The sequence below is a fragment of the Streptomyces sp. SID486 genome (assembly GCF_009865385.1).
GTDB lineage: Bacteria > Actinomycetota > Actinomycetes > Streptomycetales > Streptomycetaceae > Streptomyces.
The window spans coordinates 1-43,844 of sequence record NZ_WWJT01000768.1; the positions used below are offsets into that span (position 1 = coordinate 1).

Here is a 43,844-nt window from a genome sequence, read left to right on the forward strand (position 1 = left end):
TCGGGCTTGAGGTCGCCGACGCCGGCCTCGGCGGCGTGCCGGGCGGCGGTGCGGACGCGGGCGCCCGCCTCCGCCGCGCCGCGCAGCAGACCTCTGCGGTCGGCCTCCGCGAGGCTCTCCGGGGTGTCGAGCAGCGATTCGTCCAGCATGGGCGGCAGCCTCCGGTCGCCGGGGATCCTGGGGTGCTACGCGGTGCGGGGCCTCGTCAGGCGGGGCGGCGGGCCTCGTCGACCAGCAGGACCGGGATGCCGTCGCGGACCGGGTAGGCGAGGCCGCAGTCCTGGCCGGTGCAGATCAGCTCGGTGTCCTGCTCCTTCAGGGGGGCGTGGCAGGCCGGGCAGGCGAGGATCTCCAGGAGGCCGGCTTCGAGCGCCATGGGGTGTCCCTTCGGGGGCGGGTATGTGTGTGTGGACATGCCTGGTCAGCGTACCGCCGATGGGCGGCCCCGCTCAGCCCCTGATGATCGCCAGGACCTCGTCGCGGATCCCGGTCATCGTCGCCTCGTGCTTGGCCTCGGCGTTCAGGCGGAGCAGCGGCTCGGTGTTGGAGGGGCGGACGTTGAACCACCAGTCGGCCGCGGCGACCGTGAGGCCGTCGAGGTCGTCGAGGGTGACGTCGGCGCGGCCCTCGTACGCGGTGCGGACGGCGGCCAGGCGGGCGGACTGGTCGGCGACGGTGGAGTTGATCTCGCCGGAGCCGGTGTAGCGGTCGTACTGGGCGGTCAGGGCGGACAGCGGGCCCTGCTGGCCGCCGAGGGCGGCGAGGACGTGCAGGGCGGCCAGCATGCCCGTGTCGGCGTTCCAGAAGTCCTTGAAGTAGTAGTGGGCCGAGTGCTCGCCGCCGAAGATGGCGCCGGTGCGGGCCATCTCGGCCTTGATGAAGGAGTGGCCGACCCGTGTGCGCTCCGGGGTGCCGCCGTTCTCCCGTACGACCTCCGGGACCGTGCGGGAGGTGATCAGGTTGTGGATGACCGTGCCCTTGCCGCCGTTGCGGGCCAGCTCGCGGGCGGCGACCAGAGCGGTGACCGCGGACGGGGAGACCGGGTCGCCGTGCTCGTCCACGACGAAGCAGCGGTCGGCGTCGCCGTCGAAGGCGATGCCGAGGTCGGCGCCCTCGGCCGGGACCCGCTTCTGCAGGTCCACGAGGTTGGCCGGGTCGAGCGGGTTGGCCTCGTGGTTGGGGAAGGTGCCGTCCAGTTCGAAGTACATCGGGACGAGGGTGAGGGGCAGGCCGGCGAAGACCGTGGGGACCGTGTGGCCGCCCATGCCGTTGCCCGCGTCGACCACGACCTTGAGGGGGCGGATGGCGGTGAGGTCGACCAGGGAGCGCAGGTGCGTCGCGTAGTCGTCCAACGTCTCGCGGGAGGTGAGGGTTCCCGGCCGGGCCACCGGCTGCGGCGCTCCCTCTTCCAGCCAGCGCTCGGCCAGGGCGCGGATCTGCGCCAGCCCGGTGTCCTGGCCGACGGGGGCGGCGCCCGCGCGGCACAGCTTGATGCCGTTGTACCGGGCCGGGTTGTGGGAGGCGGTGAACATCGCGCCCGGCAGGTCGAGTGCGCCGGAGGCGTAGTACAGCTGGTCGGTGGAGCACAGGCCGATCTCGGTGACGTCCGCGCCGCGGTCCGCCGCGCCGCGCGCGAAGGCACGGGACAGCCCGGGGGACGAGGGCCGCATGTCGTGGCCGACGACGATGGCCGCCGCTGCCGTCACTTCCGCGAAGGCGGCGCCGAAGAGGCCGGCCAGTTCCTCGTCCCACTGGTCCGGAACCACTCCGCGCACGTCGTACGCCTTCACGATCTGCGACAGATCCGCAGCCACGGCCAACCTCCTGAAAGTCCTGTCGGTGCCCACAAACTACCCGTCGGGAAGCGGAGCGGGGTGCGCGGACGTCTGGTGGAGGCCCGAGGGCCCCTCCCCGTAACGCCGGGCCGGGGCGGGGCGTCACGCCCGACGGGGGGTGGCGCGCGGCGGGATCGCTGCCGTGCGGTCAGTTGTCCGGGGAGCGCAGCACCCTCAGGTGGCCGCGGCGGGCGACCTCCATGGGATCCACCGCGCGGGCTCCGCCGCCGCTCGCCTCGGCCGCGCGCTCCTGCGGGCGGGCCGCCTCGCGTACGGCGTTGGCAAGCGCTTCCAGGTCGTCGCCGCTGGGCCGGGCCGGTGCGGAGCCGTCGAGGAGCCGTACGACCTCCCAGCCGCGCGGGGCGGTGAGGCGCTCGGAGTGTTCGGCGCACAGGTCGTAGCAGTGGGGTTCGGCGTAGGTGGCGAGCGGGCCGAGGACCGCGGTCGAGTCGGCGTAGACGTACGTCAGCGTCGCGACGGCGGGTCGGCCGCAGGCGGTGCGCGAACAGCGACGTACAGGGCTCACGACGTTGGACGGTACCGCACTCTTGAGCGGGCCGCGACGACTCTCCACCAGGTCACTCCACCGTGTCGGGTCGGGAACGGCCCCGCCCGCCCTGCCGAACGGGCCCCGCTGACCTGCACGGACGGACTTCCGGTGGGTGTCCGGAGCAAGCGCGTTCGGTCATGAGTCGGCACAAACAGCGTCAATAGCCTTGAGTTCGACGGTCCTGTAGAGATATGGAAACGCGCCAGACCTTGGCCGGAATGGTCATCCTGCGACATGAGGGCCGCGGGCCGCTTGCCGCGTGGAGCCGGACGGGCACAGGGTGCGGGGACTAGGCTTCACCGGTGATGGACAACCGTGTACCGCCCAGTGCCACCGGCCCCGGGCCCCGTCGCCGTGATCGCCACGGGCGGGGCATGCGGGGTCCGATCGCGCCGCCGCAGGTGCCGCTGGCGGCCAGCCGCGCCGAGGTGTTCGCGGACCTGGTGCAGGACTCCGTGGAGCGTCTGGAACGGCGGTGGCCGCAGCTGGCCGACATCGATTTCCTGGTGCTGGAGGTACCCCGGCTGGACGCGCGGGGTGATCAGCCGGTGTGGGAGGACGAGGCCGTGCCGCTGGGCGGGATCACCCCCGCGCGTGACGGTCGGCGGGCCCGGGTGGTCGTGTACCGGCGGCCGGTGGAGATCCGGACCAAGGGGCGGGACGAGCGGGCCGCGCTGGTGCACGAGGTGGTCGTGGAGCAGGTGGCCGAGCTGCTGGGGCTGACCCCGGAGACCGTGGATCCCCGGTACGGGGAGGACTAGCGGGCCCGCGGTCCTCGGCGCACCGCGCGGTCGCTCCCCCGGCCCGGGCCCCCGGTCCGGGCCCTCCCCCGGTCCGGCTACTTCTGCAGGATCGACAGGTCCTCCTCCGTCCGCGGTACGGCCACCATGCCGCGGTCGTTCGGCAGGGTCTGGATGGTGAAGGCCGGGACCCCGCCCTCGGTGGCGGCCAGGGTGCGGGAGGCGTAGACGGGGCCGCCGGAGACGGGTTCCACGGTGAGGGCGTACGTGCCCTTCAGACCCGCCGGGACCGGGGCGTCGACGTCCTGGGTGGTGCCGGACCTGACCGTGTAGGTCTTCGTCACCGGGCTGCCGCCCTCGCTGCCCGCCGAGGCGGTGACCTTGACCGTCGCCGTACCGTCCGGGGCCGTCAGGGCCAGTGTCGTGCCCTTGGCGCTGTTGTCGGCCGAGGTCGCGCGCGTGCCCACGGCCGCGGTGGCCGGGATGAATGCGGTCTCCTTCTTGTCGCCCTTGCCCCGGACCACCTGGAGGGCCGCGACGACCGGGACGGTCTGGTCGGTGGGGGTCAGGACCAGGGAGCCGGCCTCGCCGCGGGTGACGTCACCGAGGTCGACCGCCGTCGTCATGCCGGACTTGACGTGCAGGGTCTCGTTCCCGGCCGGGGTGATCAGGCCGTCGGGCGAGGCCAGGCGGATCTTCAGGTCGGCGTCGTCGTCGCCGTGGGTGAAGGCGATCAGGCGGACGTCGGTGGCGTCCTTCGGGATGCCGGGCAGGACCAGGCTGCCGGCCGGGTCCGCGGCAGCGGCCAGCCAGTCGCCGCCCACCTTGTCGTCGAGGGCCTGCACGGCCGCGCCGACCCGTCCGCTGCGCACGCTGACGTGCACGGTCAGGTCGGACTGCCGCTGGTCGGTGAGCGTGGAGAGCAGGATCGCCTCGCTCGCGTGCGGCTTGACGGTGAGGTTCTCGCCCAGCGAGGACTTGATCGCGCCGTCCTTGCCGTACAGCTCGACGTCGACCACGGCGGCGGAGTCGTCGGGGTTGGTCAGGTGGACGTAGTCGGTGCGGCCGGCGGCCGTCCCGGCGCCCGGGAACCAGAACTCGGTGTCGGCGCCGGTGCAGTTGACGCCCTGGAGGCCACGGCCGGTGCCGGCGGCGACCTCGGTGGTCTCCTGGACGGTCCAGCCGGGCGCGAACCTGCCGTCCGCGGTGCCGATGAGCGCCGGCGCCTCGGCACCCGAGGTGTCACCGGTGACCGGTGTGCCCGGCGCCTTCGGGGTGAGCACCGGCTGGTCGGCCGTCTTGCCGGTGCCCTTGCCGCCCTTGCCCTTCGACGGGTCCGCCGGGCCGTCCGCGGACTGCTCGTCGGCCGCCTGGAGCCGGGCCTTGCCGTCGCTCGCGGCGCCCTTGGTGACGGGTGTGAACGACGTGTACGAGGTGTCGGCGATGTCCGACAGGCTGGGTGCCGGGCAGAGCAGGCCGGTGCGCTCCACGGGCAGACGGGCGGCTGCCCCGGGGGCTGCTCCGGAGGCGGCCGGCGAGTCGAGCGCGGCGAACGCGGTGACGGCGGCCAGCGCGGTCGTACCGGCGATCAGGGACAGGGTGGTGCGGTTCACTGCTGGCTCCCGTCGGGGCGCTGGCTGCCGGTGCCGTGCGGGTGCTGGGCCGGGTCGTAGCCCTGCTGGGCGGGGTCGTAGGCCGGGTCGTAGCCCTGCTGCCCGTAAGCCGCGGGGTCGTACGGCGGCCGGTCGGCCGTGCCGCTGTAGCCGTACGGGTCGTAGGGGGCCGCCTGGTACGGGTCGGGCTGCTGGTACGGCTGCTGGTCGTAGCCGGTCCCGGGCTGGTACGGGTCGGTGCCGTAGCCGTGGCCGGCCTGCCCGTAGGTGGCCGGGTCCCACTCGTCGTACGACTGCTGGTGGGGCACGGCGGCCGGGGGCTGCTCCGGGACCGGGGGCGGACCGGGCTGGTCCGGGACCGGTGGTGCGCCGGGCTCGTCCGGGACGGGGGCCGAGCCGGGCCGGTCCTCCGCGGCGGCCTCCTCGGCCTGGGCGCGCAGGCGGCGGGCGCGGCGGCCCTCGCCCGCCGTGGCCTGGGCCGGCACCGGCTGCTCCTCGGGCAGGTCGTCGTCGACGTCGCGGCGGCGGCCGGGCAGGGCGAGGACGACCAGGACGACGGCGAGCGCGCCCTGCGCCCAGAGCCAGGCGGTGTGCGTGACCGGGGCGTCGTAGGTGACGTCCAGCCTGCCGCCGGCGGAGGGGAGCTGGAAGCCCTGGGCCCAGCCGTCGACGGTGGTGCGGGTGAGCGGTCTGCCGTCGATGGTGGCCGTCCAGCCGTCGGCGGCGCTGTCGGCGAGGCGCAGGACGCGGCTGCCGGAACCGGCGGGGATCGTGGTGTGGATCTCCACCGGTCCCGCGGTGACCGGCTGGGGCTTGCCCGGGCCGGTGGCGGGCACGACGGCCGCGCGGGCGACCTCCTGGTCGACGCGCCACAGTGCGCTGCCGTTCTGCTGGCTGAGCCGGGCCAGGCCGGGGGTGGCGTCGAGGACGCGGGTGATCTCGCGCGGGGCGCCCTGGTGGACGAGGACGTACCGCACGGCGAAGCCGCCGAGTTCGTCGGCCTGGTCGGCGCCGGAGCCGGCGACCAGGTTGGCGACGATCTTGTCCAGGCGGGTGTTCCGGCCGCCGGCCGCGGTGAGTTCCGCGTCGCCCATGCGGGCGCCCGCGCCGCGGACCAGGGTGTAGCGCACGCGTGCGGTGGAGTCGCTGTCCAGGACCAGGGTGCGGGCCTGGTCGCCGCCGGTGGTGTCCTCGGCGACGAACGCGGGCACCTGGGCCGGGGTGCGGCGCTCCAGGGGGCCGTCGGCGCCGCCGATCATCCAGCCGGCGGCGACGAGCAGCGGACCGGCCGCCGAGGCGAAGGCGATCAGGGCGGCGACGGGCTGGCGCCAGCCGAAGCTCTGCTCGGCCACGCGGGCGCGTGCGCCGTCGGCGCCGAGCGCGGCGGCGGCCAGCAGGGCGATGCCGTAGACGAGGGTGGCCGGTCCGGCCCAGGCGGACCTGTTGGACAGGACCGCGAGGACCAGGCCGACCAGGGCGACGGCCCAGGCGGTGCGGATGCCGAGCTGCCGTTCGGAGCGCAGCAGGGCGGCCAGCGCGGCGAGCACGACGCCGATGAGCATCAGGCCGTGCACGGTGCCCGGGCCGCCGGGGGCGGCGCCGAGCAGGTCGAGCGCGGAGGCGGCCGACGGGCCGTACTCCAGGCCGGCCTCCTGGAAGAAGCCGGTGGGCAGCAGGGTCAGCGACCAGGGTGCGAGGACCAGCAGCGGGGTGCCGAGCTGGGCGAGGAAGCGCAGTCCGTGAGCGAGGGGGTCGCGGCGGCGCAGCACGAGCACGCCGAGGCCGAGCACCAGCGCGATGGGCCAGACGACGGGGGTGAAGGCGGTGGTGACGGTCAGCAGCAGGGCGTACGCCCAGGTGGCGCGCCAGCTTCCGCGCGCGCCGGTGCGGGACGCCAGGCCGGCGGCGGCGACGCCCGCGCGCGCGATGAGCGGCAGCAGCACGGCGAGGACGGCGGTGCCGATGCGGCCGCCGGCCAGGGCGCCGGTGGTGGCGGGCAGGAAGGCGTAGGCGACGGCGGCCCAGGCGCGCAGCAGCCGGGAGGTGACCAGGGGCCGGGAGGCGAAGTAGGCGGTGCATCCGGCGAGCGGCACCGAGCCGACCAGCAGGACGGTGACGGCGAGCCCGGTGGAGCCGAACAGGAGCGAGGCGAGGGTCGCCACGACGGCCAGGTAGGGCGGTGCGGAGGGGGTGCCGCCGACGCCTGCGGGGTGCCAGCCGTCCAGGTAGCGCGACCAGAGGTCGGTCGCGTCGGCCGGGGCGGGCAGCAGCGCGCCGCCGCCGAGGGCGCCGCCGCCGAGCAGGGAGCGGCAGGCGACGAGGGCGATGAGCAGCAGCGCGAGGAAGAGCACCGGGCCGGGTCTGCGGGCGATCCGCTTGAGCCGGGCGAACTGCTCGACCTGGAGGAAGTCGGCGTCGTCGCCGCCGGGCCCGGACTCCACGGCGCCGCCGTGCCGGCCGGCCGAGGAGGTGTCGAGGTCGCTGCCCTTGGTGAGGTTGCCCGCGATCTGTTCGACCGTGGCCCGGATGGTGGCGCCGGGCGGCGGGAGCAGCCCGCGCAGTTCGCCCTTGTCGATCCGGGCGGCGCCGCGGCGGCGCCGGGCGGCGATGATCCGCTCGGGCCGCAGCAGGGTGCTCAGCAGGCCGCGGATCTCGTCGACGGCCTGGCCGGGTACCTTGCCGACGAGGTACGCGAGGGTGCGCAGGACGGTGCCGACCACGAGCCGTAGCAGCACCCAGGGCAGCGCGGCCGTGCGGGTGTTGACGAGCAGTGTGTAGGCGGCGCCGGCCTTGTCGACCTTGTGCGGGGACGCGGTGGTGCGGCCGGCGCAGTCGACCGTGCGGCGTTCGCGGGAGGCGGCCTCGGCGTGCCGGACGACCGCCTCGGGGGCGACGAGGACGCGGTGGCCGGCCGTGTGGGCGCGCCAGCACAGGTCGACGTCGTCGCGCATGAGGGGCAGCCGGCGGTCGAAGCCACCGAGCTGTTCGAAGACGTCGCGGCGGATGAGCATGCCGGCGGTGGAGACGGACAGCACGGCGCGGACGTGGTCGTGCTGCCCCTGGTCCTGCTCGCGGCGGTCCAGGCCGGTCCAGCGGCGGCCGGAGTTGGCGATGGAGACGCCGACCTCCAGCAGCTGGCGGCGGTCGTACCAGCCGCGCAGCTTGGGGCCGACGACCGCGACGTCGTCCCGGCCGAGTTCGAGTTCGGTGTCGACGACGCGCAGCAGCTGGGCGAGGGCGTCGGGTTCGGGGGCGCAGTCGTCGTGCAGGAGCCACAGCCACTGGATGGGCTCGCCGTGCGGCAGTTCGGGCATGTCGTAGGCGTCGTCACGCCAGGTGCGCGTGACGGGGTCCCAGCCGCTGGGGCGCTTGAGGTACGGCAGCTCCTCCGGGGTGAGGACGGGCGCGGTGCGGCTCGCCTCCTCCACGGCCTGGCCGAAGCCGGTGCGGCGGGCGAGGTGCAGCACGCCCGCGTCGCCGAGGGCGTCGGTGAGCAGCTGGGCGGAGTGGTCCGCGCTGCCGGTGTCGGCGGCCACCGCGTACTGGACGGGGCGTTCCTGGCCGAGCAGCCCGGCGAGCGCGTCGGGCAGCCAGCGGGCGCCGTCGTGGGAGACGAGGACCGCGGTCACCACATGACGCGGGAACTCGGGCGGGCGGGTCGGGTCAAACACGGCGGTGGCGGCGTCGCGTTGGGCCGCCGCATGGCTGTGCACGGACATCGAGGTACGGGCCCCGGTTCGATGGACTGCGGTGGACGCCCGCGTCTCCTCGTGCGTCGAGGGGGCGGCGGGTGTCTCGGACGAGCGACCACACTATCGGCTGCCCATGACGACGGCCCGCCGCCTGTGGATAACCCACCGGCGACGGGCCGTTCGTGACGTTTTGGTGGGCACGCCCGCGCGGGTGCCCGCGTGCGTCCGTGTGTGCCACGCGCGCGGCCGTCCTCTCAGACGGCGGCCTTCTTGAGGCGGCGGCGCTCACGCTCGGACAGCCCGCCCCAGATGCCGAAGCGCTCGTCGTTGGCGAGGGCGTACTCGAGGCACTCGGAGCGGACCTCACAGGCGAGGCAGACCTTCTTCGCCTCTCTGGTGGAGCCGCCCTTCTCGGGGAAGAAGGACTCGGGGTCGGTCTGGGCGCACAGCGCGCGCTCCTGCCAGCCGAGTTCCTCGTCCGCGTCGTCGACCAGCAGTTGCTGCACCAGCTCGGTCATGTGCGCCCCTCGTCTGTCTTTCACGTCCCCGTGCCTGGCCGTCACCGGTTTCGGCTGAACGACACGAGTGAAATTACAAGTGTGCTGCTCCGGGCGAGTCAAGCCGAGATCTGCTATTGGGCCCGTTATTCACTCTGCGGAACCAAGGCCGTGCGGAAAGTGTTCAAATCGCCATAAACCTTGACACGCAGAAGGGCCCGCGGGGGCAGCCGAACCCCGTACAGATCTCTGTACGGAGAAAGACGTCTCCGTGTTCGATCGCGTTCCGGGAAGCTCGAGCGCTCGGATGTGCCCCATGTGTCCCGGCTTCCCCGTGAGCAAACCTTTCACCTGACAGATGAACCGGATGAGGTGAAACATGTCCCACATACCGGGCGCCGAGTTGACAGTGCGGGTGTGAACCGGTGTCCTAGTGGGCATGCTCGCGAACTTGGCACCCACCTCGACCCGCACCGCCGGGTCCCTCGGTGCCGCCCGCGCGCGCTGTAGCTGTTGTTGCTGTCCCAGCTGTTGAGCCGAGCCCGCTCCGGCTGTCCCCGAGTCCATCCCGGCTCGGTCGCGTTCACCGCACCCTGAATCCCTCATCCAGGGCACCCCGCCCGCCCGTGACCCGGGCGGACCGTACGCGTCACCCCAGCTCCAGCCCCCCATTCTTCAGCCGAGGACCAGCGCACCCCGATGAACAGCGACAACGACCTCCAGATCGCCGGCGACATCCTCGAAGTGCCGCATCTGCTCCAGCCGCCGCGCGAGCACCCGGCCACCGTCGCCGAGTTCGTGGGGCTCGCCCGCTCGATCGCCGTCGACCGCGGCCAGTGGGCGCACCTCGTCCGCTACGACGCCACCACCCGCTGGTACCACCGGCTGCGCACCGGCCCCGGCTACGAGGTGTGGCTGCTGTCCTGGGTGCCCGGGCAGGGCAGCGGGCGGCACGACCACGGCCGCTCCTCCGGCGTGCTCACCGTCCTGGAGGGCGCCCTCACCGAACACACCGCGCGCGGCACGCGCGTGCTGGCGGCGGGCGCCCAGCACGTCTTCGCGCCCGGGTTCGTCCACGAGGTCGTCAACGACGCACTGGAGCCGGCGGTCAGCCTGCACGTGTACTCCCCCGGCCTGACCGAGATGCCCATGCTTCCCCGGTCCGCGTCCCGTTCGGCCGAGGGGACCACCGCTCACCCCCTGTGCGAGGCGCGACCGGCGACTGCCTGACGCGTTGTCGGACCCGCCTGCAAGACTTGGCCCATGCGCATTGTGGTTCTGGCAGGCGGCATCGGCGGTGCCCGTTTCCTGCGCGGTCTTAAGCGGGCCGTGCCGGACGCGGACGTCACGGTCATCGGCAACACCGGCGACGACATCCACCTCTTCGGGCTGAAGGTCTGCCCGGACCTGGACACGGTGATGTACACGCTGGGTGGTGGCATCAACGAGGAGCAGGGCTGGGGACGGACCGACGAGACCTTCCACGTCAAGGAGGAACTGGCGGCCTACGGGGTGGGGCCGGAGTGGTTCGGGCTCGGTGACCGGGACTTCGCCACGCACATCGTGCGGACGCAGATGCTCGGCGCCGGCTATCCGCTGAGCGCGGTCACCGAGGCGCTGTGCGACCGCTGGAAACCGGGTGTGCGGCTGCTCCCGATGACCGACGACCGGGTCGAGACCCACGTGGCCGTCGAGGTCGACGGCGAGCGCAAGGTGATCCACTTCCAGGAGTACTGGGTGCGGCTGCGCGCCTCCGTCCCGGCCGAGGCGGTCGTCCCGGTCGGCGCCGAGCAGGCCAAGCCCGCGCCGGGTGTGCTGGAGGCCATCGCCCAGGCCGACGTGATCCTCTTCCCGCCGTCCAACCCGGTCGTGTCCATCGGCACGATCCTCGCCGTGCCCGGCGTCCGTGAGGCCATCGCCGAAGCGGGTGTGCCCGTGGTCGGCCTCTCCCCGATCGTCGGGGACGCGCCCGTGCGCGGGATGGCCGACAAGGTGCTCGCCGCCGTCGGCGTGGAGTCCACGGCCGCGGCGGTCGCCGAGCACTACGGCTCGGGCCTGCTGGACGGCTGGCTGGTCGACACCGTGGACGCGGGCGTGGTCGAGCGGGTCGAGGCCGACGGCATCCGCTGCCGGGCCGTACCGCTGATGATGACCGACCTGGACGCGGCCGCGCAGATGGCGCGGGAGGCGCTGGCGCTCGCCGAGGAGGTGCGCGGGGCATGAACGCAACGGTGTCCCCCGGGACGGGTGAGCGGCCGGAGTACCGGGTCTGGGCCCCCGGCGGCCTGCCCGAGGTGCAGCCGGGCGACGACGTCGCCAAGCTCGTCGCCGCGGCCGAGCCGGGCCTGGCCGACGGCGACGTGGTGATCGTCACCTCCAAGATCGTCTCCAAGGCCGAGGGCCGGGTCGTGCGGGCGGCCGACCGCGAGGCCGCCATCGACGCCGAGACGGTCCGGGTGGTGGCGCGGCGCGGCTCGCTGCGCATCGTGGAGAACCGGCAGGGCCTGGTCATGGCCGCCGCCGGGGTCGACGCCTCCAACACCCCGGCCGGCACCGTGCTGCTGCTGCCCGAGGACCCGGACGCGTCCGCGCGGGCCATCCGGGCCGGACTGCGCGACGCCCTCGGTGTCGACGTCGGTGTCCTCGTCACCGACACCTTCGGGCGGCCCTGGCGCGCGGGACTCACGGACGTGGCGATCGGCGCCGCCGGGGTGCGTGTCCTCGACGACCTGCGCGGAGGCACCGACGCGTACGGCAACCCGCTCACCGCGACCGTCGTCGCCACCGCGGACGAGCTGGCCGCCGCCGGCGACCTCGTCAAGGGCAAGGCGGCCGGCCGGCCGGTGGCCGTCGTACGCGGACTGCCGCACGCGGTGCGGCCCGGCACCGACGGCGACGGCGACGGCGCGCGGGCGCTGGTGCGGAACGCGGCCGACGACATGTTCCGGCTCGGCACCTCCGAGGCGGTCCGGGAGGCCGTGGCCCAGCGCCGCACCGTACGGGCCTTCACCGACGACCCCGTCGACCCCGGTGCGGTCCGCCGCGCGGTGGCGGCGGCGGTCACCGCGCCCGCCCCGCACCACACCACGCCCTGGCGGTTCGTGCTGCTGGAGTCGGCCCGTTCCCGGGTCCGGCTGCTCGACGCCATGCGCGACGCCTGGATCGCCGATCTGCGCCGGGACGGCAAGAGCGAGGAGTCCATCGCCCGACGGGTCCGGCGCGGTGACGTCCTGCGCAACGCGCCGTACCTGATCGTGCCCTGTCTCGTCATGGACGGCTCGCACACCTACGGCGACGCCCGGCGCGACGCTGCCGAGCGGGAGATGTTCGTGGTCGCGACGGGGGCGGGTGTGCAGAACCTGCTGGTCGCGCTCGCCGGGGAGCGGCTTGGCTCGGCGTGGGTGTCGTCCACGATGTTCTGCCGGGACGTGGTGCGCGAGGTGCTGGAGCTGCCGGCGGACTGGGATCCGATGGGCGCGGTCGCGGTCGGCCGTCCGGCACAGGAGCCGAAGGCGCGGCCGGAGCGGGACCCGGGGGCGTTCGTCGAAGTGCGGTGAGAGACCCCGGACACCGCCTAGTCTCGTAGGACAGCCCCGGCGCCCCTAGGACCTCACCAGTGGCAGGACGTTTCGCCCCGCGACCCACCCGCGCGACCGTGCGCGGCGGGCATGTCGCCGTACCCGCGGGAGCCGCCGCCGGGATACCGCGGCAGTCGGCGGCGCCCGCGCGGGTGCGGCGGTGGGTGCCGGACGGGCCGCTGGACCTGGGGCTGACGCTCGGGCCGTTGCGGCGCGGGCCCGGCGACCCGACGTTCCGGGCCGCTCCGGACGGTTCCGTGTGGCGGGCCTGTCGCACGCCGGCCGGTCCGGGCACGCTGCGCGTGCGCGCGTACGGCGGAGAGGTGCTCGGCGAGGCGTGGGGGCCGGGCGCCGTGTGGCTGCTCGACGCGCTGCCCGGACTGCTCGGCGCGGCCGACACCCCGGACGCCTTCGTGCCCCGGCACCGGGTGGTGGCGCTGGCCCGGCACCGGCGGCCGGGGCTGCGGCTGACCCGTACCGGGCTGGTGCTGGAGTCGCTGATCCCGTCGGTGCTGGAGCAGAAGGTCACGACCGTCGAGGCGTACGCGGCGTGGCGGACGCTCGTGCGGACGTACGGGGAGCCCGCGCCGGGGCCCGCGCCGGGCCGGATGTACGTGATGCCGGCCCCCCGGACCTGGGCGCTGATCCCCTCCTGGGACTGGCACCGGGCCGGCGTCGACGACAAGCGGGCGTCGACGATCCTGCGGGCCGTGCGGGTCGCCGTCCGGATGGAGGAGGCGGCCCGGATGGAGCCGGAGGCCGCGCGGGCCCGCCTGGAGGTCGTCCCGGGGATCGGCCCGTGGACGTCGGCGGAGGTCGTGCAGCGCAGTCACGGCGCGGCGGACGCGGTCACCGTGGGAGACCTTCATCTGCCGGGGATCGTGGGCTGGGCGCTGGCCGGGGACCGGACGGCGGACGACGCCGAGATGCTGCGGCTGCTGGAGCCGTACGCGGGCCAGCGGCACCGGGCGGCCCGGCTGATCCTGCTCAGCGGACGGGTGCCGCCCCGCCGGGCACCGCGGATGGCGGTCCGCGACATCGGCAGCCTGTGAGGCCCGGGCCCGACAGGGCGGCGGCACGGCACAGCACGCCATGGCGCGGCACGGCGACGGCAGGGGGCGCCGCAGGGCAGCGGCAGGGGGCGCCGGGGGGCATCGCGGCGGCACTGCGCCGCGGGCCAGTAGCGGGACGGCGTGACTCGGCGGCAGCACGGCAGCAGCGGCAGCGGCGCGGGGGCATCGCGGGGGCTCTGCACCGCAGGCCAGCAGCCGGACGGCATAGCTCGGCGGCGGTACGGGCGGGGCACCGGCGGCATCTTCCCGCCGGGTGGCCCACCGTCCAGGCCCTCGGCCGGACCAGCGATCGGACCCGGCCGGGTTACTGGTCGGAGGAGAAGCGGACCGCGCCTGCCGGGATGCGGGCGTCGCACCACACCCGCACCCCCTCGCGAAGCTCGTTGTCGGCGCCCACGACCGCGCCGTCCCCGATGACCGCGCCGGTGAGGACGGAGCGTTCGCCGACGCGGGCACGGCTGCCGATGAGGGAGTCGGTGACGACGGCGCCGGGTTCGATGACGGCGCCGGGCAGGATGGTCGAGCCGGCGACCCGGGCCCCCCGCGCCACGAACGCGCCCTCACCCACCACCGTGCCGCCGGTCAGCTTCGCGTCCGGCGCCACCCTGGCGGTGGGCAGGACGAGGCGGTCTCCGCAGCGGCCCGGGACGGCCGGGGACGGCGCCCGGCCGAGCACCAGGTCGGCGGAGCCGCGCACGAAGGCAGCCGGGGTGCCGAGGTCCAGCCAGTAGGTGGAGTCGACCATGCCCTGGAGGTGGGCACCGGCCGCGAGCAGGCCGGGGAAGGTCTCCCGTTCGACCGAGACCGGACGCCCGGCCGGGATCGTGTCGATGACCGAGCGGCGGAAGACGTACGCCCCCGCGTTGATCTGGTCGGTGACGATCTCCTCCGGGGTCTGCGGCTTCTCCAGGAAGGCCAGGACGCGGCCGGTCGGGTCGGTGGGGACGAGACCGTAGGCGCGCGGGTCGGTCACCTGCGTCAGGTGCAGGGAGACGTCCGCGCCCGTCGACTCGTGGGTGCCCACCAGGGCCCCGATGTCCAGACCCGTCAGGATGTCGCCGTTGAAGATCAGCACCGGGTCGTCGGGGCCGGAGTGCAGGCGGGCGGCGACGTTGCGGATGGCGCCGCCCGTGCCGAGGGGCTCCTCCTCCGTCACGTACTCCAGGTGCAGGCCCAGCGCGGAGCCGTCGCCGAAGTGCGGCTCGAAGACCTCGGCCAGGTAGCTGGTGGCGAGGACGATGTGCTCGACGCCCGCCGCTCGCGCCCGCGCCAGCTGATGGGTGAGGAACGGCACCCCGGCGGCGGGGACCATCGGCTTGGGGGTGTGCACCGTGAGCGGGCGCAGCCGGGTGCCTTTGCCGCCGACCAGGAGGATCGCTTCTGTCACCTGTCGTCTCTGCTTCCTGCCGGGACCGGCCGAACTACTCGTTGACTCTCGTTTCGGCCGGTCAGTGTATGCAGACCGTGCGACGACGCCTTCGGTGGCCGCGCGGTGACCCGCGAAATCGGCGTGCGGTTTCCCCCGGCCGCCCGGGACTCAGCGCCCCTGGTAGCGCGACGCGCTGGAGCGGGCCGTGCCGAGCTTGGCGTAGAGCCGCTTGCCGGGGCACTCGGTGGCGTACCCGTCCCGATGGCCGGAGATCACGTTCAGTCGTACGTTCTTCCCCTTGGGGTAGAGGTTGCCACCACCCGACGTGAGATATGTCTTCGCGCTGGGATCGACCCCGTAGAGCCCGAGCTTCCACGCGGTGAGTCTCGCGACGGCCGTCACCGCGGCGCCGGCCGGCTTGCTCGTGCTGTACGTGCCGATCACGGCGATGCCCATGCTGTTGGTGTTGAAGCCGAGGGTGTGCGCGCCGAGCACCGCCTTGGCGACGCCGCCGGCCCGGCCCTCGTAGATGTTCCCGCACTTGTCGACGAGGAAGTTGTAGCCGACGTCCCGCCAGCCCATGCTCTTGACGTGGTAGCGGTAGATCCCCCGGATGACGGAGGGGGCCTGGGCGCAGGTGTACTTGTTGCCCGTGGCCGTGTGGTGCACGAAGGCCGCCTTGATCTTCTTCGTGTAGACGAAGCCGCGTTCGCGCAGGGACTCGTCGGCGCCCCAGCCCCGGCGGGTGACGATCCTGGGACGCGGCCCGATGTGCGGCTTGGTCCGGGTGGGGCCCTGGAGCCGGACCAGCTCGTCCTCGGTGGCCGTCTGGTCGAGCTCCGGGATCTCGGTGGCGCCGAACGCGGTGATGTCGGAGTTGGCGCCGGAGGCGGCGATCGCGGCTTCCGTGTCCAGCGCGGTGCGGGGCGGGTCGTCGGCCGGCAGGTCCGCGGGCAGCGCCTCGCCCGGGTCCGCCGCGTCCCCCGGCTCCTCGCCGGGGTCGACCAGTTCCAGCCGCAGCCCCCGGGGCAGCGGAGGCCGGGGCGCCACCGCGCGCCCGCCACGGCCGTCAGCGACCGCGGCCCGCTCGCTGCCCGTGACCTCCGTACCGCGCGTGCCGACCGCGCGTTGTGTGCGGTCCGTGCTCTGCATGCCGCCCGTGCCTTGTGTGCTGTCCGTGCTCTGCGTGCTGCTCGTGCCGTCCATGAGCTTCGTGCCGTGCGTACTGTCCGGCCCGTCCGTGGCCTCCGTGCCGTCCGTGACCTCCGAGCCGCCGGTGGCGTCCGCGCGTACCCGTACGTCCACGCCGTCCGAGTCGCCGACCCACAGCGGGGCGGTCGCTCCGCGCAGCCGCCGGGACGTGTGTTCCGCCGTGCCCGGGTCGGCGCCGTGGTCGGCGTTGTGCGCCTCGATGTCCTGCCAGCCGGACCACCGCCGCGTCACGGCGGACCGGGTGCGCACCTGCGCTCTGCCGTGCAGCTCGCTGCCGGGGTCGTCCCAGACGACGCCGACCAGCGCGAACCGGCTGAGGCCGGTGCGGTACAGCCCTTGCTCGGGCGCCGCCCCCAGGACGCGCCGGCGGGAGAGCGGGACGAGCGGCAGCGACCGGGTGCTGCCGGGGATCCCGGTCTCGGGCGGCCGCCCCTCGGCGGCGGGCCGTTCCGGCCGGCCGGCCCCGGCGGTCGCGGCGGCCGCCGGCAGGGCCGGCGCCAGCGCGAGGACCGCGGCGCAGGCGGCGCCGATCGAGCAGACGGTGAGCGGGGAGACGCCAGGGGAATAAGTGAGGAATCCACGCATGTGCCTGATCTTGAACATATTCATACCCGTTTGTCCATAGGCGATATGACGGACCGTCGGAAGACATTCCGCCGAACCGGTGGCCCCGGCCCCCCTCGCGCACCCTCGCCCGCGCGTACTCTGTGCCGGGTGAACGCCACCGATCGCACCCCCGCCGACCTGCTGACTTCCGCGCTCGCCGCGGACCCCGGCCGCCCGCTGGTGACCTTCTACGACGACGCCACGGGCGAACGTGTCGAACTGTCCGTGACCACCTTCGCCAATTGGGTGGCCAAGACCGCCAACCTCCTCCAGGGCGACCTGTCCGCCGGACCCGGCGACCGCGTCGCGCTGCTGCTGCCCGCGCACTGGCAGACCGCGGTGTGGCTGCTGGCCTGTTCCTCGGTGGGAGCGGTCGCCGACGTCGCCGGGGATCCGGCGGCCGCCGACGTCGTCGTGAGCGGGCCGGACTCGCTCGACGCGGCCCGCGCGTGCTCCGGTGAGCGGGTGGCACTGGCGCTGCGGCCCCTCGGCGGCCGCTTCCCGCAGACGCCGCCGGGGTTCGCGGACTACGCGGTGGAAGTACCGGGACAGGGTGACCGGTTCGCCCCGTTCGCCCCGGTGGATCCGAGGGAGCCCGCGCTCGTCGTCGCCGGGCGGGAGTTCAGCGGCGCCGAGGTCGTCGAGCGGGCCGCGTCGGAAGCGGGAGCCCTGGGGCTCACGGGGCCCGGGGCCCGGCTGCTGTCCGGACTGCCGTACGACACCTGGGAAGGGCTCAGCGCGGGGCTGTTCGCGCCGCTGGCCGTCGGGGGGTCCGTGGTGCTGTGCCGGAACCTGGAACAGGCGGACGACGAGGCCCTGGCCAAGCGGATCGAGAGCGAGAGGGTGAGCACGGTGCGGCGGTAGACCGCCTGCCGGGCGCGGCCGGCCGACGGCAGGCCCGCCTGCCCGGCCCGGTCCGCCGACCACACGCACGTCCGCCGGGCGCGGGTCCCCCATCGCTCCCACGCCCCTACGGCCGAGCCGCACACGGTCCGCCGACCACACGCACGTCCGCCGGGCGCGGGTCCCCCATCGCTCCCACGCCCCTACGGCCGAGCCGCACACGGTCCGTCGCCGCTCCCACGCCCCTACGGCCGAGCCGCACACGGCCCGTCGCCGCGCCCGCGCCCGTACGGCCCTGTCCCCCGTTCGGAGCAGCAAAGGGCGCTCCCGGGCCCCCTCCCCCGCCATCGTCGTAAGTGCAGGACGCGACGCTCGTACGCCATGAGGGGATGGCTCCACCGTGACCGACACCGCAGGCAAGCCCGTCGGTCCCGGTCCCGGTCGCGGGGCGGCAGCCTCGGCCACCGGGGACGGGCTGATACGACGCCGCCGGCGGCGCTGCCTGCGGAACTGCGCGCTGGGGGCGGCCGTGGTCCTGGTCGTGGCCGCCGGCGCCGGCTGGGCCGTCTACACCAAGCTCAGCGGCAACATCACGGCCGACGAGGCCGCCGCCGCCGAACTCGCACGGTACGAGCGGGAGCGGCCCACCGCACTGGTGCGGGACGCGCAGAACATCCTGCTGATCGGGTCCGACACCCGGGCCGGGGACGGCAACGGCAAGTACGGCAAGGATCTCGGCACCGAGCGGTCGGACACCACGATCCTGCTGCACCTGGCCGCCGACCGGGGCAGCGCCACGGCCGTCTCGCTGCCGCGGGACCTGATGGTGGACGTCCCGTCCTGCCTCCAGGAGGACGGCAGGCGCAGCGACCCGGTGTTCGCCATGTTCAACCACGCCTTCCAGGTGGGGGGTTCGGCGTGCACCATCCGGACCGTCGAGAAACTCACCGGCATCCGGGTCGACCACCACATGGTCGTCGACTTCAGCGGCTTCAAGGAGATGGTGGACGCCGTCGACGGCGTCGAGGTGTGCCTGAAGGAACCCGTGGACGACAAGGCGGCGAAGCTGCGGCTGCCCGCCGGCAGGGTCACCCTGGACGGGGAGCAGGCACTCGGGTACGTACGTGCCCGCAAGTCGCTCGGGAACGGCAGCGACACCGACCGCATGGGACGGCAGCAACGATTTCTCGGTGCGCTCGTCAACAAGGTGCAGAGCAACGACGTACTGCTGAATCCGGTGAAGCTGTATCCGCTGCTGGACGCGGCGACCTCCGCGCTGACCACCGATCCGGAACTTGCCACTCTGCGCGGCTTGTACCAGTTGGCGCGCGGCCTGCGCGACATCCCCACCGAACAAGTGCGGTTCCTGACGGTGCCGAGAGAGTCGTACCTCTACAACGCCAATCGTGACCAGCTCGTGGAACCCGAGGCCGAAAAGCTGTTCGCCCGGCTCCGGGCGGACCGGCCGGTGGCGGTGCGCCCGGAGAATTCACAGAACGTTCCAGGGCGGGACACAGGTTCGGGCGGCCAGGACGCCCCCTCGCCCGCCCCGACTTTCCCCGGATACACCGCCGCCGACCCCACCTGTGAGTAAGGCGCACACCAAGTCGGCGAACTTCCGTTCAGGAAATGAGACGGATTGCCCGGTTGTAGGCAGGTGGAATTTGTCACCGGCGTCGCTCGACGCTGAACTGGACGGATAGTGTGAGCGATCCGGTGCACCTGACCGCAAGGCCCGTCCTGGGGTCGCGCACCGATTCACCGAGACCCGAGCGCCTTGGAGGGGGAAGGCGCCGCGTGGCCCCGACGGAGGATTCGGACAACCGTGGACGCGCAAGGCCGTGGGCGGGCGGACAACATCGATCCCGCAGACCAGTGGGTACTCAATCCGCACACCGGCGAATACGAACTGCGACTGAGCCCTTCCGCAGCGCAGCCGCCGGTGCCGGGACCGCGCCGACCGTCCCCCCGGGACGGTGCCGGCGCGGCGGGCGGCCGTGGCCGGAAAGCACCCGAGGAGACCCGGCAGACGCCCGGCGAGGCCGGACGGACTCCCGGTGAGGCCGGACGGACTCCCGGTGAGGCCGGGGGTACGCCCCGGACGCGTGGCACCGACGTGCCGCCGCCGCGCTCGGCCCGGCGCCGGGCCGGTGAGCCGGAGGCGGCGGCCCAGGGGCGGCGCGCGTCGCGGCGCCCGGCGAAGAAGTCGAGGACGAAGAAGATACTGCTGTGGACCGGCGGGTCCATGGCCTTCGTGCTGGTCGCCGTGTCGGCCGCCGGCTACCTCTACATCAAGCACCTCAACGACAACATCACGTCCGTGTCCGACGACGGCGCCAGCACCGGCGGCTTCCGCAAGGACGAGGCGATCAACATCCTGCTGATCGGCACGGACAAGCGCACCGGCAAGGGCAACGAGGGCTACGGCGACGCGGGCAGCGTCGGCCACGCCGACACCACGATCCTGCTGCACGTCTCCAAGGACCGGTCCAACGCCACCGCGCTGAGCATCCCGCGCGACATGATCGTGGACGTCCCGGACTGCCCGACCCAGCAGGACGACGGCAGCGAGAAGGTCATCGCGGGCACCCAGGGCGTCCGCTTCAACACGAGCCTCGGACAGGACGGCCGGACGCCGAGCTGCACCATGCGCACGGTGACCGAGCTCACCGGGATCAAGCCGGACGACTTCATGGTCGCCGACTTCAACGCGGTCAAGACGCTGACCGAGGCGGTCGACGGCGTCGAGGTCTGCCTCGGCAAGGACATCGACGACCCGGACTCGCATCTGAAGCTGTCCAAGGGCACCCACAAGATCTCCGGTGAGCAGGCGCTGGCGTTCGTGCGCACCCGGCACTCCGTCGGCCTCGGCGGCGACCTGAGCCGGATCGGGCTCCAGCAGCAGTTCCTGGGCGCGCTGATGCGCAAGCTGAAGGGCAACGCCACGCTCACCAGCCCGACGAAGATGCTGAAGCTGGCCGAGGCCGGCACCAAGGCGCTGACCGTCGACGACAAGCTGGACAGCATCGGCAAGCTGAAGGACCTGGGACTGGAGCTGGGCAAGCTCAACCCGAAGAACCTGACGTTCACGACCGTGCCGGTCAGGGACAACCCGGCCGACGGCGTCGTGCACAAGACGGTGATCGTCGACCCCGCTCTGGCGCCGCAGGTCTTCGAGGCCATCCAGAACGACGTCTCCTTCACCGACGTGAAGAAGAAGCGGAAGGCCGCCAAGGACGCCCAGGCCGCCCGGCTCAAGGGCACCAAGGCGCCGGCCTCCGAGGTGCGGGTGCGCATCCTCAACGGCGGGGCCGCGGACGGCAGCGCCCAGGCCGAGCTCAACTGGCTGCAGAACGACCAGGGTGTGACCAAGTCGGCGAACGACGGGAACGCCCCGGCCGAACTGGCGAAGACCACGCTGGAGTACGCGCCCGACCAGGCCGCCCAGGCACGCCGGCTGGCGGCGGTCATGGGGCTGTCCGGGGCCGCGCTGAAGCCGGGCAAGAGCGTGACCAACTCGCAGGGCCTGCCGGCGATGACCCTGACCCTGGGCAAGGACTTCAAGGGTGCGGGGATCTCCCTGACACCGCCGACGAAGGCACCGGACGTCAGCAAGTCCACGGCTGACAAGGTTCAGTGTGCTTCGTAGGTAACCCAAGGGGCCCGTCGTGCGTCTAACCGGTCGCGGGACGGGCCCGTTGGTTGTGCGAGGGCGGGGAGGGCAGGGGGTTTGGCGCAGAGTGAGGTGCGCGGGGAGGCTCCGGCGGTCGAGGACACGATGTCGCTCACGCCGAAGGCCCCGGACATACCGGCGCGTTCGGACCGGCGCGGCGGCGCTCGGCGGGCGGGGGGCCCGAAGACCGACCGCCGGCGGCGCAGACGGCGCGTACTGCGCTGGTCGGCGACCGTACTGGCGGTGGTGATACTCGGCACCGCGGGCGCCGGATACCTGTACTACCGTCATCTCAACGGCAACATCCAGAAGGGCGCGCGGGCCAACGGCGACGACTCCAAGGCCCGCAGGACCGCGCCGAACGCGGCCGGCCAGACCCCGCTCAACATCCTGCTGATCGGCTCCGACAGCCGGAACTCCGCGGAGAACGTGAAGCTGGGCGGCAACCGTGACCACGCGGGCGATCCGCCGCTCGCGGACGTGCAGATGCTCATCCACCTCTCGGCGGACCGCAAGAGCGCCGCCATGGTCAGCATCCCAAGGGACACCCGGGTGGACATCCCCGAGTGCAAGGACCCCGCCACCGGCAAGGTCTATCCGCCGACGAACGACATCATCAACGTCACCCTGGCCCGTGGCGGCGCCGGCTGCACGCTGCTCACCTGGGAGAACCTCACCGGGGTCTACATCGACCACTGGATGACGATCGACTTCGCGGGCGTGGTACGGATGGCGGACGCGATCGGGGGCGTGGACGTCTGTGTGAACCAGAACGTGTGGGACCACCCCACGCCGGAGGTGCGCGGCGGATCCGGGCTGAAGCTGAAGGCCGGCACCACGAAGGTCCAGGGCGAGCAGGCCCTGCAGTGGCTGCGCACGCGGCACGCCTGGGGTGACGACCTGATGCGGGCCCGCGCCCAGCACATGTATCTGAACTCGATGATCCGCACGCTGAAGAAGCAGAACGTCTTCACGGACACCGGCCGGCTGATGGACCTGGCCGAGGCGGCCACCAAGTCGCTGAAGGTGTCGGAGGAGATCGGGACCGTCAAGAAGCTCTACGACCTCGGCATGCAGATGAAGTCCGTGCCGTCGGACCGCATCACCTCGGTGACCATGCCCAACAGGCGCGACCCGCAGAACGGCAACCACGTCGTGCCCGACGAGGCCAACGCCGACAAGATGTGGCAGATGCTCCAGGACGACGTGGCGTTCGACAAGCACGGCGGGGCGTCGGGCACGGCGAAGAACGCCGGCAAGGACAAGCCGACCAGGAAGCCCTCGGTCGACGCGGCCGGCCTCGGCGTGCTGGTGCAGAACGCCACCCGGACCGCCACCGAGGCCGCGGTGCCCCAGCGGGCGTCGGCGATCGGCCGGCTGCTCGTGCAGAAGGGCTACGCCCGTGCGCAGGCCGACACCTCGGGCACCCTGGTCGAGGAGAAGACGCTCGTGCGCTACCCCAGCGCGGACCTGGAGGGCGACGCGCAGGCCGTGGCCAAGGCGCTGGGCATCCCGATGAGTGCCGTGCAGAAGTCCACCGACGTGTCCGGGGTCACGGTCCTCGTCGGCGCGGACTGGCGCACCGGGACGTCGTACCCGAAGCAGTCCCAGCCGAAGGCCGGCGACCTGCCCGCGGGTTCCGACGCCGTCAACGGCTCGGACACCTCGAAGTGCATGGACGTGTACAGCGTCTACCGGTGGTAGCCGGGTAGCGGCCGCCGGCGGTGACCGGGTGGCGGCTGCCGGCGGTGACCGGGTGAACGACGAAGAGGGGCCCCTCCCGGCGGGAGGGGCCCCTCACCCGTGACGAGCGCGGCGGCGCGGACGACGTCGGTCCGGGAGGGTGCAGCGGATCACGGCCAGCAGGTCCGGGACGGCTCGGAAGGCGCCGCGGATCACGGCCGGCCGGTCCGGGACGGCTCGGACGGTCCCTCGGGCCACGGACGGCCGGTCCGGGGCGGCTCAGACGGTGTCGAGGACCGCGGGCCGCCGGGATGCGATGACCTTGCGCGCCAGCGACTTCGGGCTGGTCAGAAACCCCCAGCCCCAGGACATGTGCATGGTGGCGAGGGCCACCGGGATCCGCAGCCGGGCCTTGAGCGGCAGCCCCTTGCCGGCCGGGACGGAGCCCGCGGCGATCGCGGCCAGATAACCGCCGGGGACCACCAGGCCCCACGGGGTCAGCGCCACGCCGACGACCAGGCCCGCCGCTATCGCGCACACCGCCGTCGGCGGGGCGAGGTAGCGCAGGTTGATGGAGCCGGAGTGGTAGCGGGCGACGACGTGCCGCCAGCGGCCGTAGTCCTTGTACTGCCTGGCCAGCGCGCGCACGGACGGCCGCGGCCGGTACGACACCTTCAGCTCGGGCGAGAACCAGATCAGGCCGCCCGCCTCGCGGATGCGGAAGTTCAGCTCCCAGTCCTGGGCGCGGATGAACTCCTCGTTGTAGCCGCCCTGCTGCTCCAGCGCCTCGCGCCGGAAGACACCGAGGTAGACGGTCTCGGCGGGGGCGGCCTCGCCGCCGGTGTGGAAGGCCGCGTTCCCGACGCCGATCTTCGAGGTCATCGCGGCGGCGACGGCGCGCTCCCAGTCGTTCTCGCCCTCGGCGTGCATGATGCCGCCGACGTTCTGCGCGCCGGTCTCCTCCAGGAGGCGGACCGCGGTCGCGATGTAGTTCGGCGAGAGCATGCCGTGGCCGTCGACGCGGACCACGACCGGGTGCCGGGACGCCTTGATCGCCGCGTTCAGCGCGGCCGGGGTGCGGCCGGTCGGGTTGGGCACGGTGTGCACGCGCGGGTCGGCACGGACCAGCTCGGCGGCGATCTCGTCCGTGCGGTCCGTGGACGGACCGAGGGCGATCACGACTTCCATCTCGCCGGCGTACTCCTGCGCGAGGATCGCTTCGACGGCACCGCGCAGATGCCGCTCCTCGTCGAGGACGGGCATGATCACGGACACTGCGGGGAGCCGCACGTCGGACTTGGCGTTCATAGGGGCCTCACGTTACCGCGAACGGGGGACACGGGTGCGCGCCGCCGGGGCTGCGGCGCGGGCTGGAGATCGTATCGGCCTACTGTGCTCCCGGATCCCGCGTACGGCCTCGTCCGGAGGTGTGTCCCTTGCCCAGCCCGCCCCGGTCCCCGGCGCCTCCGCAGCGCCGCCCGCAGCCACCCCGCCGTGTACCACCCCAGCCCGGACGGCCCGTACGGTCCGCCCGGCCGCCCCGGCGGCCACGCTGGGCCATGCGTGCGGTGACCACCCTGTCGGTGGTGGTGCTCGCCTCCGCGGGGATCGGGCACGCGGTCGTCTCCAGCCTGGACGCGGGCATCGCCCGGATCGACGCCTTCAAGGACATGAAGAACCGGCCGCAGGCCGGCCACGGGATGAACGTCCTGCTGGTCGGCACGGACGGCCGGGAAAAGATCAGCGAGCAGGACCGGCGCGCCTACCGGCTCGGCGGGGAGCCCTGTCACTGCACCGACACGATGATGATCGTGCACATCTCGGAGGACCGGGAGCGGGCCACCGTGGTGAGCCTGCCGCGCGACTCCTACGCGGAGATGCCCGCGCACGTCGACCAGAACTCGGGGCAGCGGCACGGTCCGCACCCGGTCAAGCTGAACGCGGCCTACGCCGAGGGCGGCCCCCAGCTCACCATCCGCACGGTCGAGAACATGACCCACGTGAAGATCGACCACTATCTGGAGGTCGACTTCACCAGCTTCATGAAGACCGTGGACGTGCTCGGCGGCGTCAAGGTCTGCACGCCGACACCGCTGAAGGACCGGTACACCGGGCTCGACCTCGCGGCCGGCACGCACACCCTGCTGGGCGGGCAGGCCCTGCAGTACGTACGCGCCCGGCACGTCGACGGGGCCAGCGACCTGGGCCGGATGAAGCGGCAGCAGCGGTTCCTCGCCGCGCTGATCGAGAAGGCGACCTCCTCGGGGGTGCTGCTGAACCCGATGCGCTTCAGGGACGTGACCCGGGCGGTGCTCGGCTCGGTCCGCGCCGACGCCGGGTTCGGCACCGACGAGCTGCTCGACCTCGGCCGCGCGATGCGCAGCTTCTCGCCGTCCTCCTCGGAGTTCACCACCGTGCCCATCGGGCAGCTGAACTACCAGGTCAAGGCCATCGGCTCGACCCTGAGGTGGGACCAGGCGAAGGCGGACCGGCTGTTCGGGGCGCTGCGTGACGACAAACCGCTCACCGCGGACCGCCCGCGCCGGGGCGCCGGGCCGGCTCAGCTGCCGGTGGAGGTGGCCCCGGACACCATCCGGGTCCAGGTGGCGAACGGCACCGGCACGATCGGACTGGCCAAGCGGGTCGACGCGGAGCTGGCCGCGACCGGCTTCGCCACCACCCGCCGGCCGGTGACCGCCCCCGCGCACGTGCCGCACACCGTGATCTCGTACGACCCCCGGTGGGACCGTTCCGCCCGCTCCCTGGCGGCGGCCCTGCCGGGCAGCGAGCTGCGCCCGGCCCCGGGCCAGGGGCCGCTGCTGAAGGTGACGGCCGGCGCCGACTTCAGGCACGTCCGCGCGGTGCGCTTCGACGATCCGGGCCGGCCGGAGCAGAGCGTGGTGCGCGGCAGCGAGGTGGTGTGCTCCCGGGACACCTAGGTTCCGGCGCGCCGGATACTGGGCGAACATGGCCCGGATCCGCGAAACCCCGGTCCCGGCAGATCCGGCGACGGGAGATCAGGCCCCATGAACCCGGTCCCATAGACCCGCCGGTCCCGCAGACCCGGTCCCATAGATCCGGTCCCGATAGCTCCGGTCCCGATAGCTCCGGATGGATCCGGCCCTCGCAGCCTCAGTCCTCGAAGCCCTCGGCCGCCCGCCTCTCGCGCAGCTCGCGGATCGCGCGGCGGCGGGCCAGGCGGTGGGTGCGGCGGATCTGCGCCTCCTGGCAGCGGCGGCGGTCGCGGTCGGTCTCCGGCATCACCGGCGGCACCCGGCGCGGCTTGCCGTCGGCGTCCACGGCGGCGAAGACCAGGTAGGCCGAACCCACCTGGGTGGGCGGGGTGGACTCGTTCCAGCGCTCGGCCAGGACACGCACGCCGACCTCCATGGAGGTCCGGCCGGTCCAGTTCACCTGTGCCTTCACATGGACCAGGTCGCCGACGCGGACCGGCTCCAGGAACACCATCTCGTCCATGGACGCGGTGACGGCGGGTCCGCCGGAGTGCCGGCCGGCCACCGCGCCCGCCGCGTCGTCGACCAGTTTCATGATCACTCCACCGTGCACCGTCCCCAGCAGGTTGGTGTCGCTGTGGGTCATGATGTGGCTGAGTGTGGTGCGCGAGGCGGACGTGGGCTTGCCCGGGATGTCCGGCTCCGTGTCCCGTCCCGCTTCCGTGGCCTGGTCTGTCATGCCCTCCACCTTATGCCGAGGGTCCGGTCGCGGAATTTGTGTCGTCTTCGCAACAGCGGCGCTCTGATTTTCCGACAGCCCTATGGAGCACACCTCGCCGCCCGGCACACTGGGGCGCATGAATGACTGGCCCGAGGGATGGTCCGACGACAACCGCGGCCCGCGCTACGGACGCGGCAGTGCCGGCGCGCAGCCGGAGGGTGCCCGCGTGATGCGTCAGGTGCGGCGCGGCCCGGCGGTTCCGCCCGGACCGCGCTCGGCGTACGGCAACAGCGGTCCGGCGGCACCGCCGCACGGGGCCGGCGTGCCGCAGCAGCCGTCGTACGTCGACGGCCAGGGACACGACGGCTACGACAGCGGTTACAACACCGGCCAGGTCTACGGCGCCCCTGGTGGCCGCGGACCGGGTGACCCGTCGGGCACCGCGGGCCGCGCCCCGCGCCCGGCACCGAACTGGCGGCGCCGGATCAAGTGGACGGCGATCACGGTGGCGACCGTGTTCGTCGTCACATCGGTCGCGACCTACTTCTGGGCCGACTCCAAACTGCGCCGCGAGGTGGACCTGTCCAAGGTCATCGACCGGCCGGAGGCGGGCGACGGCACGAACTACCTGATCGTCGGCTCGGACAGCCGTGAGGGCATGTCCAAGGAGGACGAGAAGAACCTGCACACCGGTGGCGCCGTGGGCAAGCGCACGGACTCGATGATGATCCTGCACGTCGGCGGCAACGGCGACACGCTGATCTCGCTGCCGCGCGACTCCGACGTGGTGATCCCGTCGTACAAGGGCTCGACGTCCGGGAAGCTCTACCCGGCGCAGGGCCGGCACGCGAAGCTGAACGCGACCTACGCCGAGGACGGGCCGACGCTGCTGGTGCGCACGGTCGAGGCCAACACCGGACTGCACATCGACCACTACGTGGAGATCGGCTTCCAGGGCTTCGCGAACATCGTGGACTCGGTGGGCGGTGTCGAGATCGACATCGACAAGGGCTTCAAGGACAAGTGGTCGGGCGCCGACTTCAAGGCGGGCAAGCAGACGCTGAACGGCCAGCAGGCCCTCGCCTTCGTCCGTACCCGGCACGCGTTCGCCGCGTCCGACCTCCAGCGCACGAAGAACCAGCAGAAGTTCCTGGCCGCCCTGGCCCACCAGGTGGCGACCCCGTCGACCATCCTCAACCCGTTCAAGTTCTACCCGACCATGGGCGCGGGCCTGGACTCCCTGATCGTCGACAAGGACATGTCCCTGTGGGACCTCGGCTCGATGTTCTGGGCGATGAAGGGGGTCAGCGGTGGTGAGGGCACCTCGATGAACATGCCGATCTCCGGTTCGGCCGGCGGCAACCTCGTCTGGGACAAGGCGAAGGTGAAGACGCTGGTGGACGAGCTGAACAACGACGAGAAGGTCACCGTCTCCGGCAACTAGCCCGTTGTCGCGGCAGGATCAGGGGCACCCGGGCGGGTGCCCCTGATCCGTCCCGGCCGGGCAGGCTCACATGCCGGCGCCCGCCATCGCCCGGCAGGTCTGCGCGGAGCGGCGACACGCCTCCGCGCAGCGCATCATCTGCTGATCGTCGGGCATGGACATACACGCCTCCGCGCACATGTCGCACATCTTGGCGCAGAGCATGCACATCTCCGCGGACATGGGTGAGCGCCGCATCATCATGTCGGCGCACATGCGGGTCATCTCGGAGCAGTCCAGCAGGGCGCGCATGATCTGCATCTGCTGCTGGCCGCCCTTCTGCATGCAGGAGCTCATGGTCTCCTCGCACATGCTGTGGCAGCTCATGCAGGCCTCGATGCACTCCTGCATCTGCTGGGTGGGGGCGGGCGTCATCTGCGACTGGGTCATGGCTCCTCCTGGGAGGCGGGGGCCCGGGGCGGACCCCGTGTGCTTCCGTCCTACGTCCCGGCCGCCGGTCCCGCATGTGACCGACCGGTCGGGAGGCGCCCCCGGGGGACCGGTCGGGAGGCGCCCCCGGGGAGCGGACGCGGCCGCCCGGCCACGACGCCGGCACCCGGCACCCGGCACCGATGACCCGCCGAAGACGTCAGCGGTCGCCCCCCGGAAGCAGCTTCCGACCTGCACGGGCTCGCTAGGGGAGGTTCCTCGCCATCACGATGCGCTGTACCTGGTTCGTGCCCTCGTAGATCTGGGTGATCTTGGCGTCGCGCATCATGCGCTCCACCGGGTAGTCGCGGGTGTAGCCGTAGCCGCCGAGGAGCTGGACGGCGTCGGTGGTGACCTCCATCGCGGTGTCCGAGGCGAAGCACTTGGCGGCGGCACCCAGGTAGGTGAGGTCGGCGTCGCCGCGCTCGGAGGCGGCGGCGGCCTGGTAGGTGAGGGCGCGGGCCGCCGAGATCTTCATGGACATGTCGGCGAGCATGAACTGGATGCCCTGGAAGTCGGCGATCGGCTTGCCGAACTGCTTGCGCTCCTGGACGTAGCCCTTGGCGTAGTCGAAGGCGCCCTGGGCGACACCGAGGGCCTGGGCGGCGATGGTGATGCGGGTGTGGTCGAGGGTCTTCATGGCCGTCATGAAGCCGGTGCCCTCCTCGCCGATCATGCGGTCGGCGGGGATGCGGACGTTATCGAAGTAGACCTCGCGGGTCGGGGAGCCCTTGATGCCGAGCTTCTTCTCCGGGGCGCCGAAGGAGACGCCCGGGTCGGACTTCTCGACGACGAAGGCGGAGATGCCCTTCGAGCGCTTCGACGGGTCGGTCACGGCCATCACCGTGTAGTACTCGCTGACGCCCGCGTTGGTGATCCAGCGCTTCACGCCGTTGAGGATCCAGTGGTCGCCGTCGCGGACCGCCTTGGTCTTCATGCCGGCCGCGTCCGAGCCCGCCTCCGGCTCGGAGAGGCAGTACGAGAACATCCCGTCGCCCTTGGCGAGCGGGCCCAGGTACTTCTTCTTCAGCTCCTCGGAGCCGGAGAGGATCACCGGCAGCGAGCCGAGCTTGTTCACGGCGGGGATGAGGGAGGAGGAGACGCAGGCGCGGGCCACCTCCTCGATCACGATGACCGTGGCGAGCGCGTCGGCGCCGGACCCGCCGTACTCCTCGGGGACGTGCACCGCGTGCAGGTCGTTCGCGACGAGGGCGTCGAGGGCCTCCTGCGGGAAGCGGGCCTCCTCGTCCACCGCCGCGGCGTAGGGCGCGATCTTCGCCTCGACCAGGGAACGGACGGCGTCCCGGAGCATGTCGTGCTCCTCGGACGGGCGGTACAGGTCGAAGTCAGCCGATCCGGCCACGGTCTCTCACGCTCCAAAGACGCAGTGATACTGACGCTAATTACCGTTAAGTAACTCAAATTTTAGAGTGCGGCTCGCGGGACGCCTACGTGAGCTACACGACAGCGGGGAAATTGCCCGGCGGACGGCCCGACTATGCTCGGCTCCGCACTACCGACGTACCCGAGCTGGAGCGCACCCATGAGCCTGAGGATCACCGTGATCGGCACCGGCTACCTAGGCGCCACGCACGCCGCGGCCATGGCCGAGCTGGGCTTCGAGGTGCTGGGTCTGGACGTCGTGCCCGAGAAGATCGCCATGCTGGAGCGCGGCGAGACCCCGATGTACGAGCCGGGTCTGGAAGAGCTGCTGCGCCGGCACGTGGCCGGGATCGAGGGGTCCACCGGGCGGCTGCGGTTCACCACGGACTTCGCCGAGGCCGGTGCCTTCGGCGATGTGCACTTCGTGTGCGTGAACACCCCGCAGAAGCACGGCGAGTACGCCTGTGACATGTCGTACGTCGACTCCGCGATCGCCTCGCTCGCCCCGCACCTGCGCGGCCCCGCGCTGGTCGTCGGCAAGTCGACCGTGCCGGTGGGCTCCGCCGACCGGCTGGCCGCCTACCTCGCCGAGCACGCGCCCGCGGGCGGCGACGCCGAGCTGGCCTGGAACCCGGAGTTCCTGCGCGAGGGTTTCGCGGTCCAGGACACCCTGCACCCGGACCGGATCGTGGTCGGCGTGCGCAGCGAGCGCGCCGAGAAACTGCTGCGCGAGGTGTACGCGACGCCGACGCAGGAGGGCACGCCGTTCGTCGTCACCGACTTCCCGACGGCCGAGCTGGTGAAGACGGCCGCGAACTCCTTCCTCGCGACCAAGATCTCCTTCATCAACGCGATGGCGGAGGTGTGCGAGGCCGCCGGCGGTGACGTGGCGAAGCTCGCGGAGGCCATCGGGCACGACGACCGGATCGGCAGGAAGTTCCTGCGCGCGGGGATCGGCTTCGGCGGCGGCTGCCTGCCCAAGGACATCCGGGCGTTCATGGCCCGGGCGGGTGAGCTGGGCGCCGACCAGGCGCTGACGTTCCTGCGGGAGATCGACTCCATCAACATGCGCCGGCGTGGCCAGATGGTCGAGATGACCCGGGAGGCGCTCGGCGGCGGATCGTTTCTCGGCAAGCGGGTGGCGGTGCTCGGTGCCACCTTCAAGCCGGACTCGGACGACGTCCGTGACTCGCCCGCGCTGAACGTCGCCGGGCAGATCCACCTCCAGGGCGGCCAGGTGACGGTGTACGACCCGAAGGGCATGGACAACGCCCGCAAGGTCTTCCCGACCCTGGGCTACGCCGACTCCGCTCGGGCGGCCGTCCGGGGCGCCGACGTGGTGCTGCACCTGACGGAGTGGCAGGAGTTCCGCGAGCTGGACCCTGCGGCGCTGGGTGAGGTGGCGGCGGCCCGGCTGCTGCTGGACGGCCGCAACGCCCTCGATCCGGAGCTGTGGCGGCGGGCCGGCTGGACGTACCGCGCGATGGGCCGGCCGACCGCCTGACGGCCCGTCACGGTACGACCGTCTGACGGACGTTACGACGGCCCGGCTGACGGATGGTACGGCCACCTGACGGACGGTACGACGGCACTGCGGGACGGCGCGGCGGCACGGTACGACGGCGCTGCGGGACGGCTCGGGACGGGCGACGCCGGTTCGGCCGAGGCTCAGTCGGCCGAACCGGCGTCTGCCCGCATTCTGCACCACACCGCCGGGCGTCACGGCCCCTTCGCCCGGTATCGGCGCATCTTCGCGCGGGCCCCGCACACCTGCATCGAGCACCAGCGCCCGCGGCCGGCCGGGCTGCGGTCGTAGTACGCCCAGAGGCAGGTGTCGGCCTCGCACGCCTTGAGCCTGTTCCAGGTCCCGGCGACGAGCGCCTCGGCGACGGCGGCGGCGACCCGGGAGAGCAGGGGGCCGGTGTCGGCGGCGACGAGGCGGGCCGAGCCGTCGTGGTCGTCGACTGCGACATGGAGCGGGGCCCGTGCCAGCAGGGCGCCCAGCGGGGTCACCGCGCGGTGCGGCGGGTGTCCGGCATGGGCGAGCAGCGCCGCCCGCAGCGCCTCGCGCAGTTCGCGGGCCTCGGCGAGCCCCGCCTGCGCGATCCCGAGGCGGCCGCGGCCCTCGGGCGTGTCCAGCGAGTCGGCTCCCGTCTCGACGTCCAGCGTGTTCACCAGCGCCTGGACCAGGGCCAGGCCGCCGGGAGCGGCCGATCTCTCGCTCATGCTTGCGACGTTACCCCTTCTAGGGGAGCATGCAGTAACCGTTACCGGTTACCCGCCTCTATAGGTAACACCGGTTGCTGACACCAGGAGGTGGTCATGGCTCTCGCCCGACTGGACGTCGTGGTGCTGGACTGTCCCGACCCCCGTGCGCTGGCCGGCTTCTACGCCGCCGTGCTGGGCGGCACGGTGGAGGAGGACGCGGAGGACAGCGGGTGGGTGGACCTGAAGCTGCCCGACGGGGCGGCGCTGGCCTTCCAGCGGGCTCCCGGGTTCGTGGCGCCCGAGTGGCCGGCCGCGGACCACTCCCAGCAGTTCCACCTGGACCTGCGGGTGGAGGACCTGGACGCGGCGGAGAAGGGGGTGCTGGAGCTGGGGGCGCGACCGCTGGACACGGACGACCGGTCCCGGACCTTCCGTGTCTACGCCGACCCCGCGGGGCACCCGTTCTGTCTGTGCGCCTGCTGAGCAGGAACCAAGAGACGCACGAACCGGAAGACGCAGGACACGGAAGACGCAGGTCACCGAAAGAGGCAGGACGCCGAAAGAGGCAGGACACCGAAGGACACAGGGAGGACTTCATGACGTCTGTGGCACGGTTCCGTTCCGTCGTGCTCGACTGTCCCGATCCGCATGCGCTCGCCGCCTTCTACGCGGCGGTGGCCGGCGGCACCCCGCGGGCCGAGGACGACGACTGGGTCGTCCTGCAGGTCCCGGACGGACCGCGGCTGGCCTTCCAGCGGGCGGAGGGGCACACCCCGCCGGAATGGCCGCGCGCGGACCACAACGGCCAGCAGTTCCACATCGACTTCGACGCGGGTCCGACCTGGGCGGAGCTCGACGCGGCGCACGAACGGGTGCTCGCGCTCGGTGCCCGCCCGCTGGACCTGGAGGACCGCGAGAAGAAGGACTTCCAGGTGTACGCCGACCCGGCCGGGCATCCCTTCTGCCTGTGCCGCATCGAGTAGCCGGGACCGCGGACCGCCGCAAGGGCCGGGACCGCGGACCGTCGCGAGGGCCGGGACCGCGGACCGCCCCAAGGGCCGGGACCGCGGACCGCCGGCAGGGCCGTGGAACGCGGGCGCCGCAGAAGCCGGGGCCGCGCCCGGCCCGGCGGCCGGGACGGTGTCTAGAGGCCGTCCCGGTCGCCGGGCCGGGGTGTCGAGGCGTCCCGGCGGTGCTGGGCGGCGCGGGCCGTGAAGTCCGCGCTGCGCAGCACCCGCTGCACGTTCCCCCAGGTCAACAGCGCCAGCTCGGTCTCGGACCAGCCGCGCCGCAGCAGCTCGGCGATCAGGTGGGGGTAGCGGGAGGCGTCGGCGAGGTCGCGGGGGTGGACGACCCCGGAGTCGTACGTGCCGGACAGGCCGACGCACTCGGGGCCGGCCACGTCACGGACGTGGTCGAGGTGGTCGGCGACGTCCGGGACGGTCGGACCGGTCTGCTCGGCGGTCAGCGGCACCATGCACAGGCCCTTCGCCGCCCCCAGGGCGACGAGCAGCTCGTCGGGCAGGTTGGCCGGGTGCGGGCGCAGGGCGCGGGCGGCCGACCGGGTGCACAGCACCGGGGTCTTGGACAGGGCGACGGTCCGTTCGACGGTGGCCGGGGAGGCGCCGGTGACGTCGGCGAGGACACCGAGCCGGTTCATCTCCCGCACGACCTCCTCCCCGAACCGGGTCAGCCCGGCCTCGCCGGCCCAGGCGGTGCCCGCGAGGGTGAGCACGCGCAGCCCGAGGTCCCGCAGGACGCGCAGGATGCCGAGGGACTCCTCCAGCGCGGCGCCGGGCGCGGGACCCAGCACCACCGCGACCCGGCCGCGGTTGCGCGCGTCGATGACCTGCCCCGCGGTCCGCACCAGCCGCAGTCCCTCCGGGTGCGCCTCGATGACCGTGCGCACCAGGTCCAGCTGCTCCAGGGCCGCCGCCACCGCGCACCCGCCGTCCGGCCCGTCGGGCAGGTGCAGCGACCAGAACAGGGCTCCGACGTGCCCTTCGCGCAACCGGGGCAGGTCCGTGTCGACGGCGGTCTCGCCCAGCTCCAGGTCGTACCAGGGCATGTGGCGCAGGGCCCAGGGCAGGCCGCTGTAGCCGTCGGCGACCGGGTGCTCGCCGAGCAGGGAGTGCGCCCGGGCCAGCAGGTCGGCGGCCGAGTCCTCCGCAGGGCCGTACCCCCGGCCGAACGACGCCGGTACGGGCGGAGGGGCGTCCGGCAGGACGTCGTCCTCGCCGACCTCGGTCGTGGTGGGGATGTCGTCCTGCAGGTCGGCCATGTCGGGCTCCGTACGTCGTCGCGGGCTACGTCGGTCGTGAGCTACGGCGTGCTGTGGCTGGCGTACCGACACGTTCGCACGGAGCGCGGTGAACCTTCCTGGTGAGTGGCGCGTTCGGGGGTACGCCGGGCGGGGCGGCCGGCCGCGCCGGCCGCCCCGCGTGGCGGCGGATCAGCCGCGCGTGCCGTCCAGCGACTCGATGGTGGCGAGGGAGGGGCCGCGCGTGGCCGACAGGTCCCGGGCGACGTCCTCCGCCGCACCCAGTACGCGCACCGCGTTCTGCCAGGTCAGCTTGGCCAGGTCGGTCTCGGACCAGCCGCGCCCGAGGAGCTCGGCGAGCAGGTTCGGGTAGCCGGAGACGTCGTCCAGGCCGTCCGGGGTGAAGGCGGTGCCGTCGTAGTCGCCGCCGATGCCGAGGTGGTCGATGCCGGCCGCCTCGCGCATGTGGTCCAGGTGGTCGGCCACCGTCGACACCGTGGCGACCGGGCGCGGGGTGCGCTCCTCGAAGGCGCGGTGGATCTTCATGGCCTCGGGGCTGGTGTCCAGGTGATGCAGGCCGTGGGCGCGCATGTTCTCGTCGGCCGCGGCCGTCCACTCCACCGCCGCCGGGAGCACGAACTTCGGCACGAAGGTCACCATCGCGACGCCGCCGTTGGCGGGCAGCCGCTCCAGGACGTCGTCGGGGATGTTGCGTGGGTGGTCGCACACGGCCCGGGCGGAGGAGTGGGAGAAGATCACCGGCGCCGCGGCGGCGTCCAGCGCGTCCCGCATCGTCGTCGCCGCGACGTGGGAGAGGTCGACGAGCATGCCGATGCGGTTCATCTCCCGCACGACCTCGCGGCCGAAGGCCGACAGGCCGCCGACGTTCGGCTCGTCGGTCGCGGAGTCGGCCCAGTCCACGTTGGAGTTGTGGGTGAGCGTCATGTAGCGCACGCCGAGGGCGTGCAGGGAGCGCAGGGTGCCCAGCGAGTTGGCGATGGAGTGGCCGCCCTCGGCTCCCATCAGGGAGGCGATACGGCCGTCGCGGCGGGCCGCCTCCATGTCCGCGGCCGTCAGCGCGGGCGCCAGCTGTGCCGGGTAGCGGGCCAGCAGCTGCCGGACGCAGTCGATCTGCTCCAGCGTGGCCGCCACCGGCTCCGGCTGCTCGCTCGGCACGTACACCGACCAGTACTGGGCGCCGACCCCGCCCTCGCGCAGCCGCGGCAGGTCGGTGTGCAGGTTCCCGTGCTGGTCGCCGGCGATGTCCAGGACGTCCAGGTCGTAGCCGGCGTGCTTGCGCAGCGCCCAGGGCAGGTCGTTGTGCCCGTCGACCACGGGGAACTCGCGCAGCAGCGCGCGGGCCGCGTCCAGCGGTGCCGATGGGGTCATCCGCGTCACTTCCCGAAGCCGAAGCCGCTCGCGCCCTCGACCTTGGTGCGCAGCCGCTTGCCCTTCTCGGTGGCCTGGTCGTTGAGGTCCTGCTGGAAGTCGCGCATCCGGTGCAGCAGGTCCTCGTCGTGCGCGGCGAGCATCCGGGCGGCGAGCAGACCGGCGTTGCGGGCACCGGCGACGGAGACCGTGGCGACCGGGACGCCGGCCGGCATCTGCACGATCGACAGCAGGGAGTCCATGCCGTCGAGGTACTTCAACGGCACGGGCACGCCGATGACCGGCAGCGGGGTCACGGAGGCGAGCATGCCGGGCAGATGGGCGGCGCCGCCCGCGCCCGCGATGATCACCTTCAGCCCGCGGTCGGCCGCCTGCTCGCCGTACGTGATCATCTCGCGGGGCATGCGGTGCGCGGAGACGACGTCGACCTCGTAGGCGATCTCGAACTCGTCCAGCGCCTTGGCGGCGGCTTCCATGACGGGCCAGTCGGAGTCCGACCCCATGACGATGCCAACAACGGGGCTCATTCGGTGATGGTGCCTCTCAGGTAGCCGGCTGCGTGACGGGCGCGTTCCAGCACGTCGTCCAGGTCGTCGCCGTAGGTGTTGACGTGTCCGACCTTGCGGCCGGGCTTCACGTCCTTGCCGTACATGTGGATCTTGAGCTTGGGGTCGCGGGCCATGCAGTGCAAGTACGCGGAGTACATGTCCGGGTAGTCGCCGCCCAGGACGTTGGCCATCACGGTCCACCGGGCGCGCGGGCGCGGGTCGCCCAGCGGCAGGTCCAGGACCGCGCGGACGTGGTTGGCGAACTGCGAGGTGATCGCGCCGTCCTGGGTCCAGTGGCCGGAGTTGTGCGGGCGCATCGCCAGTTCGTTGACGAGGACGCGGCCGTCGCGGGTCTGGAACAGCTCGACGGCGAGGTGTCCGACGACGCCCAGTTCCTTGGCGATCGACAGGGCCAGCTGCTCGGCGTGCAGGGCGAGATCCTCGTCCAGCGCGGGCGCGGGGGCGATCACGGTGTCGCACACGCCGTTGACCTGCTGCGACTCGACCACCGGATAGGCGACGGCCTGGCCGTGCGGGGAGCGTACGACGTTGGCGGCCAGCTCGCGGACGTAGTCGACCTTCTCCTCGGCGAGCACCGGGACACCGGCCCGGAACGGGTCGGCGGCCTCCTCGGCGCTCTCCACGACCCACACGCCCTTGCCGTCGTAGCCGCCGCGGACGGTCTTGAGGACGACCGGGAAGCCGTCGCCCTCGGCCGCGAACCGGACCACGTCCTGCGGGTCCGCCACGATCCGGTGCCGGGGGCACGGAATGCCGATCGCGTCGAGCTTCGCTCTCATCACCCCCTTGTCCTGGGCGTGCACCAGTGCGTCGGGTCCGGGACGCACGGGGATGCCGTCCGCCTCCAGGGCCCGGAGGTGCTCGGTGGGTACATGTTCGTGATCGAAAGTGATCACATCGCAACCGCGCGCGAACTCGCGCAGCGTGTCCAGGTCGCGATAGTCGCCGATGACGACATCGCTCACGACCTGCGCCGCGGAATCCTGAGGGGTGTCACAGAGAAGCTTGAACCTGATGCCCAACGGGATGCCCGCTTCGTGCGTCATACGCGCGAGCTGCCCCCCGCCGACCATGCCGACTACCGGGAACGTCACACCCCTAGCGTATCGGCCACACGGGGGCGGCCGGATCGCGTCCCTCTCACGATCTCTTACCCGGCACTTTCCCGCCTCTTTCCGATCCGTTTCCGGGGCGTGGCCCAGTCCACAGGCACCGGCGCGCCCGCCCGGCTAGCATGGCGGGGTTGACGAAACCTACCGACGGGAGCTGCACAGCCATGGAACCTCGTTCCTCGGGGCTGCAACGGCTCGTACGCGAGGTCGTCAAGTTCGGTGCCGTGGGCGGCGCCGGCGTCCTGGTCAATCTCGGTGTCTTCAACCTGGTCCGGCACGTCTCCGACCTGCCGGTGGTGCGGGCCGGCATCATCGCGACCGTCGTCGCCATCGTCTTCAACTACGTCGGCTTCCGGTACTGGACCTACCGGGACCGCGACAAGAGCGGCCGCACCAAGGAACTCACGCTGTTCCTGCTGTTCAGCCTGGTCGGCCTGGTGATCGAGAACGGCCTGCTCTACCTGGCGACCTACAGCTTCGGCTGGGACAGCCCGCTGCAGAGCAACGTCTTCAAGTTCGTCGGCATCGGCGTCGCGACCCTGTTCCGGTTCTGGTCGTACCGCAGCTGGGTGTTCCGGACGCTGCCGGCCCGGGAGACCGTGGCCAGCGCTGAATCGATTCTGAAGCAGGAGCCCCAGCAGCAGCCCGCCCCGCGGCAGCGCGTTCCGTAAGGCAGCCCGGCAGCGGCCCTGGAGGGGCTCAGCGGACCGTCGGCCGCTCCTCGTCCGCCTTGCGTGCGGGGGGCGTGCGGGACAGGAACAGACCGAAGACCGGGGGCTGCGCCTGGAGCAGCTCAAGCCGGCCGCCGTCGGCCTCCGCGAGGTCCCGGGCGACGGCGAGGCCGATGCCCGTGGAGTTCCGGCCGCTGATCGTGCGCTCGAAGATCCGCGCCCCGAGGTCGGCCGGCACGCCCGGCCCCTCGTCGGTGACCTCGATCACGGCCTGGTTGCCGGTGACCCGGGTGCGCAGGGCGACGGTGCCGCCGCCGTGCATGAGCGAGTTCTCGATCAGCGCGGCCAGCACCTGGGCGACCGCGCCCGGCGTGCCCACCGCCGTCAGATGCCGCTTGCCGGAGCTGACGACGGCCCGGCCGGCGCTGCGGTAGGCGGGCCGCCACTCGGCCAGCTGCTGCTGGATGACCTCGTCGAGGTCGAAGGAGACCGCGGAGCCGGTACGCGGGTCGCGCGAGTTCGTCAGCAGCCGCTCCACCACGTCGGTCAGCCGCTCCACCTGCGTCAGCGCGATGGTGGCCTCGTCCTTCACGGTGTCCGGGTCGTCGGTGAGGGTGATCTCCTCCAGCCGCATGGACAGGGCGGTCAGCGGTGTGCGCAGCTGGTGCGAGGCGTCGGCCGCGAGGCGCCGCTCGGCCGTCAGCATGCGCCCGATCCGCTCGGCGGAGGAGTCCAGCACATCGGCGACCCGGTCCAGCTCGGGGACGCCGTACCGCTTGTGCCGTGGGCGCGGGTCGCCGGAGCCGAGGCGCTCGGCGGTCTCGGCGAGGTCGGTCAGCGGGGAGGCGAGCCGGTTGGCCTGCCGTACGGCGAGCAGCACCGCGGCCACCACCGCGAGCAGCGCGACCAGCCCGATGATCAGCAGGGTCCGGCCGACCTCGCGGGTCACGGCGGAGCGGGGCTCCTGCACGGTGACCGTCTCGCCCTCCTCGCCGTGCTGCGTGGAGTGGATGGTGTCGCCCTCGGGCCTGCTGCCGATCTCGATGGGCGCCCTGCCCGGCATGCGGATGACCGCGTACTGGTCCTTGCTGACCGGGTTGCGCAGCACGTCCGCGTTCACGTTCTCGGCGGCGAGGATCCGGCTGTCCACGATGCTGGTCAGCCGGACCGCCTCCGACTCCACCCGCTCCTGGGCGCTGTTGCTGATGGTCCGCGTCTCGACGATCACCAGGGAGATGCCGAAGACGGCGATCACCACGAGGACGACGGCGAGGGTGGACTGGATGAGACGTCGGCGCATGCTCCGCTACCTGTGGCCTGTGGTGGTGGCTGGGCGAGGGCTCAGCTCTTCTCGAAGCGGAAGCCCACGCCGCGCACCGTCGCGATGTACCTCGGGTTCGCCGCGTCGTCGCCGAGCTTCTTGCGCAGCCAGGAGATGTGCATGTCGAGGGTCTTGGTCGACGACCACCAGGTGGTGTCCCAGACCTCGCGCATCAGCTGGTCCCGGGTGACCACCCGGCCGGCGTCCCGCACCAGCACCCGCAGCAGGTCGAACTCCTTGGCGGTCAGCTGGAGTTCCTCGTCGCCCATCCAGGCGCGGTGCGACTCGACGTCGATCCGCACCCCGTGGGTGGCCGGCGGCTGCTGCGGCTCCGCGGCGCCGCGCCGCAGCAGCGCCCGCACCCGGGCGAGCAGTTCGGCGAGCCGGAAGGGCTTGGTGACGTAGTCGTCGGCGCCCGCGTCCAGACCGACGACGGTGTCCACCTCGTCGGCCCGCGCGGTCAGGATGAGGATCGGCACGGTGTGACCGTCGGCACGCAGCCGGCGGGCGACCTCCAGGCCGTCCATCCCGGGCAGGCCCAGGTCCAGCACGACCAGGTCGACGCCGCCCTGCATTCCGGCGTCGAGCGCGGCGGGTCCGTCCTCGCGCACCTCGACCTCGTAACCTTCCCGGCGCAGTGCGCGGGCCAGCGGCTCCGAGATGGACGCGTCGTCCTCGGCGAGCAGTACACGGGTCATGAGGTGATGGTAGACCGCCCGCGAGGGCTGCCGGGGTGTGATCGGTTCCCGGGATTCTTACCTTCCCGCCCTGCTGGTACGAACCATTGAACTGGAGGTGCGATCGTAGAAGGGACCTTCGGACCCGGTCGCGCGGTTCCCGCGACACCTGTGATCCGCGTCTCAAGTCCTTCCATTTCCGGCGGTGTCCTGCCGTATGGTGACCTGAACGCCTGTAGTACACCCGGGGGCCTTCGGCGGACCAGACGCTGAAGGTCTCTTTCGTGTGCGGGCTGGCGCAGACCAGCCTTGAAAGGAATGACCTCTGGCCGGGCTCCGGACGCAGCGACGCGTCGGGGCGTGGATCCCGGTGGTCGCCGTCGCCACTTCGCGATCCGGAGTGGACTCCCCCTGGGCGTGGGGGTGGACGACCGACCCTGCCGGTGCCGGCCGCACCCCACCGGGCGCGCAACGCTCCAGCCGCGCGTCCCGATCAGCAAGGAACGACCATGGCGTCCAGCCTGACGAAGGACTCGGTCCGACCGGGCACCCCCGGTTCCGAGAAGACCTTCTTCGGCCACCCCCGCGGACTGGCCACTCTCTTCATGACCGAGATGTGGGAGCGCTTCAGCTTCTACGGCATGAGGGCCCTGCTCGTCGTCTACCTGCTCTCCGGCGGCCCCGACGCCGACAAGGGCAGCATGGGCGGCGGCCTGGGCATGGACCTGGCCACGACGACCGCGATCTACTCGGTCTACCTGTCGATGGTGTACCTGCTCGCCATGCCCGGCGGCTGGCTGGGCGACCGCGTCTGGGGCCCCCGCAAGACCGTCGCCATCGCCGCGATCACGATCATGGCCGGCCACCTGGTGCTGGCGCTGCCCGGCGGTCAGGCGCCCTTCTTCGCCGGTCTGGGACTCGTGGCGCTCGGCTCCGGTCTGCTGAAGGCCAACATCTCCACCATGGTCGGCCACCTGTACGACGGGCCGGACGACCCGCGCCGTGACGGTGGCTTCACGATCTTCTACATGGGCATCAACCTGGGTGCCTTCTTCGCGCCGCTGATCATCGGCACGGTCGGCCAGGAGGTCAACTGGCACCTCGGCTTCGGCCTCGCCGCGGTCGGCATGGCCATCGGTCTCGCCGCGTTCCTGCTCGGCACCCGCAACCTGAGCCCGCAGAGCAACGTCGTCCCGAAGCCGCTGGCGGCCGAGGAGCGCGCGTCCTGGCTGCGCAAGGGCCTGATCTGGCTGGCCGTCGCCGCCGTCTTCTACGGCGTCGTCGGCTTCACCGGTCACTTCACCCTGAACTGGGCGATGATCCCGCTGACCGTGATCGGTCTGATCATCCCGGCCGGTGTGCTGCTGCGCATCAAGCGGGACAAGGACCTCTCGGACGTCGAGCAGTCCAAGATGACCGGCTACATCTGGTTCTTCGTGGCCGCCGCCGTCTTCTGGATGATCTACGACCAGGGTGGCTCCACCGTCCAGGCGTTCGGTGAGAAGAAGGCCGCCGGCTCGCTGTTCGGCCTGGACTTCCCGTCCTCGTGGTACCAGTCGCTGAACCCGGTGTTCATCATGGCGCTGGCGCCGGTCTTCGCCTGGATCTGGCTGTGGCTGGCCCGCAAGGGCAAGGAGCCGAGCACGGTCGCGAAGTTCGCCGCCGCCCTGTTCTTCATCGGCGTCTCGTTCTTCTTCTTCCTGCTGCCGCTGGGTCTGGCCTCGGACGGCACCAAGGTCAGCCCGATGTGGCTGGTGGGCATCTACCTGATCCAGACCGTCGGCGAGCTGTGCCTGTCGCCGGTCGGCCTGTCGGTCACCACCAAGATGGCTCCGGCCAAGTACGCCAGCCAGATGATGGGCGTCTGGTTCCTCGCGGTCACCGCGGGCGACTCGATCACCGGCCTGCTGTCCAACTCGGCCATCGCCGGCGTCGACCTGAACGGGTCCGGCGCGGTGCTGGTGGAGGCGATCCTCGCCGCCGTCGCGGGCGTCGCGGTCTACATGTACCGCCGCAACGTGAAGTCCCTGATGGGCGACGTGCACTGACCTGACACACCAGGCTCCGCCGGAGGGCCACCGCGTCGTCGGACGCGGTGGCCCTCTTCGCGTCGCGCAGGGGCCGCTAGCGGGTCCTGCGCCCCGGCAGGAAGGTGAACACCGCGCCGCCCAGCAGGATCGCCGTGCCCGCCACCAGGCCCAGCGCCTTCAGCGCACCGTGGTCGCCGGCCCCGGTCTCGGCGAGACCGCCGTCGCCGCCGGCCCCGCTGCCGCTCGTACCGGTGCCACCGCTCGTACCGGTGCCACCGCTCGTGCCGGTGCCGCCGCCGGACGTCGAGGTGCCGCCCGCGGCGCCGCCGGGCTGCCCGGTCGTGTCCAGGGTGAGCGAGACCGCCGTCTTCGCCGGCGTGCACGTGGTGGTCGTACCGAGCGCCTTGACGGTCAGCACGCCCGGGGACAGCGTCGAGGAACCGCTCGCGCCGGGCTTGTAGGTACCGGTGAGGTCGGGGATCGCGATCGGGTCGCCCGCCTTGACGGGGCTCGCGTTGGCCGGCCCCTCCACGTGCACCGTGCCCTTGTCGGCGCCGCCCAGCACCACCTCCATGGACGGCTTCACGGAGTCCTTCGGGATCTCGGCGGGGCTGTCCATCACCGACTTCTTGAACTGCACGGTCAGCGTGTAACTCCCGCCGTTCTTCCGGGCGTTGATCTGCACCGGTGAGACCGCCTGCTTGTCGCCGATCGGGGTCTTGCAGGCGTAGGGGACCTGCACCTCCTTGCCGGTGAAGTCGGTCTGGCCGGTCCCGCCGGTCGCCGTCGGGGTGGCGGTGGCGGTGGCGGTGTGCGTCGGGGTGGCCGAGCCGGTGGGGGTCGCGGTTCCGGTGGGCGTCGCGGTCCCGGTGGGCGTCGCGGTGGAGGTGCCGCCGCCGGCCGCCGTCACCCGGATCGTCGCCGCCTTTTGCACGGTCTCCTTGGGCGCGCACTTGGTGTCGGTCGACATCGCGTTGACGGTGTACGCGTCCGGGGTGAGCGTCACCTCGCCCGCCGTGGTCAGCTTCAGGGTGCCCTTCATGTCCGAGAGCACCATGGCACCGCCCTTCGGTACGGCGGGGTTCTCCCGGGGCCCCCGCAGCGCGACGTCGGCGGTCTGCGCGCCGGCCGCCTTCAGCACACCGGACGGCTGGACGGAGTTCGCGGGCAGGTCGATGATGTCCGGGTTCCTGGAGGCGGCCTGGACGAACTTCCATCCGATGTCCACCGTGTCACCGACCTTCGCCGTGGCCGGCGCGGTGATCTCGACCTTCGTGGTGCCGTCGACGGGGTCGATGCCCGCGGGCGGCACGCAGTGGGTGGCGTACGACACCTCGGCCGCCTGTGCGGGGGCCACCGCGGGGCCCAGCAGGACGCCCCCCGCGCAGAGCACCAGCAGGGCGCCCGTGCTCCCGGCCGTCGTGCCTCTCCTTCGCATGCTCACGTGGGTCCCTTCGTGGTGGGAGTCGTAGGACTCGTCGGGCTGTCGTCGTGCGGTGCGGAGGACCGGCCTGCCGGGGCGCCCGGAGCGGAGTCCGGGGTGAACCACGGCAGGGCCGGGGGCGGGCCGGCCGGATCGGCCGCGGGGGCCTGGGATCCGGCGGTGCGGGGGCGCGGCAGGGGCAGGCGCGCGAGCGCGGCGGGCCGGGACGGCGCCGCCGGTGGCCGGGGCC

Annotated in this window: 36 protein-coding genes and 2 pseudogenes; 16 read left to right on the forward strand and 22 right to left on the reverse strand. The window is 72.7% G+C overall.

Annotated elements, in window-relative coordinates; translation table 11 throughout:
• From GT045_RS36110 to GT045_RS36125, 4 genes and pseudogenes are all read right to left on the reverse strand, one after another.
• Positions 1-149, reverse strand: a pseudogene (locus GT045_RS36110) (mannose-6-phosphate isomerase); the annotation flags it as partial.
• Between the two features lie 56 nt (positions 150-205).
• Positions 206-376 carry a Trm112 family protein gene (locus GT045_RS36115; protein WP_161287591.1) on the reverse strand — a complete coding sequence of 57 codons (171 nt, stop codon included), beginning with the start codon at positions 374-376 and terminating at the stop codon, positions 206-208.
• 73 nt (positions 377-449) lie between these two features.
• The gene (locus GT045_RS36120) at positions 450-1,814 is read right to left on the reverse strand and encodes a phosphomannomutase/phosphoglucomutase (RefSeq protein WP_161336797.1); all 1,365 of its coding nucleotides are present in this window, start codon (positions 1,812-1,814) and stop codon (positions 450-452) included.
• A 169-nt stretch (positions 1,815-1,983) separates the two neighbouring features.
• Entirely contained in the window at positions 1,984-2,409 is a 426-nt protein-coding gene (locus GT045_RS36125) for a DUF3499 domain-containing protein (protein ID WP_161287589.1), read from the reverse strand.
• 350 nt (positions 2,410-2,759) lie between these two features.
• Between GT045_RS36125 and GT045_RS36130 the strand changes: the two genes are divergently transcribed.
• On the forward strand, positions 2,760-3,146 hold the full coding sequence (locus GT045_RS36130; protein ID WP_161336798.1) for a metallopeptidase family protein: 387 nt from the start codon (positions 2,760-2,762) through the stop codon (positions 3,144-3,146).
• Between the two features lie 77 nt (positions 3,147-3,223).
• Here GT045_RS36130 and GT045_RS36135 read toward each other — a convergent pair whose 3' ends face one another.
• The 3 genes from GT045_RS36135 to GT045_RS36145 all read right to left on the reverse strand — a co-directional run bounded on the left by GT045_RS36135 (position 3,224) and on the right by GT045_RS36145 (position 8,948).
• Positions 3,224-4,738, reverse strand: coding sequence for a DUF5719 family protein (locus tag GT045_RS36135; RefSeq protein WP_161336799.1), 1,515 nt, complete (start codon positions 4,736-4,738; stop codon positions 3,224-3,226).
• Entirely contained in the window at positions 4,735-8,457 is a 3,723-nt protein-coding gene (locus GT045_RS36140; protein WP_202529350.1) for a glycosyltransferase, read from the reverse strand. The genes GT045_RS36135 and GT045_RS36140 overlap by 4 nt, the downstream gene beginning before the upstream one ends.
• A gap of 227 nt (positions 8,458-8,684) precedes the next feature.
• On the reverse strand, positions 8,685-8,948 hold the full coding sequence (locus tag GT045_RS36145; protein WP_003975777.1) for a WhiB family transcriptional regulator: 264 nt from the start codon (positions 8,946-8,948) through the stop codon (positions 8,685-8,687).
• Between the two features lie 678 nt (positions 8,949-9,626).
• Between GT045_RS36145 and GT045_RS36150 the strand changes: the two genes are divergently transcribed.
• From GT045_RS36150 to GT045_RS36165, 4 genes are read left to right on the forward strand one after another with little or no spacing between them, the layout of a single operon-like run.
• Positions 9,627-10,157 (forward strand): cysteine dioxygenase family protein, encoded by a 531-nt coding sequence (locus GT045_RS36150; RefSeq protein WP_161336800.1) that lies wholly within the window; start codon positions 9,627-9,629, stop codon positions 10,155-10,157.
• A gap of 33 nt (positions 10,158-10,190) precedes the next feature.
• Positions 10,191-11,150: a 2-phospho-L-lactate transferase gene (cofD, locus tag GT045_RS36155; RefSeq protein WP_161336801.1), complete on the forward strand. Its 960-nt coding sequence runs from the start codon at positions 10,191-10,193 to the stop codon at positions 11,148-11,150.
• On the forward strand, positions 11,147-12,484 hold the full coding sequence (locus GT045_RS36160) for a coenzyme F420-0:L-glutamate ligase (protein ID WP_161288366.1): 1,338 nt from the start codon (positions 11,147-11,149) through the stop codon (positions 12,482-12,484). The genes cofD and GT045_RS36160 overlap by 4 nt, the downstream gene beginning before the upstream one ends.
• Before the next feature lie 59 nt (positions 12,485-12,543).
• A complete protein-coding gene (locus GT045_RS36165; RefSeq protein ID WP_161336802.1) occupies positions 12,544-13,557 on the forward strand; it encodes a DNA-3-methyladenine glycosylase 2 family protein in 1,014 nt (337 codons plus the stop codon).
• Between the two features lie 325 nt (positions 13,558-13,882).
• Here the strand turns inward: GT045_RS36165 and GT045_RS36170 are convergent, their stop codons facing one another.
• Together GT045_RS36170 and GT045_RS36175 are read right to left on the reverse strand one after the other, a co-directional pair.
• Positions 13,883-14,965: an NDP-sugar synthase gene (locus GT045_RS36170; RefSeq protein ID WP_161288362.1), complete on the reverse strand. Its 1,083-nt coding sequence runs from the start codon at positions 14,963-14,965 to the stop codon at positions 13,883-13,885.
• A 150-nt stretch (positions 14,966-15,115) separates the two neighbouring features.
• Entirely contained in the window at positions 15,116-16,744 is a 1,629-nt protein-coding gene (locus GT045_RS36175; protein ID WP_161336803.1) for an N-acetylmuramoyl-L-alanine amidase, read from the reverse strand.
• Positions 16,745-16,873: 129 nt separating this feature from the next.
• On the opposite strand from GT045_RS36175, the gene GT045_RS36180 reads away from it, so the two are divergent.
• The 4 genes from GT045_RS36180 to GT045_RS36195 all read left to right on the forward strand — a co-directional run bounded on the left by GT045_RS36180 (position 16,874) and on the right by GT045_RS36195 (position 22,985).
• Positions 16,874-17,629 (forward strand): TIGR03089 family protein, encoded by a 756-nt coding sequence (locus GT045_RS36180; protein ID WP_161336804.1) that lies wholly within the window; start codon positions 16,874-16,876, stop codon positions 17,627-17,629.
• Between the two features lie 379 nt (positions 17,630-18,008).
• Positions 18,009-19,202 carry an LCP family protein gene (locus tag GT045_RS36185; protein WP_161336805.1) on the forward strand — a complete coding sequence of 398 codons (1,194 nt, stop codon included), beginning with the start codon at positions 18,009-18,011 and terminating at the stop codon, positions 19,200-19,202.
• A gap of 231 nt (positions 19,203-19,433) precedes the next feature.
• Complete coding sequence (locus GT045_RS36190; RefSeq protein WP_161336806.1) at positions 19,434-21,257, forward strand: LCP family protein; 1,824 nt, start codon at positions 19,434-19,436, stop codon at positions 21,255-21,257.
• An 81-nt stretch (positions 21,258-21,338) separates the two neighbouring features.
• Positions 21,339-22,985, forward strand: a complete 1,647-nt coding sequence (locus GT045_RS36195; RefSeq protein ID WP_237539151.1) for an LCP family protein — start codon at positions 21,339-21,341, stop codon at positions 22,983-22,985.
• A gap of 258 nt (positions 22,986-23,243) precedes the next feature.
• Here the strand turns inward: GT045_RS36195 and GT045_RS36200 are convergent, their stop codons facing one another.
• Positions 23,244-24,272, reverse strand: coding sequence for a glycosyltransferase family 2 protein (locus GT045_RS36200; protein ID WP_161288734.1), 1,029 nt, complete (start codon positions 24,270-24,272; stop codon positions 23,244-23,246).
• Between the two features lie 251 nt (positions 24,273-24,523).
• Between GT045_RS36200 and GT045_RS36205 the strand changes: the two genes are divergently transcribed.
• Positions 24,524-25,903, forward strand: a complete 1,380-nt coding sequence (locus GT045_RS36205) for an LCP family protein (protein ID WP_161288736.1) — start codon at positions 24,524-24,526, stop codon at positions 25,901-25,903.
• Between the two features lie 193 nt (positions 25,904-26,096).
• Here the strand turns inward: GT045_RS36205 and GT045_RS36210 are convergent, their stop codons facing one another.
• Complete coding sequence (locus GT045_RS36210) at positions 26,097-26,657, reverse strand: acyl-CoA thioesterase (RefSeq protein WP_161288738.1); 561 nt, start codon at positions 26,655-26,657, stop codon at positions 26,097-26,099.
• 118 nt (positions 26,658-26,775) lie between these two features.
• Between GT045_RS36210 and GT045_RS36215 the strand changes: the two genes are divergently transcribed.
• Complete coding sequence (locus GT045_RS36215; RefSeq protein WP_202515308.1) at positions 26,776-28,083, forward strand: LCP family protein; 1,308 nt, start codon at positions 26,776-26,778, stop codon at positions 28,081-28,083.
• A 66-nt stretch (positions 28,084-28,149) separates the two neighbouring features.
• Here the strand turns inward: GT045_RS36215 and GT045_RS36220 are convergent, their stop codons facing one another.
• On the reverse strand, positions 28,150-28,512 hold the full coding sequence (locus GT045_RS36220) for a four-helix bundle copper-binding protein (RefSeq protein ID WP_161288740.1): 363 nt from the start codon (positions 28,510-28,512) through the stop codon (positions 28,150-28,152).
• Between the two features lie 244 nt (positions 28,513-28,756).
• Positions 28,757-29,914 carry an acyl-CoA dehydrogenase gene (locus GT045_RS36225; RefSeq protein ID WP_161288742.1) on the reverse strand — a complete coding sequence of 386 codons (1,158 nt, stop codon included), beginning with the start codon at positions 29,912-29,914 and terminating at the stop codon, positions 28,757-28,759.
• Between the two features lie 180 nt (positions 29,915-30,094).
• On the opposite strand from GT045_RS36225, the gene GT045_RS36230 reads away from it, so the two are divergent.
• Positions 30,095-31,438: a UDP-glucose/GDP-mannose dehydrogenase family protein gene (locus tag GT045_RS36230; protein ID WP_161288745.1), complete on the forward strand. Its 1,344-nt coding sequence runs from the start codon at positions 30,095-30,097 to the stop codon at positions 31,436-31,438.
• Positions 31,439-31,653: 215 nt separating this feature from the next.
• On the opposite strand, the gene GT045_RS36235 is transcribed toward GT045_RS36230, so the two are convergent.
• Positions 31,654-32,160 (reverse strand): CGNR zinc finger domain-containing protein, encoded by a 507-nt coding sequence (locus tag GT045_RS36235; protein ID WP_161336807.1) that lies wholly within the window; start codon positions 32,158-32,160, stop codon positions 31,654-31,656.
• A 96-nt stretch (positions 32,161-32,256) separates the two neighbouring features.
• Here GT045_RS36235 and GT045_RS36240 point away from each other — a divergent pair, with 96 nt between their 5' ends.
• On the forward strand, positions 32,257-32,625 hold the full coding sequence (locus tag GT045_RS36240) for a VOC family protein (RefSeq protein ID WP_161336808.1): 369 nt from the start codon (positions 32,257-32,259) through the stop codon (positions 32,623-32,625).
• A 113-nt stretch (positions 32,626-32,738) separates the two neighbouring features.
• Positions 32,739-33,125 (forward strand): VOC family protein, encoded by a 387-nt coding sequence (locus GT045_RS36245; RefSeq protein ID WP_161288751.1) that lies wholly within the window; start codon positions 32,739-32,741, stop codon positions 33,123-33,125.
• Between the two features lie 161 nt (positions 33,126-33,286).
• Here the strand turns inward: GT045_RS36245 and GT045_RS36250 are convergent, their stop codons facing one another.
• From GT045_RS36250 to GT045_RS36265, 4 genes are all read right to left on the reverse strand, one after another.
• Complete coding sequence (locus GT045_RS36250) at positions 33,287-34,423, reverse strand: dipeptidase (RefSeq protein ID WP_161336809.1); 1,137 nt, start codon at positions 34,421-34,423, stop codon at positions 33,287-33,289.
• Positions 34,424-34,594: 171 nt separating this feature from the next.
• A complete protein-coding gene (locus tag GT045_RS36255; RefSeq protein WP_161336810.1) occupies positions 34,595-35,791 on the reverse strand; it encodes a dipeptidase in 1,197 nt (398 codons plus the stop codon).
• A 5-nt stretch (positions 35,792-35,796) separates the two neighbouring features.
• Positions 35,797-36,318 (reverse strand): 5-(carboxyamino)imidazole ribonucleotide mutase, encoded by a 522-nt coding sequence (gene purE, locus GT045_RS36260; protein ID WP_161336811.1) that lies wholly within the window; start codon positions 36,316-36,318, stop codon positions 35,797-35,799.
• Complete coding sequence (locus GT045_RS36265) at positions 36,315-37,454, reverse strand: 5-(carboxyamino)imidazole ribonucleotide synthase (RefSeq protein WP_161336812.1); 1,140 nt, start codon at positions 37,452-37,454, stop codon at positions 36,315-36,317. Before GT045_RS36265 ends, purE begins: the two co-directional genes overlap by 4 nt.
• Before the next feature lie 182 nt (positions 37,455-37,636).
• Here GT045_RS36265 and GT045_RS36270 point away from each other — a divergent pair, with 182 nt between their 5' ends.
• Positions 37,637-38,143 (forward strand): GtrA family protein, encoded by a 507-nt coding sequence (locus GT045_RS36270; protein WP_161290613.1) that lies wholly within the window; start codon positions 37,637-37,639, stop codon positions 38,141-38,143.
• Between the two features lie 28 nt (positions 38,144-38,171).
• On the opposite strand, the gene GT045_RS36275 is transcribed toward GT045_RS36270, so the two are convergent.
• The gene (locus GT045_RS36275; RefSeq protein ID WP_161290611.1) at positions 38,172-39,443 is read right to left on the reverse strand and encodes an ATP-binding protein; all 1,272 of its coding nucleotides are present in this window, start codon (positions 39,441-39,443) and stop codon (positions 38,172-38,174) included.
• A gap of 41 nt (positions 39,444-39,484) precedes the next feature.
• The gene (locus GT045_RS36280; RefSeq protein ID WP_030653180.1) at positions 39,485-40,162 is read right to left on the reverse strand and encodes a response regulator transcription factor; all 678 of its coding nucleotides are present in this window, start codon (positions 40,160-40,162) and stop codon (positions 39,485-39,487) included.
• Between the two features lie 488 nt (positions 40,163-40,650).
• On the opposite strand from GT045_RS36280, the gene GT045_RS36285 reads away from it, so the two are divergent.
• Positions 40,651-42,189, forward strand: a complete 1,539-nt coding sequence (locus GT045_RS36285; protein ID WP_161290609.1) for an oligopeptide:H+ symporter — start codon at positions 40,651-40,653, stop codon at positions 42,187-42,189.
• Positions 42,190-42,265: 76 nt separating this feature from the next.
• On the opposite strand, the gene GT045_RS36290 is transcribed toward GT045_RS36285, so the two are convergent.
• Entirely contained in the window at positions 42,266-43,609 is a 1,344-nt protein-coding gene (locus GT045_RS36290; protein ID WP_202515534.1) for a hypothetical protein, read from the reverse strand.
• Between the two features lie 2 nt (positions 43,610-43,611).
• A pseudogene (locus GT045_RS40320) lies at positions 43,612-43,844 on the reverse strand (hypothetical protein); the annotation flags it as partial.

What these genes read in the sequence shown, in the direction of transcription:
- GT045_RS36115 (WP_161287591.1), bottom strand. Translation starts at nt 376, where the DNA reads ATGGCGCTCGAAGCCGGCCTCCTGGAGATCCTCGCCTGCCCGGCCTGC.
- GT045_RS36130 (WP_161336798.1), top strand. Translation starts at nt 2,760, where the DNA reads ATGCGGGGTCCGATCGCGCCGCCGCAGGTGCCGCTGGCGGCCAGCCGC.
- GT045_RS36140 (WP_202529350.1), bottom strand. Translation starts at nt 8,457, where the DNA reads ATGTCCGTGCACAGCCATGCGGCGGCCCAACGCGACGCCGCCACCGCC.
- GT045_RS36145 (WP_003975777.1), bottom strand. Translation starts at nt 8,948, where the DNA reads ATGACCGAGCTGGTGCAGCAACTGCTGGTCGACGACGCGGACGAGGAA.
- GT045_RS36150 (WP_161336800.1), top strand. Translation starts at nt 9,627, where the DNA reads ATGAACAGCGACAACGACCTCCAGATCGCCGGCGACATCCTCGAAGTG.
- cofD (WP_161336801.1), top strand. Translation starts at nt 10,191, where the DNA reads ATGCGCATTGTGGTTCTGGCAGGCGGCATCGGCGGTGCCCGTTTCCTG.
- GT045_RS36160 (WP_161288366.1), top strand. Translation starts at nt 11,147, where the DNA reads ATGAACGCAACGGTGTCCCCCGGGACGGGTGAGCGGCCGGAGTACCGG.
- GT045_RS36175 (WP_161336803.1), bottom strand. Translation starts at nt 16,744, where the DNA reads ATGCGTGGATTCCTCACTTATTCCCCTGGCGTCTCCCCGCTCACCGTC.
- GT045_RS36200 (WP_161288734.1), bottom strand. Translation starts at nt 24,272, where the DNA reads ATGAACGCCAAGTCCGACGTGCGGCTCCCCGCAGTGTCCGTGATCATG.
- GT045_RS36205 (WP_161288736.1), top strand. Translation starts at nt 24,524, where the DNA reads ATGCGTGCGGTGACCACCCTGTCGGTGGTGGTGCTCGCCTCCGCGGGG.
- GT045_RS36210 (WP_161288738.1), bottom strand. Translation starts at nt 26,657, where the DNA reads ATGACAGACCAGGCCACGGAAGCGGGACGGGACACGGAGCCGGACATC.
- GT045_RS36215 (WP_202515308.1), top strand. Translation starts at nt 26,776, where the DNA reads ATGAATGACTGGCCCGAGGGATGGTCCGACGACAACCGCGGCCCGCGC.
- GT045_RS36220 (WP_161288740.1), bottom strand. Translation starts at nt 28,512, where the DNA reads ATGACCCAGTCGCAGATGACGCCCGCCCCCACCCAGCAGATGCAGGAG.
- GT045_RS36230 (WP_161288745.1), top strand. Translation starts at nt 30,095, where the DNA reads ATGAGCCTGAGGATCACCGTGATCGGCACCGGCTACCTAGGCGCCACG.
- GT045_RS36235 (WP_161336807.1), bottom strand. Translation starts at nt 32,160, where the DNA reads ATGAGCGAGAGATCGGCCGCTCCCGGCGGCCTGGCCCTGGTCCAGGCG.
- GT045_RS36240 (WP_161336808.1), top strand. Translation starts at nt 32,257, where the DNA reads ATGGCTCTCGCCCGACTGGACGTCGTGGTGCTGGACTGTCCCGACCCC.
- GT045_RS36245 (WP_161288751.1), top strand. Translation starts at nt 32,739, where the DNA reads ATGACGTCTGTGGCACGGTTCCGTTCCGTCGTGCTCGACTGTCCCGAT.
- GT045_RS36250 (WP_161336809.1), bottom strand. Translation starts at nt 34,423, where the DNA reads ATGGCCGACCTGCAGGACGACATCCCCACCACGACCGAGGTCGGCGAG.
- GT045_RS36255 (WP_161336810.1), bottom strand. Translation starts at nt 35,791, where the DNA reads ATGACCCCATCGGCACCGCTGGACGCGGCCCGCGCGCTGCTGCGCGAG.
- purE (WP_161336811.1), bottom strand. Translation starts at nt 36,318, where the DNA reads ATGAGCCCCGTTGTTGGCATCGTCATGGGGTCGGACTCCGACTGGCCC.
- GT045_RS36270 (WP_161290613.1), top strand. Translation starts at nt 37,637, where the DNA reads ATGGAACCTCGTTCCTCGGGGCTGCAACGGCTCGTACGCGAGGTCGTC.
- GT045_RS36275 (WP_161290611.1), bottom strand. Translation starts at nt 39,443, where the DNA reads ATGCGCCGACGTCTCATCCAGTCCACCCTCGCCGTCGTCCTCGTGGTG.
- GT045_RS36280 (WP_030653180.1), bottom strand. Translation starts at nt 40,162, where the DNA reads ATGACCCGTGTACTGCTCGCCGAGGACGACGCGTCCATCTCGGAGCCG.
- GT045_RS36285 (WP_161290609.1), top strand. Translation starts at nt 40,651, where the DNA reads ATGGCGTCCAGCCTGACGAAGGACTCGGTCCGACCGGGCACCCCCGGT.
- GT045_RS36290 (WP_202515534.1), bottom strand. Translation starts at nt 43,609, where the DNA reads ATGCGAAGGAGAGGCACGACGGCCGGGAGCACGGGCGCCCTGCTGGTG.